We start from the raw sequence: 57,671 nt of genomic DNA, 5'->3' as shown, positions 1-57,671 counted from the left end.
TCGCCGCCGACCTCGTTGGACACGCAGGTCAACGTCACGACGCGTTCGGTCATCGGCATCGCGACGAGCTCATCCCAGCCGATGCGGATCTCGTTGTCGACCATGCCGTGAATACGCAGTGACCATCCCTCGGTGGTCAGGTTGGGGACCTGCAACGCGGTGTCGATCCGGTAGAAGTCGGCGTTGGCGGTGACGAACGGGGTGGCGCCGGGCAGATCCAGGTCGGCGCCCGGGGGGATCGGCGGTGCCGGCGTGCGTGGCGACGGCAGGATGAGCTTGGTGCGGTCGGCCACGGTGCGGGCGGTGTCGGCGAGCATGCGTCGTCCGACGGTGCCGACCACCACCGCCACCGCCGCGATACCGCCGGCGGTCAGCACGAATCGGCGGTCCACGCGATGCCCGGCCGGGGCCGGATCATCGGCGGGGTCCGCCTGCTCCGCAGGCAGCATCGAGACCAGCAGGTGCAACACCAACACCGCCACCGCTGCACCGAGAAGCGACGGCAGCACGAACGTCCACCGCGAGTCGGGCCGATCCCACGCCGCCAGCACACCCACCACGCCGAACACCGCGACGACGACCGCGCCGATCGGCGGCCGACGATGCTCGGCGATGCCGCACGCAGCCGCGATCAGGGCGATCAGCACTCCCATGCCGATGTAGAGGGCGGGTTTGTCGGCGGTCCCGAAGGTACCGATGGCGAACTCACGACCGAAGGTCGGCGCATGGTCGACGACGGCTGCGCCGACGGCGAAGAAGGGTGACGACCCGGTGTCGATCCACGCGGCGACGATCTCGCCCACCGCGAGTCCGGCGCCGACGGCCACCAGTCCTGCCGCGGCCGCGGCGAACAGATGACTACGGGTACCGACGCGGGAGGTCACATCCCCTTGATACCCCACCACCCCGCTGCGGCGGGGCGCCCGGCGTGCACCGTCACCCTTCGGTCACAACTGACGAGCGCTGTGCCGCATGCCGACCCGCGCGACGCCCGAAATACGAGCCCTCGCCGAGTTGCGTTCCGCTCGCGTAGCCCTTTCCGTCCTGGGCGATGTTGGCGGCACACGCGCCGGCCGCATAAAGCCCGGCGATGGGTGTGCCGTCGTCGTGGAGCACCTCGGCGTCGAGCGAGGTGGCCATGCCTCCCATGGTGAAACAGGAGTACATCGCCTTGCCGAGACTCAGGTCGAAGGCCCCCCAGGGGCCGTGGTCCTGCGGGGCCAGGAACTCCGCGGACTTGTGGAAATCGGGATCTTCTCCGCGAGCGGCGTTTGCGTTGTAGTCGGCGAGGGTCTTCTGCAGGCGCCCCTCCGGGATTCCGAGTGCCGACTCCATCTCCTCGACGGTTTCCCACCCGTCGATCAGGTTGATCAACGGAACCTCCGGACGCTCCATATGCGCCTCGTCGACGATGAGGAAGGCGGCCGAATCCGGTTGGTCCATCACGAAACCCGCAGTTCGGGAGTGGTAGGAGTCCTCGGCGACGAAGCGATCACCGTCCTTGTTCACCACGATGCCGGTGAGCAAAATGCTCGGTGGGTAGATCGGGGCGGTCACGAACGCCTGGTCCATATGCCGCAGCGCGGCGCCCACCGATTCGCCGAGGCGGATGCCCAACCCGTCGTCGTAGGTACTGCCGAGAGTGAACGGCTTCTCGGCGACATGCGGCACGTACCGCGCGACCATCTCCTCGTTCATCACGAAACCGCCGGCCGCGATGATCACCGAAGCCGCGCGGATGAGGCCGTGAGCCTCAGGAGTGCGCCAGGACGCCCCGACCACGCCACCCGCGTCGTCGACGACGAGCTGCCGGGCGCCGGTCTCGTAACGGATCTCCGCACCCAGTTCGGTGAGACGCTTGACCAGGAGATCGACCACCATCGACGCACCGCCGGTGTCGCCGGGCACCGGCACCTTGTGGCCGCGCGGCGCGGGGACGGCCATGTCCTTGAACGGCCACACCTTCTCGTTGCCGGTGAACATCAACCCCTGGGTCTGCGGCTGGATCACCGCCTTCTCCGGATAGAAACTGCGCTCGAAACTGAACCCCAGCGACTCGAGCCAGGTGAAGTGCTCGACGCTGTCGACGCAGTAGGCGTGGATCTTGTCCGGCTCCGGGTCCCGGGACACCGCGGTGATGTATTTCTCCATCTCTTCGGCGGAGTCCGCGTGCCCGGTCGCCTCCTGCACCGCGGTACCGCCGCCGAGATAGAAGTGTCCGCCGGCCATGCAACTGGTGCCGCCCGCAGCGGCCGCGCGTTCCAATACCAGTACCTTCGCACCCGCGGCCGCCGCTTCCACCGCCGCGCTGCCGCCGGCCACCCCGCACCCGATGACCAGCACGTCGACCTCGTCGGAGAACGACTCGACGGAGTCCAGCGCGATGGTGTCGGGGACCTCAGTTCCTGCCATGCCCACAGCGTAAACGATCGACTAGAACATGTTCTAGTTCGGTGCGATGAGGGGTCAGCGAAATGCCATCCGCGCACGCGCCATGCATCCGCGCATGTCGCGACGTGCGCGGATGCGTGACGAGTGCGCGCTTGCGCCGGTCACCTCACGCGCGCGAACGCGAATGCGCCCGGAACCGCCGCAACCGCAGGCTGTTGGCCACGACGAAGGCCGATGACAGCGCCATCGCCGCGCCGGCCAGCATCGGGTTGAGCAGCCCGGCGGCGGCGATCGGAATCGCCGCGACGTTGTAGGCGAATGCCCAGAACAGGTTGCCCTTGATGGTGGCCAGGGTGCGACGGGCCAGGCGGATGGCGTCGACCACCGCCCACAGGTCGCCGCTGACCACGGTCAGGTCACCGGCCTGGATCGCCACGTCGGTACCGGTACCCATCGCGATCCCGAGATCGGCCTGGGCCAGCGCCGCGGCGTCGTTGATCCCGTCGCCCGCCATCGCCACCGAGTGGCCCTGTGCCTGCAACTCCTCGATGGTCGCCAGCTTCTGGGCCGGCGTGACCTCGGCGACGACCTGCTCGATACCGACCGCCCGTGCCACGTGTTCGGCGGCGCCGGCGTTGTCGCCGGTGAGCAGGATCGGGGTCAGGCCCATCCGGCGCAGTTCGGTGATAGCCGCGTCCGAGGTGTCCTTCACCTGATCGCCCACCACGAGCACGGCGACCGGCCGGTCGTCGAAGGACACGATCACCGCGGTGGCGCCACTCGACTGCGCCTCGGCGACGGCTGCAGACAGGGACTCCGGGAGCGCCACGTCGCTGCTCGGCTTCTCGACGACGACGCGGAGCCCGTCGACGGCTCCCCCGACGCCGGACCCCTCGATCGCCCGGAAATCGGTCACCTGCGGCGTCGGACCCGCATACCGACGTCCGGCGGCCGCCACGACCGCACGCCCGATGGGATGCTCCGACCCCGACTCAACCGCAGCCGCCGAGCGCAATGCCCGCTCCTCACCCGGCCCGTCGGCGACGACGACCATCGACTGCAGGGACATCTCTCCTGTGGTCACGGTGCCGGTCTTGTCGAGCACGATCGTGTCCACCCGCTTGGTGGACTCCAGCACCTCGGGACCCTTGAGGAGCACCCCGAGTTGCGCGCCGCGGCCGGTACCGACCATCAGTGCGGTGGGTGTGGCCAACCCGAGGGCACACGGGCACGCGATGATCAGCACCGCCACAGCGGCGGTGAAGGCTACCGAGATCCCTCCGGAATCACCTGCGACGCTTGTACTTCCGAGCCAGAATCCGAGGGTGGCGACGGCGATGGCGATCACCGCCGGCACGAAGTACGCAGAGATCCGGTCGGCGAGGCGTTGCGCGTCGGCCTTACCGGCCTGCGCGTCGGCCACCATCTTCGCCATCTGTGCGAGTGAGGTGTCCGAACCCACCCGTGTGGCGCGGACCACCAGTCGCCCGGCGGCGTTGACGGTTGCACCGATGACCTCGTCACCGGCGGTGACCTCCACCGGCACGGATTCGCCGGTGATCATCGACGCGTCGACGGCCGAGACCCCGTCTACGACGATCCCGTCGGTGGCGACCTTCTCGCCGGGACGCACCACGAACACATCGTCGACGGCGAGCTCGGCCACCGGGATGCGAAGTTCGTTCCCGTCCACGAGGACCGCGACATCCTTGGCGCCGAGATCCAGCAGCGCACGGAGTGCATCACCGGCACGACGCTTGGCACGCTTCTCGAAGTAGCGGCCGGCGAGCAAAAACGTGGTGACACCTGCCGCGGCCTCGAGATAGATGTTGGCGGCACCGTCGCCGCGAGACGCGATCAGGTCGAAGCCGTGGTGCATCCCGGGTTCTCCGGCGGTGCCGAAGAACAGCGCGTAAAGCGACCAGGCGAACGCGGCGAGCGTTCCCATCGAGACCAGGGTGTCCATCGTGGTGGCTCCGTGGCGCAGGTTTATCCACGCGGCGCGGTGAAACGGGTAGGCGCCCCAGACGATGACGGGCGCCGCCAGCGTCAACGACAGCCACTGCCAGTAGGTGAACTGCCAGGCGGGCACCATCGCCAGGGCGATCACCGGAACGCTGAGCACCGCGGAGACGACGAGCCGCTGCCGCAGGTCGTCGAGTTCGGCGTCACCGCGCTCGTCCGATGAATCGTGCTCGTCGTCGCCCGGTCCGCCGACTGGCGACGCGCCATATCCGGCGTCTCGCACCACGGTGATCAGGTCGGCGGAATCCAGCGTCGCGGGGTACTCGACATGGGCTTGCTCGGTCGCATAGTTCACCGACGCCCGGACACCGTCGAGCTTGTTCAGCTTGCGCTCGATCCGGTTGGCACACGACGCACAGGTCATGCCGTCGATGTCGAAGTCGACCTGCTCGAGGCCAATGGTCATCTCAGCTCACTCCGAATGCTGTTGATGGGGACCGGATTGATGAGTGCCGGAAGCGGGCAGCGGGGCATCCCCGGCCCACGGATCCACCGCTCGGCCGACACCGAAGGCGATGCCGAAGACGGCAGCCAGGGCGGCGACGAAGGCGGCGATCCGATAGGCGGGGGTGGTCATGCCAGTTGGTAGCCGGCTTCGGCGACCGCGGCGCCGACCTCGGCGGTGTCGAGTTCGCGGTCACTGGTGACCTCGACGGCGCCGGTGTCGAGGGTGACGTCGACGCTGTGGACGCCGGAGATCTCCTCGATCTCCTCGCGTACCGACGCCACACAGTGCTCGCAGGTCATGCCGGTCACGGTGTAGGTGGCGGTGGTCATGGTTCGTTCCTCCTTCGTTGGACGTCGAATCGACGTATGTGCGGTGGTGGTGCATGCCGAGCCGGCCGGGTACACCGACGGCCGGTTCGCCGAGGGGCAGGATTGGCCGTGTCAGGACTTGACGAGCCGGGTGATCGCCGCCATGGCCTCGTCGATCTTTTCGTGGCCGGCGGCGTCGCTTTCCTGAGCGGCGTGCATCACGCAGTGGTTCATGTGCTCCTCGAGCAGACCCAGTCCGACGGCCTGTAGCGCCTTGGTCATCGCAGAGACCTGCGTGAGGATGTCGATGCAGTAGGCCTCGTCGTCGACCATGCGCTGCAATCCACGCGCCTGCCCCTCGATCCGCCGAAGCCGTTTGAGGTAGTCGTCTTTGCTGCTGATGTAGCCGTGCGATGCGGTGTCCATGTCTTCCATCCTGCCCTCAGATACCGGTACCCCCCTAGGGTACACATCGCAGGCCACGACCGAAACCCACACTGAACAGCAGTTTTGTCGAGTGGCTCACTCGACAGAATTCACAACGGCCCTACTTGCGGACTGCCGGACCCTCCGTGGGACGCATCGCGGCAGCGAGTTTCTCCAGAGCTGCGGCGACGTCGCGCAACGCCGCGGCGATCTCGGCACCGTGGCCGTCGGCTTCGTGGGCACTTCCGGTCCCCGACGTGCCGAGCGTTTGATTCGGCATGGACGCCTGCGGCGGGCGGGCCGGTGGCGCGGGAGCGACCGGCGCCGAAGCGGGCGCCTCGTCGTCGGGGTCGGGCAGGCGGTGGCGGCTCGACGCCCGCCGCGTCATGTCCGCGGGTGGTTCGGCGTCGGTGGACCGGCGACCGAGCCGGTAACCCTGGTGTCCGGCGTGTGCTCGGACCGGTTGGGCGGTGGTCTCACGTCGGCTGGTCGGATCTGCCGGGATCGGGGTGGGCGGGCGCGGTGCGGCTGAACGCATCGGGCCGGATGGTTCGGGCGATGGCCGACCGGGCCGAAGGCGCTGCGCCTCCGCATCGTCGAGCGCCCGCTGAGGTACCGGTCCCGTTGCTGATCGTGGCGCGGGTTGGCGCGCAGCCGACGGGGGTGCGGGCTGCTGCGGGCCGGCCATCCGCGGGGGTGCCGGGGGTGCAGACGCAGGCGATGGGGGCGCGGGCCGCTGCGGAGCCGGGCCCGCCGGCGGCCCGGCGTGCGGCGTCGACACGGCCGTGGGGGCGTGGCCGTTCGACGGCGCGAAGAAGTGCCCCCCGCCGTGGCCCTCGTAGAACAGGCATCCGGTGCCCTGCGGCGAGCGAGCCGTGCACGGATTGCGCTCGATCAGGGACTGGGCGTGGTCGTCGAAGTCGTTCCACTCCAACCACAGTCGACGGTCGACCCGTGGATGCGAGCTGGCATCGGTGGCATGGTTCCCGCGATGACCCGCGGCCAGCCGGCAATGCAGCAGCCACTCCGACTGACCGGTCAGTCCCAACGCGGTGCGTTCCTGCGGTGTGCACACGACCGTCGACCAGCAGCCTTCGCCGTTCATCCGGTCACTCCTTCGGGCATCACGCACATGCAGTGGTCGATCATTCCTGACTCGGGGCGCGCCTGATTGCGCAGCACCCGCCATACGACGCCCCCGACTGCGTCTGATGACCGATCGGTGCCCTCCCCGGCGGCAAGTGTACGAAGGATCCACCCGTCCCCGCCAGGGTCGCGGCCCGGGTGTCGGCCGAAACCCGACAACTCTTGCGTCGCGCTCAGCCTTCGAGGTACTCCAGCACGTGCTGTCCGACGACATCCGGGGCGTCGAGCTGAAGGAAATGTCCGGCGCCGTGGATCTGCGTCACGACACTTCCCGCGGGCAGTACCTCCGCCAATCCCTTGACGAAACCGCTGTGCATGCATCCGTCGGCCGCACCGTGCAGGTACATCATCGGGCTGATGGGCAGCCGCAGCCATGCCGTGGAATCGTCGGCGTATCGCGGCGCGACCCGGGCGCGCAGCGGCGCGCGGTAATAGCCGAGAGCCGCCGTGCGATGTGCGGTCGACGGCAGGGCGGCCAACGCATTGTCGACGTCCGCCGCGTCGGGGGCCGGGCCCCATCGCCGCCACAGCATCGGGATCATCCGCCCCAGCACCCGCTCGGGCAGCACCGGGATCTGGTTGAACCCGATGTACCAGCTCTTGGCGAGTTGGCCGGGCAGCAGCCGGAGCCGTGCGCCGACGGAGCGTTCCCGAATCGCCGCGATCGGCGGCACCGCCAGCGCGATCAGTCGGCGGAACGGGTGGTCGGCGCGCGCGGCGATCGCATGCACCGTCATCGCACCCCAGTCATGCCCGATCAGCACCGCGCGGTCATCACCGTCGAGCGCTCGGTGCAGTTCGAGTGCATCGTAGGCCAGTGCGGCGACGTGGTAGTCGCCGTCGGCCGGGACCTCCGACGGCGAGTAGCCGCGAGTGAACGGGGCCACCACGCGGTAGCCGACCTCGGCCAGTGCCGGCCCGAGATGTCGCCACGTCCAGGCCGAGTCGGGGAAGCCGTGCAGGCAGATCGCCAACGGGGCCGACGGGTCTCCCCAGGTGAGCGCGTGCAGACGGAGGTGGCCGAGATCCACGTCGAGCCGGTCGGGCGCGGTCATGCTCGCCGACGTTACGCCCCCGACGTGGCGCGGCGGAGCGCAACGGTGCTCCCTGGCGCCGCCCCGGCGGGCGTCGTCAGGACACCAGTGTCGCGACGTCGCTGATCGCGTCGCCGGCCCCGCAGTCGCTGATCTCACCGTCGATGAGGCCGAAGCATCGGGTCCGGCCAACGGGATCGGTGTGCGGGTGGTCGGTGCGGGTGTGACATCCCCGCGACTCGGTGCGCGCAGTCGCCGCCGCGACCACCACCCGCGCGGCCAGGGTCAACGCCGCATCCTCGACATCGGCGACGGTGCGCACCGGCCGGGCTGTCGCGCCGGCGAGGTCGGCGGCGACCGCGGCCAGACCGGCAGCGTCGCGGCGCAATCCCACCGACCGTGTCATCCGATCCTGGAGTTCACGCCGCGGCATCGTCGCAGCGAGGGCAGTACACGGAGTCGGGTCGACCTCCACGACCGGTCGATCCCGGCGGGCGACGGCCACGGCGGCGGCGCGCCGCCCCAGCACGAGTCCCTCGAGAAGACTGTTGGAGGCGAGCCGGTTGGCGCCGTGCAGTCCGGTCCGGGCCACCTCACCAGCGGCCAGCAGTCCCGGGACCGCGGTGCGGCCGTCGACATCGGTCAGCACTCCCCCACACAGGTAGTGCGCGCCGGGCACCACCGGGATCCGGCCGCTGGACAAATCGAGCCCGGCGCCGACGACGCCGGCGGTCACGGTCGGGAACCGACGATCGAAGTCGGACACGCCACGGATGTCCAGGTACACCGACGGCGCACCGGTCGCGGCCAACCGGGTTTCGATGGCGTTGGCGACGACATCGCGGGGCGCCAGATCGCCGCGCGGGTGCACGCCGTCGGTGACCGATCGTCCGTCGGCGTCGACGAGTCGTCCCCCCTCACCCCGCACCGCCTCGCTGATCAGCGTGCGCCGACCGCGTACGCCGTCGACGTAGAGCATCGTCGGGTGGAACTGGATGAACTCCATGTCCGCGACCACCGCCCCGGCCCGCAGCGCCAGCGCGATGCCGTCGGCGGTGGCGCCGGCCGGGTTGGTGGTCGCCGCGTACAGGTGGCCGCTGCCGCCGGTGGCAAGCAGCACGGTCGGCGCGTGGACGACCCGGTCGCGCTCGTGCGTGTGGAACGCCACGCCGGATACCTGGCCACCGGCGCGCAGGATGTCGGTGGCGATCGAGTGATCCAGACAGACGATGGGCGAGCTCGACGCAGCGGCGCGCAGCCGATGACTCAGCGTGGACTGCACCGCGGCACCGGTGGCGTCTCCGCCGGCGTGGATGATGCGACGCACCGAGTGCCCACCTTCGCGGGTGCGCGCCAGCTCACCGTCGGCGGAACGGTCGAACTCGGCACCCCAACCGATCAGCCCGGAGACCGCGCCGGGACCGTCGGTGAGGATCGGTCGCGACGTGACCGGGTCGGTGAGGCCAGCACCGGCCGAGATCGTGTCGGCCAGGTGCAGGTCCACGGAATCGTCGGTCGCCTCCGGGTTCACCACGGCGATGCCGCCCTGGGCATAGAACGTCGCCGTCGACTGCTCGGCCCGGCCGGCCGGCCAGGCCGCGCCCTTGGTGAGGACGACGACCCGCAACCCCGCCTCCACCGCGGTCAGCGCGGCCGTCAGCCCGGCCACCCCGGCCCCGACCACCACGAGGTCGGCGCGCATCTCGTCGCGTTCGGTCGTTTGCATGTCGCACCTCTTCGGCCACGTTTTCGATCCCCAGTCGAAAACTGTACGCCTGTCGATGCGATGAGAACATGGCTCACTGTCCGGCGCCCTCAGCCCGCGAGCAGATTCCACACCGGCCCGGCCGCCACGCCGAGCAGCAGTGATGCGGCCGCCGCGACGACCGCCGTCGCGGCCGCCCATGGTTCGGCCCGGGGCACATCGTCGGAGCGACCGGGCGCAGTGCGCCCGAAGATCGGGGCCAACCAGCGCAGATAGAAGAACAGACTCAGCACGGTGGCGATCACCAGCGCGACCGCGAGCCACACCCATCCGCCGTCCCAGGCAGCGGTGGCGACGGTCAGTTTGCCGACGAACACCGCGGTCGGCGGGGTGCCGACCAAACCCAGCAGCGCCACCACGAGACTCCCCGCGAGGATCGGCGAGGTGGCCGCGAGACCGCGGTATTCGCCCAACGTCCGCAGATCGGGTCGCGCCGCCGACACCGCGAACGCACCGACGTTGGTGACGGTGTAGCCGACGAGATAGAACAGCAGCGCGGGTAGCGCGAACTCGCTGTCGCCGATCACCACGACCGGCACCAGCAGGAACCCCACCTGCGCGACCGTCGACCAGCCGAGCAGTCGTCGCGGGTCGTCCTGCCAGTATGCGGCCAGCGTGGCCAGGCCCATGCCGGCGACCGCGAACACGGCGAGCACCGCTGCCCACGCCACGGTGTCGGGCACGATCTGGGCCAGGCGATAGAGGGCGACCAGTGCACCGACCTTGGGCACCGTCGTCACGAAGGTGGCGACGGTGGCATGCGATCCCTGCGCGGCGTCGGGCACCCAGAAGTGGGCGGGCACGCCGCCGGCCTTGAACAGCAGCCCCGCGGTGGCCCCGAGCAGACCCGCGGCGACCACGGCTGCAGGCGCGTCGGGCAGGCGGCGGGTCAGTTCCGGGTAATCGGTCACCGCGGTGACGCCGTACAGCAGGGTGATACCGGCGAGCAGCACGATCCCGAACAAGGCACCGAGCAGGTAGGTCTTCATCGCCGCCTCCGCGCTCGCACCATCACGACGCAGACCGATCAGCCCGTACAGCGGGATACCGGCGAGCAGGAAACCGGGCGCGAGGACCAGCAGATCCTGCGCCCCGGCCACGACGAGGGTGCCGGTTGTCGCGAACAGGATCAGCGCGTAGGTCTCGCTCTCCCGGTCCGATCCGGCGATCTCACCGCCCGCGATGGCGAGCACGGCGAGGGCCCCGACGCCGGCCGCGATGCGTACCACCCCGGTGGCGGTGTCGACTACGACGGCACCATCGAACGCCGTGGTCGTGGCGCCGGCCGACGCGACCGCGGCTGCGATCACGGCGCCCACCAGCACGACCGCCGCGAGGAGGCGTGTCCACCATTGACGGGCCCGCGGCACGAAGGAGCCGCAGATCAGCACCGCCAGACCGCCGGCGAAGATCAAGATCTCCGGCAGCATGACCATCGGGCGCATCATGTCGTCCACCGACTACCGCCCGACCAGGTCGACGAGGGTGGTGGCGGCCGGTTCGATGACGTCGAGCAGCGGACGTGGCATCACCCCGATGACGATCGACAGTGCGATCAGCACCCCGACTGCCGCGGTTTCGGTGACGCGCAGGTCCGCGAATCCCGGCGACCGGCCTGCGACCGGCCCGGTGAAGATGCGTTGCAACGCCCACAGGAACAGCCCCGCAACGAGCAGGATGCCCACCAGGGCGACGGCGGTCACCGGAACCGCGGCGATGCTGCCAGTGAAGATCTGGAACTCGGCGATGAAACCGGAGAAGGCGGGCAGGCCCAGCGAGGCGAAGGCACCCAGCGCGAACAGCGTCGCCAACCTCGGCGCCGACGACGCCAGCCCACCGTAGCCGTCGAGGTCATAACTGCCGGCGCGGGCGAAGAACACTCCGGCGAGCAGGAACAGCGCACCGGTGATCAGGCCGTGGCTGACCATCTGGGTGACCGCGCCGGTCACCGCCACCGAGCGGGCATCGGCGGTGTCGGCCGCGACCACACCCGCGGCGCCGACGGCCACCAGCACGTAGCCCATGTGGTTGACCGAGGTGTAGGCGATCATGCGTTTGAGGTCGGTTTGTGCGAGCGCGACGAGCGCGCCGTAGATCACCGACACCACGCCGACCACGATGACGACGGGCGCCCAGTCCTGCCAGGAGCTCGGCAGCATCGGCATCGCCACCCGCACGAAACCGTAGGTACCCATCTTCAGCAGCACCGCGGCCAACACCGCCGAACCGATGGCCGGGGCGTCGGTGTGAGCGGGCGGCAGCCAGGTGTGGAACGGCACGGCGGGCGTCTTGATGGCCAGCCCCAGCAGAATCGCGGCCAGGATGAGGCCACCGGTGAGCGTCCCGTCGGCCGACGGCGGCTGCGCCGCGAGTTCCACCATGTCGAAGGTGTGCGGGTCGGCGACCACGTAGAGCCCGATGAACCCGAGTAGCAGGACCAGCGACCCGACGAAGGTGTACAGGAAGAACTTGAGCGCAGACCGTCGGGCATCGCCGTGCCCCCAACCGGCGATGACGAAATACATTGCGACGATCGACAGATCGAAGAAGACGAAGAACAGGATGAGGTCGGCGGCGACGAACAAGCCCAGACTGACGCTCTGCAGGAACAGGAACAGCGCCACCTGCGCGCGCGGCCGGTCGTCGGTGTCGCGCAGCGCATAGATCGCGCAGGCCAGGAAGATCACCGCCGTCATCGCGATCACCGGCAGCGACAGGCCGTCGACGCCGACGTGATAGCTGCTGTCCACTCCGGGAATCCAGGGAACCTGCGCGTCGAGGGCCAGCTCGCCTCCGGCCGGGCGATCGTAGATCCACCAGGCCCACCCGACCAGCGCGAGGTCGACGGTGGTGACCGCGACCCACAGCCATCGGATCGCTTGGCCCGTCCATCCGGGAACCAGCAGAACCGCCGCGGCCGCCAACGGCACGAAGACGATCAGACTGAGGACTATCTGGCTGGGCACGATCACCTCACGAACACGAGTACGACGACGGCAAGGACCAGGACGATCACGATCTGCAAGTAGTACTGGTGGAGTTGGCCGGTCTGGGGGCGGCGGGCGAGCACGCCGAGCCGCCCCGCGAGTCTGGCAGCCCCCTCCACCGCGCCGTCGACGCCGTCGGAGTCGATGCGGGCGGTGCGGCGGGCGAACCGGGTGGTGGCGGCCGCGGTGGATTCGACAGCGGCGTCGAGCCGTTTGTCGGCGCGGGCAAGAGCAGTCGCCAGCCGCAGCGCCGGCCTGACGACAACCGCACGAACACCGCGTTCCAGGACCAACCAGTCTGCAGCCCAGGGAAGTTCACGGGACCACAACGTTTCGGACACCCCACGCCACCACACCAGAGCGACGACGATGGCGGCGAGTACCGCCGACACGGCCAGCTCGATCGCCGTGGACGTGGCGACCGACCCGTCGTCGAGCGCGTCGGCCAGGGCGGTACCCGCCGGCGGCAGCGCGAGCACACCGGCGACGGCCGCTCCGATCGCGAGTACGAACACCGGGGCCACCGCACCGCGGGGCGGTGACACCTCGAACGAGGCCGACACGCGCCGGATACCCGGTCGGGCCACCACCGCAACGATTTTCGCCGCGTAGACGGCCGACAGCACCGACGCCAGGAGGCCGACCCCGTAGAGCCACGGCGAGTGGTCGAGTGCCGCGGCGAGAACGGTGTCCTTGGTGGCCCACAACGACAGTGGCGCGACGCCCGCCAGTGCGAGTGTCGCGACGACGGCGGCGGCGCCGAGCACGCGCCACCGAAGCGCCACGCCGCCGAGCCTGCCGAGATCCTTGGTACCGAGCGTGGTCAGCCACGCACCAGCGGCGAGAAACAATGCGGCCTTGGTGAACGCGTGCGCGACGAGCTGCGCGGAGCCGCCCGCGACCGCGCCGAGACCACCGGCCGCGACCACGAAACCCAACTGCGCGGAGGTGGACGCCGCCAGCAGCTGCTTGAGATCTCGCTGCGCCACCGCGACCACACCGAGGACCACCGCGGTCGCCATGCCGATCCATGCGGCGGTGGGCCCGGCCCAGCCGGTCACGTCGAGCAGCGGCGCGGTCCGCAGCAGCAGGTACCCACCCATCGCCACCATGGCCGCCGAATGCAGCAGCGCGCTGACCGGGCTGGGGCCTTCCATCGCCCGGGACAGCCAGAACGAGAACGGCAGTTGGGCCGCCTTGCCGAGCGCGGCCACCAGAACCCCGGCTGCGATCACGTGCCGCCATCCGTCGCTCGCCGCGGGCAGGTCTGCCAGCGCCATGCCCGCGCCCCCGGCGAGCGCCGCTCCGGCAGCGAGGTACAGCCCGAGGTCGGCGGTCCGCGTGGTGACGAACGCGACCGATCCGGCCGACATCGCGTCGGGGCGCTGCCAATGAAAGCCGATCAGCGCATACGACATCGCGCCCATCAGTTCCCACGCGAGCAGCAAGGTGGGCACCGTCGCAGCACTCGCGGTGACCATCACCGACGCGACGAACAGCAGCATGAGCCCGTGAAATCGGGCCGGAGTTGTGGTGATGTCGGCGGCAGCGAAGATGACGACCAGCAGCGCGACGATGGCGACCACCGGGATCACCAAGGCGGACAGGTCATCGACCGTCAGCGCGAAGTCGGCGCCGGCGATGAACGGGACTGACACGGTGGGACGTTCGATTGCCACCACCACCGCCAGCGCCGACACCACTGCGGTGACGGACATCCCGGTGGCGGCGGCGAAACGATCGGCACGCGGGGCCAGCGCGAGGATGCCGCCGGCCACCGTGGGCACCAGGAACAGCGACCACATCGCGGTCGCGACAAGGGTGTTCATCGGCGGCTCACTCGGCGAGTTCGTCGGCCATGTCGGTCATGTCGGCTCGTCGCTGTCGGTGCAGGAGGGTGGCCACCGCGAATCCCATGGCCATCTCCACGGTCATCGCGGCGATGATGACAAGTAGCAACACCTGCCCCGACGGGTCCGGGGCGAGGAACCACCACATCGCCCCGGCGGCCAAAATGACGCCGTTGATCATGAGTTCGAGGCCCATCATCACCATCACCACCACCTGTTGGGACAGTGCGCCGTACAGGCCGACGCAGAACAGCGCGGCGGCCACGAGGAGCACGGTCTGCAGGGTCATCGGCCCACTCCTCCCGGCTGCGGATCGCGGCCCGGTCGGGTCTTCAGGTCGTCGCCGAATCGGTCGTAGCGAGTGCGCTGCACCGCGAGCACGATGCCGGCGACCATGGTCGCGACCATCACCGGGCTGATGACGATCATCGCGAGCATCTTCGGTCCCATGAGTTCCTCGCCGAGGGCGCGAGTGACATCGACCGACGGCGTACCGCGCCGGCTCGGCCAGTCGGCCATCAGGATTCCCGCGGCGAGCAACATGAAGGTCCCGATCGACGCCGCGAGCGCCCACCGTTTGTCGTGCACCATGCTCATGGGCATGAGTGCCGGGTTCATCCCCATGAACATCACCATGTAGACAGCCATTACCGCCATCTCCATGACCATCATCAGGATGGTCATGACGCCGACGTAGTTCTGCTGCAACAACAGCAATGCCACTCCGACGGCGACGAACGAGATGGCCAGCGCGTAGGTGGCCCGCGCCATCGAGTCCACCCAGAACACCGCGGCCCCGGCGGCCACCGTGATGACCGCGCACACCCAGAAGATGATCTCTGTCAGCATGTTCAGCCCTTCCCGGCCGCGATGACGGCAACCACTAGGTCTTGGATCAGAACCAGCGGGAGCGCGATCACCCAGCCGATCTCCATGAACTTGTCCGGGCGCAGGATCGGCAGTCGGCGGCGCAGCCACACCAGTGCGGTGAGCACGATCGTCGTCTTCACCAGCACCCACAGCCAGTCGGGCAACAGTGGTCCGGCACCACCACCGAGGAACATGGGGACGGCGAAAGCGGCGCCCGCCGCGAGCAGCGCCAAGCGCCCACCCTGGAAGAGCAGACGGTCCACCCCGGACAGTTCGGCGGTCACTCCGCCGGCGAGGTCGCGGCCGGCGGCCGCGGCGAACGGACCCCACACCGAGAACGCCGTCACGGTAAGGCAGTAGACCAAAAACGCCACCGGCATCCACACGACATACCAAAGTCCCTGTTGTGCCGCCACGACATCGGTGACGCGGAGGCTCTCTGCGGCGATCGCGGGAGCAACCAGCGCGAACATCAGTGGCAGTTCGTAGCCCAGACCGTGTGCGAGGAAACGGTACCCGCCCACCAGTCCGTACGCCGAGTTGGCACCCCAGCCAGTGAGCCACACCAACGCCCAGATCATCACGTCCATTGCGTTGAACCACACGATGCCGACGTCGAGGTCGAACAAGGTCCACGAGCCGAGCGGTACGACGGTGATCATCAACAGAGCGGCGACGAGCATCCCGTATGCACCTGCACGCCAGAGCAATTCGTCAGCCTTCACGGGTACTCGGCGTCGTTGCCGAAGCAGCCGGGCGGTCTCGTGCACAGGACTGGCCGCCGCGCTCAGATGAGCGCCGCGCGGAGCCGCGAGCACTCTATCGACCCCGGCGGCGTACAGCGCGAACACCCCGAGGATCGCCGCGGCGGCCGGCGCCCAGATCGCGGGCACGGTGGCGATGGTCGACTCACCCATGCTGTTCTCCCGGCGCGGGAATGACCATCTGCGCGACATCGATACCCAGACTGGCGATGACCAGCCGCGTGGCCGCGAGATCGAGCCCGACGATCAGTTCCGGTATCAGTAACTCCCCGCAGCGCCAGTGCAGGGGCGTCACGAAGGGTCCCCCCTCCTCACCATCGGCTCCCCCAATCACACTGAGCCGCGCCAGCATTCGGTCGTGCACGTCGCCGGTCAGTGCCGGAAGGTACTCGTCGACACCGAGTTCCTCAGCCCGATCATGATCCAGCACACCGAGACCACGCAGCGACCACCGCAGGGGCGACGACCGCCGAATCCGCCGATACAGCGGCCCAAGTTCTGCCCGCGCCCGCTCCAGCTCATCGTCGACGAGCAGTGCGCGCACCGCACGCGCCTGCGCTGCAACGTTTTCCGCGCCGGCTAGAGCCAACACATCGACGACAACCGAACAGTGGTTCACCGCTTCGACAGTTGAGTCGGCCCCGGACGCAACGAGCGCTTCTGCGTCGAGCACATCCACCTGCGCATCGACCACGACGTCACCCTGCAGCGTGCATTGGACGACGAGCCCGGCCGGCCAGTGAGTCATTATCGGCCCCAGCGGCAGATGCAGGACGTCCATCTCGAGGCCGTCGCGATCGTCGGCACCCTCAGCGAGTGGAATCCCGGCCGGTGCCATCGACCCGTGGTCCATGCCGCCGTGGTCCATGCCGCCGTGGTCCATGCCGCCGTGGTCCATCTGACCGTGGTCCATCTGGGCATGCTCATCGGCGTCGTCACGCTGCCGATCGATGTCGGACAGCTCCACGACCGCCTGGTCGAAGGCGGGATCCACCTGGCTGCGTTCGTCCACCTGGATGCGCACTCTCGGGCCCGGAAGCTGTTGCCAGACTTGCTCGATCGCCTCGGTGAGCCGTGGACCGGACGTTCCCACGACGGCGAGGACGTCGGCGTCGGCCGGCGACTCCGCAACCACCCATCCACGCTCCCGCACCTTGGCGTCGACCACGACCTCGAGGATGCGATTCCCTGCAGCCGCCACAACGAGCACATGGACGCGGCGTACAGCCAGCCGAGCCAGCAGCGACTTCACGCCCATCGCAGCACGCCTTCTCGCCACGCCCAGGCGACGACCACGAACAGTGCCGCGAGGAAGACAAACATCTCGATGACCGCCGACATCCCGAGATCGGCGACAACCACTGCCCATGGGTACATGAACAACATCTCAACGTCGAAGGCCAAGAACAGCAGCGTCACCGGATACCAGCGTGCGTGATAGCGCGAGAGGGCGTGCTCGGCAGGCGCCCAACCCGACTGGAAGGGCATTACCGTCAGCGATGAGCGCGCCACCGCGGTGAGGCGGTGCAGCGCGAGAACCGCAACTATGACCCCGAGGGCCACCGTGAGCATCGCTCCCACCCCGGCGTAGATGACGCACCTCCTCCGGTCGCCGTACCGCACGATCACTGCCGTCACCGCGTTCCAGGCGAGTTGCCCGATGAGGTCCGCCTCAAACACCGCCCACTCTGTCTATACCCCTATGGGGTATTAGTCAACAGTCGCTGATGCCGCAATCGCTCTGGCCGCCAGAACGGCTGGCGATACCCTGGCGTCGAGCCAGTCAAGTCGTAACGAGGAACCCCGCGACCGCATCGGACCAGGAACGCAGAGCGTCCGGCGTCGACGCCACGCGCAGTTCGGCATTCGGTAGCGCTTCGGCGAGCAGTTCGCCGCTACTGACCGGGTGCGCCGGGTCTCCCGTCCAGGCCAGGATGAGCGTTGGCTGGGTGAGTGCACCGAACTCATCGGCCGGTGGAAGGTCGGTGATGGCCGAACCGCGCAGTACCCAAGGATAGATCGACGAGCGCACCGCAACCCGACCGACGTAGCGCTCGGTTTCGGCCAGCGCGGGAGACGCGGGAACATTCGGGGCCGCTCGCAAATACGCAGCCAACCCGCGACGTTCGATCGCATCGGCATCCGACACACGCAGGGGCGTCAAGGCACGCCGGGAATCCCAGATCGTCGGCGCCGTCGTGAGGACGAGCCGGTCGAATCGTTCGGGCGCAGCGAGGGCCGCGCAGAGGATCGTCGCAGTTCCCATGGAGGCGCCGATGGCGTGCACACGTTCGCCGGGCGCGGCGATGTCGAGCAGCGCGAGGAGATCGGCTGCGAGTTCCGGCCAGGTGTACTCGTCCGCGGTCCGCCCACCACTCGAGCGACCGTGCCCCCGAGCGTCATACCGAATCAGCCGATGCGTTGAACTCACTGCACGCCAATCGAATTGACCCGACGACTCCGGGCCGTAGGAGCATGAGCTCATTCCATGCGCCCACACCGCCGCCGGTCCACGACCCGTCTGGTTCCAGGCGAGTCGGGCACCGCGGATGTCGGCGAAGCGGAACGGCGGGGTCACCGCGGAGAAGGCTAGAGCGTCGCCGTGTCGATGACGAACCGGTACCGCACGTCGCTGGCGACGACGCGGTCGTACGCCTCGTTGATCTTGTCGGCGCCGATCACCTCGATCTCGGAGCCGATGCCGTGCTCGGCGCAGAAGTCCAGCATCTCCTGGGTTTCCGCGATGCCGCCGATCATCGAGCCAGCAAAGCTGCGGCGATTCGCCGCGACCGCGAATGCCGGCACCTCGATCGGATGCTCGGGCAGCCCGAGTTCGACGAGTGTTCCGTTGAGGGCGAGCATGCCGAGGTACTTCTGCATCGGCAGATTCGCCGACACGGTGTTGATGATCAGGTCGAACTCGTTGCGCAGGTTCGTGAACGTATCCGGGTCGCTGGTCGCATAGTAGTGATCGGCACCCAGCCGCAGTCCGTCTTCCATCTTCTTGAGTGACTGCGAGAGCACGGTCACCTCGGCGCCCATCGCGTGGGCGATCTTGACACCCATGTGCCCCAATCCGCCGAGTCCGACAATCGCGACCTTCTTACCGGGGCCGGCGTTCCAATGCCGCAGCGGCGAATACAGGGTGATCCCGGCGCAGAGCAGCGGCGCGGCCTCGTCGAGACCGATACCCTCCGGGATACCGCACACGTAGTTCTCGTCTACCACGATGGCCGTGCTGTAACCACCGTGGGTGGGCTCGCCGTCACGGTCGACTGCGTTGTAGGTGCCGGTCATGCCGCGTTCGCAGTACTGCTCGTCACCGGCCTTGCACGGTTCGCATTCGCGGCAGGAGTCGACAAAGCAGCCGACCCCCACCCGGTCACCAACCGAGTACCGGGTGACCTCGGAGCCGACCGCCGCGACGATGCCGGCGATCTCATGGCCGGGCACCACCGGGAAGGCGGTACGCCCCCACTCCCCGCGGGCGGTGTGGATGTCGGAGTGACAGATTCCCGCGTACGCGATGTCAATGACCACGTCATGTGGCTTCGGATCGCGACGCTCGATGGTGGCCGGCTCCAGCGGAGCGTCGGCGGCGGTGGCGATGTAGGCGTTGACGGTGGTGGGCATGGATGCTCCCTGTTGTTCGACGGCAGGTTCGCGGGAGGCGAGTCGACCTCGTCGATCCTGCTGCGGACCTCCCCGCACTCGTTCCAGTGTTCCGCAGAACCAGCGCCGAGTGTGCCCATGAGCGAGTTCGTCACATCAAGGAATTTTTATGTGCGCATATGCGCACTTATGCCTACTATCGAAGCGTGGTCGCTCTGTTCCGCATCCCGGTGTTCCGGCGGTTGTTCGCCGCCCAGGTCGTCTCGCTGCTCGGGACCGGATTGATGACCGTGGCTCTGGGGCTGTTGGCGTTCGACCTGGCGGGCGCCGACGCCGGAGCAGTACTCGGCACCGCGCTGGCGATCAAGATGATCGCCTACGTCGTGATGGCGCCGATCATGCGCACCGTGTGCAGTCGCTTCTCGGCGCGCTCGGTGCTGGTGGGCGCCGACGTCGTGCGAGTGGCGATGGCGGCGGCACTGCCCTTCCTCGGCGAGGTGTGGCAGGTGTATCTGCTGGTCTTCGCACTGCAATCGGCGTCGGCGACCTTCACGCCCACATTCGCCTCTGTGATCCCGACGGTAGTGACCGATCGCGACACCTATACCCGCGCGATATCTGCATCGCGGATCGCCTACGACCTCGAATCTGTGGTCAGCCCGATGATCGCCGCCACGCTACTCGGCCTCATGAGCTACTCGTATCTTTTCGTCGGCACCGCACTCGGCTTTGCCGGTTCGGCCATGTTGGTGATGACGTCCGGGTTGCACGGATCGCACTGCCGACCCGGCACGGTGCGCTCGATGAGCAGCCTCTGGGGCAACACCACCGCAGGACTACGGATCATGCTGCAGCGCCCGATCTTTCGCGGCGTCTTGTGGGCCAACGTAGCCACCGCCGCAGCCACCGCGGTGGTGGTCGTCGGTTCGGTGGTCTATGTCCGCGCAACTCTGGGTCTCGGCGATTCGATGCTCGCGGTCGCGCTCGCGGTCTTCGGTGCCGGGTCGATAGCGGCGGCCGTCGCGTTGCGGCGCCTGCTGCGAGTCCTCGGTGGCGTCCGACGAGTCGTCGGACACGCCGCGATGCTGTGTGCAGCCGCGCTCGCCGGCGTTGCCGCGATGGCCGCGACCCGCCCGACGCCGGCGGCGCTGCTGATTCTGTGGTTCGTCCTCGGCGCCGGGGCGTCGCTGATCGCCATGGCCACCACCCAGTTGATGCGCGATCACACCCACGACGACGACCGCGACGTTGTCTTCACCGCGCAGTTCTCCGCCTCGCACGCCGCGTTCCTGGTCACTTATCCGCTCGCCGGCTGGGGTCCCGCCGTGGTCGGCCCATGGGTGATGCCCCTGGCAATGGCTGCGCTCGCGGCGACCGGCGGTCTCGTCGCCCGACGCACCTGGACACGTCCGGCATCGACGCGACCGGTGCGCGCGCACCGGTCGCCTACGATGACATCCGAGGCACTGACCGGCTGAGTTCGTCGAGCCGGCCACGCCGATCCCGCGAGGAGGTCCGGCCGATGACCGACGAGACCGCGTTGCCGCGCGACTCCCGCAGCCTGCATCACTCCGTCGATCCCGACCCCGCGCTACTCGCCGCCGCGACCTCGGTGTTCGCGATGCTCGCCGAACCGACACGACTGCACATCGTGTCCCTGCTCGCCGACGGCGAAACCGACGTCAGCTCACTGACCGAGGCCACCGGCGCATCCCGGACCGCGGTGAGCCAGCACCTCGCAAAACTGCGCTTCACCGGTCTGGTGGACACCCGCAAAGACGGCCGCCGCGTCATCTATCGCATCCGCGACGGCCATCTCCGCCGGTTGGTCGCCGAAGCGCTCAACTTCGCCGATCATCAGGTGACCGGCGAGCCCACCCATTCGTGAGCTCGCCGGGCGCCGCGCAACCACCGCCCGTCCTGGCCCCGGCAGGAACGCGCCGACTCTCCGAGTCAGGCATAGCTAACTTGCAAGTTCGGCTACCCGAAACTACGGTATGCGCATGTCACGGGTCCAGCGCGGTGCGTTCGTCGCGGCTGTCGTGCTGCTCGTCACAGCGCTCGGTGGATGCGGCTCCGTCGGCGTGCACAGCGATCGACCCAAGGTGCTCACCACCTTCACCGTGCTCGCCGACATCGCCCGTAACGTCGGCGGATCGCATGCCGAGGCGGTGTCGCTGACCAAACTCGGCGCGGAGATCCACGGGTACGAGCCCACTCCCGGCGATCTACACAAGGCGATGGACGCATCGCTGGTGGTGGTCAACGGGCTGCATCTGGATGACTGGTTCGAGCGGTTCCTGGCCGACATGGGTGTTCCGCGCATCGTCGCCAGTGACGGGATCGAGCCGATGCACATCAGTGAGATCCCTGGTGCGACAGCCGACGATGCGGACCGACCCAACCCGCACGCCTGGATGTCACCGAGCGCGGCCAAGGTGTACGCCGCCAACATCGCGGCCGGCCTCGCGCGGGTGGACCCCGACCACGCCGAGGACTATCGCCGCAACGCCGCACAGTACGGGCGTCAGTTGGACGCCGAGCAGCAGCGCCTGATCGATGCGGTCGCCACGCTCCCGGATAACGAACGGGCGTTGGTGTCGTGCGAAGGTGCATTCAGCTACCTGGCCCGCGACACCGGACTCACCGAGCACTACATCTGGCCGGTGAACTCCGAACAGGAGGCCACTCCCCAACAGATGCGCCGGACCGTGGAATTCGTCCGCGCTCGCGACGTGCCGGCGGTGTTCTGCGAATCCACCGTCAACGACGCACCGATGCGGCAGGTGCAGGCCGACACCGGCGCGCGCTACGGCGGAACCCTCTACGTCGATTCGCTGTCCGAGGCCGACGGACCGGTTCCCACCTACCTCGACCTGCTGCGCCACGACATCTCCACCATCGTCGCCGGACTCACCGGAAAGGACCTCGACCGTGCCGAACCCTGATACCGCACAACAGGTTCCAGCTCTCGACATTTCCGGACTCACCGTGCGATACGGCCCGGTGACCGCGCTCGACGATGTGTCCATGACGGTCCGCCCCGGCCGCATCTGCGGCATGATCGGCATGAACGGATCCGGCAAATCAACGCTGTTCAAGTCGATCATGGGGTTGGTGCGGCCCACCTCGGGGCGGGTGACGATCGCCGGGCACAGCACCTCGCGCGCCCGCGCTCGCGGGTTGGTCTCCTACGTCCCCCAGGCCGAGGACGTGGACTGGCAGTTCCCCATCTCCGTCCGCGAAGTGGCGATGACCGGTCGCTACGGACGACAAAACCTCTTCCGGCGCATCACCGCTCGCGACAACGAGGCCGTCGACGCCGCGCTCGCCCAGGTCGGACTCACCGACCTGGCCGACCGACAGATCGGGCGACTGTCCGGTGGTCAACGCAAACGCACCTTCGTCGCACGCGGTATCGCGCAGGGAGCCGAGATCCTGCTGCTCGACGAACCGTTCGCCGGCGTCGACAAACGTTCGGAGGCAACGATCATCGACTTGCTCACCGACCTCGCATCGCATGGCCGCACCGTGCTGATCTCGACGCATGACCTGTCCACGCTGCCCTCCTTCGCCGACGAGGCGGTTTTGCTGATGCAACGAGTCCTGGTACACGACACCCCGCAGGAGGCACTGCGGCCGGAGAACCTGGCGCTGGCCTTCGGCGTCGACGTCACCGAACGCCGTGCGCCGCGCACCGACGCGGAGGTCGGCTGATGATCGAGTTCCTCATCGAGCCCTGGACGTTGTCGTTCATGCGGGACGCGTTCTTCGCCAGCGCCGTCGCGGCGGCCGTGTGCGCCCTGATCAGTTGTTGGATCGTGCTGATCGGCTGGTCTCTGATGGGCGATGCGGTGTCGCATGCGGTGCTACCCGGGGTCGTGTTGTCCTACATCGTCGGGGTGCCGTTCGCGATCGGTGCGGTGACCTTCGGGTTCCTGGCCGTCGCACTGATCGGCACCATCCGCGACACCAGTCGGGTCAAGGAGGACGCGGCGATCGGCATCGTGTTCACCACCTTGTTCGCCCTCGGCCTCGTGCTGGTCTCGGCCACCCCCAGCCAGACCGACCTCGGACACATCCTGTTCGGCAACGTGCTGGGCGTCAGCGGGTCCGCGCTGTGGCAGCTGGTGATCCTCGGCGCCGTGGTCACCGCGGTGCTGGTGGCCAAACGCCGCGACCTGACCCTGTTCGCCTTCGACCCGGTGCACGCGCATGCCATCGGGTTGTCGCGCCGGTGGCTGGGCGCCCTGCTCCTGGGGCTGCTGGCCTTGACCTGCGTCGTCGCCCTACAGATCGTCGGCGTCATCCTGGTCGTGGCGATGTTGATCATCCCCGGCGCCGCCGCGCATCTGTTGACCGACAAGTTCGGACACATGCTGCTGCTGGCCCCCGCGCTGGCCGTCGGGGCCACCGTGATGGGCGTCTACGTCAGCTACGGCGCCGACGTCTCGCCCGGCGGCATGGTGGTGGTCACCCAGGGTGTGATGTTCACCGCGATCTACCTCTTCGCACCCCGCAACGGCCTCGTGACCAGCTGGTACGGCCGACGCCGAACGGCAATCGCGACGGTCTGATCGGCTCGTCACCTGGGATCCACCGGTCGTGATCGTTACACTTGCCGATGGTGACAATGCAGAACTCCGCTGACGACGGCCGCAATGCTCCCGGTCCCGAGCTCCGCGCGCAGCTGCCCACGGTGTCGCCGCTGACCGAGATCACCCGGTTCGGCGCGGCGACGGCACATGCCGCGGCGGGAGTCGGGCGTTTCGTGTTCCACAGTGCACAGGGCCTGCTGCACGGCAGAACACCGACTGCTGCCCTCGTCGCTCATGAGATCCGAACCATCTTCGAACATCTCGGCCCCACCTACGTGAAGCTCGGCCAGCTCATCGCGTCCAGCCCGGGTGTGTTCACCGAGACCCTCGCTACCGAGTTCGAGTCACTGCTCGATCGGGTGCCGCCGGCCGACCCGGCTGCCATCCGCGAGCTGTTCATCGCCGAACTCGGCCGACCTCCCGAAGAGGTGTTCGCCGCTTTCGACGTTCACCCGATCGCGTCGGCGTCGATCGCCCAGGTCCATACCGCCACCCTGCACTCCGGTGAGGAAGTGGTGGTCAAGATCCAGCGGCCGGGGATCACCGAACGCCTCGCCCCCGACATTGCACTGCTCGAACGGTTCGCGGGGCTCGCCGAGATCTCCGAGTACGGCCGCATGCTCAGCGCCCGACACGTCGTCGAGGACTTCGCCGACGGCCTCGACGACGAACTCGACTTCCGCAACGAGGCGACCACGATGCGCGAATGGTACGAGTGCCTGCGCGAGGGGCCGTTCGGCGCTCGGGTACGGGTGCCGCAGGTGTACGACGAATTCACCACCTCCCGGGTGCTCACGATGGAACGCATCTACGCCATCCGGATCGACGACGCCGACGCCGTGCGCGCCGCCGGCCACGACGGGGTGGCGTTGTGCCGCAACCTGCTGCTCTCGTTGCTGGAGTCGGCCTTTCACGGCGGCCTGTTCCACGGCGATCTGCACGCCGGCAATGTGCTCGTCGACGCCGAAGGCACGTTGGTGTTGTTGGACTTCGGCATCGTCGGGCGCTTCTCCAAGCGCACCCGGCGCATCCTGCGGCAGCTCGTCGTCGACCTGATCGTGCGGGGTGACTACGAGGCCGCAGGTCGCGCCATCTTCCTGCTCGGCGCCGTCCACAAGCCAGGCTCGACTGCGCAGGGGGCCGAGGACATCAAGAAAGTCGCCATGCCGCTGGGCGCCACCGACCTGGCCTCGATGTCCTACACCGACCTGGGCCGGCAGCTGGCCGCTGTCGCCAAGGCCCACGATGCCCGGCTGCCCCGGGAGCTGGTCTTGGTGGGCAAGCAGCTGCTCTACGTCGAGAAGTACATGAAGCTCCTGGCCCCGCGGTGGAAGGCAATGGCCGACAAAGAAATCTACGGATACATGGCGGGGATCATGAAGGAGGCCGAGCGGGACCGGCGCGACGATCGGGCCGCATCCGGCTGACCTCCGACAGTTGTCGACCACGCGCCGATAGGGTGGGACGTTGAGTCCTGCCGTGTGGCGGGCCGTGTGGTTTCTGGGCGTGGAGCCTGTGAGTTCTGGGAGTGGAGAATGAGACGACTTTGGCTGGCGCTGCCGGCGTTCCTCGGCGCCGCCTGTATTGCCGCCGCCATCGCCATACCGTTGTTCCTGGTGCCCCAGCTGCGGGTGGTGCCCCTCGACCTCGACATCACCTCGGAGGCGACCACCGTGTCCGAGGACGGCTCGACGGGTGATCGTTTTCCGGCGCGGGTCTTCGACCGCTGCTCGGTGAACGAACGCCGCGCGCAGGTCGACGACGCTCATCTCAGTCAGCAGCGCCGGTCGGTGATCGTCGACCCGTCCGACCGCCGCCAGGCGACCCTGCAGTCCGCACAGACCGTGCAGATCGACCGCCTTCGCGATGCCGACGGCGAGGAGACCGAACCCACGATGGCGGCGGCGGACGCAGCCCGCGAGTGCAACGACGGGCTGCTCACCGCGAACATCGACCGGGTGTCGGTGAACCGCAAGAGCTCGGTGCCCAACGGGACGGTCAGCTCGCTGCAGCTCGAGGCCGCACCCGAGGGCGTCAACCCGCAGGACGTGTCCGTGGAGCTGCCCGACCGGCAGGGCTTCCAGTACAAGTTCGGGTTCGATGTGCAGAAGCGTTCCTACCTCTACTACGACACCAACACCCGCCAGGACATCCCGGTCGAGTTCGTCGGGGAGAAGACCATCGACGGCGTCACCGTCTACGAGTTCAGCGGCGAGGTCCCCGAAACCGATGTGTCGAGCCTGCCGAACGCCCAGGGACAGGCCGCGTTGGGCACCATCCTGACCATGCCGGCCAGCTGGTGGGGGATCTCCGGCCGGGGCGTCGAACCACGCGACCAGGTCACCATGCACCGGTATGCGACGGCCACCCGCACCGTGTGGGTGGAGCCCGAGACCGGCACCATCGTCGACGGGATGGAAGACCAGCACCAGTACTTCCGCTCACCCGATCAGAGCGACGACACCCCGGCACCGATCCGCGACTTCCAGATGGATGTGTTGAAAGCCCGGTTCAAGTGGACCGATGAGACCGTCTCCAACCAGGCCGCCCGCGCCGACGACTACATGGGCCAGCTGCGGCTCGGCAACTTCTGGCTGCCGCTGATCCTCGCCGTCGTCGGTGTGGTGCTGCTGGGCGTGTGGGCGCTGATGTGGTGGCGGGGACGCCGCCGCGGCGACCACGACACCACCCCGCCCGCCGACGATCCGGCGACGACCTCGTGGCTGGGTGAGTCGCGCGGTGAGCATTCGCCGACGGTGGCGGCCGATGATGCGGCCGGTGGTGGTGTCGCGGGTGCTGCCGGTGCTGCGGGTGCCGGAGCTGCCGATGGGCGCGCCGGCGGGGCACACGCTGCCGACCCGTGGGATCAGCCGACGGAGCAGATCCCGCGCGTCGAGAGCGCGCCCGACAACGACAGCGCCACGCAGGCGTACACGCCGCCGGACGACGACGAGACGCAGCACTTCCGCCGTCCCCCCTCCGAGTAGACCGACGGCAGATACCTCGGAAAGCCAACATCACCTTGCAACCGACTCAAGGTGGTGTTGTGTGTTCGGGGTATCTGCCGTGGCGCGTGATTCGGTGGAGCCATTCGTCGGCCTGCCGCGTCCAATGGGTATGGACGATCTGCACCGCATCGAACACGCGACAACCCGGCACGAACTACACGCGCGTGGCCACACCGACCACGACATTCACTTGGCACAACGGGCGGGCCACCTCGAGTTGCTCACCCGTGGCCTGCTGATCTCCCCGCAGTACCTGGACGGGAGCCGCGAGCAGCGCCACCGCGAAATCGCCGTCGCGCGTCTGCGGACATCGCGCACCTCCGGCCGCGCGTTGGCCTCGGTGTCGGCCGCGTCGGTGCTCGGTCTGCCGATCTGGGGACTCGCCACGCAGCAGGTGGTCATGGTCGACCCCTCCCGGTCGCCGGGTTCACGCTCCACCGGGGGCATCCGCCTCGTGACCGACAAACGCCCGGCGGCAACGACCGTCGTCGACGGTGGCCTCGTTACAGCCCCGGCCCGCACCGTCATCGACATCGCGCGCAGTTCGAGTCGGATACCCGCGATCGCTGTCGGCGACGCCGCGCTACACGACGGTCTCTGCACCATGAGCGATCTCGAGAACGAACTGGACCTCATCGCGAAGATGTCCGGCGCGGCGCGGGCGCGGCTGGTGGTGTCGCAACTGAATGGGCTGGCCGAATCCGTCCTGGAGTCCCGCAGCCGGATCGAGCTGACCGACCGCGGGATTCGGATGCCGGAACTCCAGATCGACCTGTACGACAGCTGGGGACGTTGGATCGCCCGGGTCGATTTCTACTGGCGCGAGCAACGCACCGTCGGCGAAGCGGACGGCGAGTCGAAGTACGCGGGCGAATCTGGCGTCGCGGTGCTCCGCAAGGAGAAGGGCCGCTCGGACGCCATCGTCGAGGCCGACAACCGCGCGATCCACTGGGGATGGTCCGACGTCGACGACGCCGATGGCCTCGCCGAGCGCGTCCGCCGCCTGCTTGCGCGGCCGGCCGCGTAACCCCTCGACACCCGCAAGCGCAGATACCCCGAAACGACGAATCCACCTTGGGATGGTCCCAAGGTGGATTCGTCGAGAAGGGGTGACGGCCGTGGGCCGTACGTCAGCCGATCAGAAGAACGCCGGCGCGAAGGTGGTGTTCCACGACTGCTTGAAGTCGTTCTGCCAGTAGTCCCACCAGTGCACACCGTCCGGGGTGATGTGGGTGGTGAGCTTGACGCCGGGCACCACGGCGAGGCGGCCGATGTAGAGCTGGCTACTGGTGGAGGCAGCGACCTCGAGCGGAACCATCTGCGCGAACTTGACCGGGTCGAAGTTGGCGCTGGACGGGTTCACCGAGGTGTCGTACTTGCTGCCGACGCCGGTGCCCGACGACACGTACACGTGGTGACCGGCGAGGTTGTTGGCCGACAGGAACGGGTCGTTGGCCGCCCACTGACCGGCGGGCCACACGCCCCACATGTTGACCGGGTTGCCGCCCATCTCGATCACCGAGGCCTGGATGCCCTGGTTGAAGCCCGGCATGGTGACCGTCGGGTAGCCGCTGTAGGAGGCGACCGCCTGGTAGAAGCCCGGGTGACGCGACGCGAGGTTCAGCGCCGAGGTACCCGACATCGACAGACCCGCGACACCGTTACGACGGTTGTCGCTGTTGTGCTTGCGCGCCATGTAGGCCGGCAGCTCGCGGGTCAGGAAGGTCTCCCACTTGTTGACGCCCAGCTTGGGGTCGGTTCGCTCCCAGTCGGTGTAGAAGCTGCCACCGCCGCCGAACGGGATGGCGACGTTGGCGCCCTTGCCGTTCATGTAGCGCGCGACGTCGGTCTCGATGAGCCAGCCGCTGTTGTCGTTCGGGGCACGCAGGCCGTCGAGGAGGTACAGCGTGGGCTTCGGTCCGCCGCCGCCGGCCGAGACAATGCACACCGGCACGCTGCGGTGCATCGCGTTGGAGTAGACGGATTCCACGGTGCATCCGTTGGCCGCGTGGGCTGCGGGCGCGGCGACCGCTGCGGCGCCCGTGGCGGCAACAAGTGCCACGAGTCCGGCGACCAGGCGCTTACGGGCGCGAGTCAGCATTCACAAGTCCTTATCGATCTTGACCTCGAGTCGGGCCAGGTCATTCTCAGGGCGTTCTCACGGGATTCTATGGCGCAAGGGGCCGACGCATACCCGTCGGGAGCGAGTGTAACGGCTCGATAACACTCCGGCAAAGCCAGGAACGCGACGCCCCGGACCTGCGGGGATGCCCCGGCCCGATGCCTCACACGGACGACCTGGGCAAACATCGCAGCGCGCTCGAGACCCGCTCCGCCTGTTCACGAAACCGTCGTTGCGCGTCACCGAGCCGTTATCGGTTTGCTCGATGAACGGTGACACTCAGGTATCGATACGTACGCTGAGCACGATGGAGCTCCGCGAGTACCTGCGCCACGACGCCACCGCCCTGGCCGGCTTCGTCGCCGCGGGCGAGGTCACCGCCGCCGAACTGCTGTCCCTGGCACGACGTCGCGCCGACGATGTCAACCCCGCGCTCAACGCGATCGTTGCGCGTATGGACGCCGCCGCCGACGCCCGGGCCGCCGACCCCACGCTGTCCGGGCCGTTCGCCGGGGTGCCCTTCCTCATCAAGGACCTCGCCCAGGACTATCGCGGCTACCCGACGTCGTTCGGGTCGCGGTCACTGTCGCGTCACGTCGCCACCGACCACTCCACGGTCGTTCGCCGGTTCCTCGACGCCGGGCTGGTGATCTTCGGCAAGACCAACACCCCCGAATTCGGCGCCAAGGGCGTCACCGAACCCGAGTTCTGGGGACCGGCACGCAACCCGTGGCACACCGACTACACGCCCGGCGGGTCGTCGGGCGGATCGGGCGCCGCGGTGGCCGCCGGGATCGTGCCGGCCGCCGGCGCCAACGACGGTGGCGGCTCGATCCGGATACCGGCCGCCTGCAACGGCCTGGTCGGGCTCAAGCCGACCCGAGGGCTCGCGCCGTTCGGCCCGGTCACCGGCGAACCCAAGTTCGGGATGGCGGTGCAGGGCGTGGTGTCGCGCACCGTGCGCGACGCCGCCGCACTCTATGACGCGATCGTCGGCGCCACGGACGGTTCGGTGTACCCCACCCCGGTCCCGCCGACCCCGTTCGCCACCGTCATCGGCTCCCCGCCGGCCCCGCTGCGCATCGGCTACTCGACGGTCTCGGCGATCAACCCGCGCCCGCACCCCGAGGCGATCGCCGCGGTCGACCACGCCGCGACGGTCCTCACCGAACTCGGCCACCACGTGGAGGAGGTGACGCCACCGCAGGACGATGCTGCGCTGGCTCGCGACTTCCTGACCATCTGGTTCGCATCCCTGGCCACCGATGTCGAGGCCACGCGCACCCTCACCGGTGCCACCGACCGCGACTTCGAGGCCGACACCCTCGCGCTCGCCGAACTCGGAAGGTCGGCCGGGGTGGTGGCCGCGCTGGCGGCACTCGACGAGGTCAACAAGCACGTGCTGGCGCTGGCGCAGTTCCACCGCACGCACGATCTGTTCCTCACCCCGACGCTGGCCACCCCGCCGCTCCGGGTGGGTGCCACCACCACACCCCCGCTGCTGCAGAGTGCTTCGCGGGTGATCGCCAAGATTCACGCCGGAAAGCTACTGGCTCGCACCGGTATTCTCGATGACCTCATCGAACAGAGCCTCGGCTGGGTGCCCTACACCCAGCTCGCCAACCTCACCGGACGGCCGGCCATCAGTGTGCCGCTGCACTGGACCGGCGACGGGCTGCCGCTGGGGGTGCAGTTCGTCGGGCGCCTGGGCGCCGACGACACGCTGCTCGCGTTGGCAGCTCAACTCGAACAGGCGTCCCCCTGGGCGCATCGGTACGCCGACATCTCGGTCTGAGCGAGGCGACCCCGGCGGTCGGCGCGCGAGGGCTAAGGTCGATCGAGACGAGGGGAAGAGGAGGGCGTGTGAGCGAGCAGCAGGCCGACGCGGTGGTGGTCGGATCAGGGTTGGCCGGGCTGGTCGCCACCTATGAACTCACCCGCGCCGGACGCAAGGTCGTCGTCGTCGATCAGGAGAATCGCAACAATCTCGGCGGTCAGGCGTTCTGGTCGTTGGGCGGTTTGTTCCTGGTCGACACCCCGGAGCAGCGACGCCTCGGCATCAAGGACTCCGCCGAACTGGCACTGCACGATTGGATGGGGTCGGCCGGGTTCGACCGCGACGACGAGGACTTCTGGCCTCGCCAGTGGGCCCGCGCCTACGTCGACTTCGCATCCACCGAGAAGCGGCAGTATCTGCACGATCTCGGTCTGCGCATCACCCCGATCGTCGGCTGGGCCGAACGTGGCGGCGGATTCGCCGACGGGCACGGCAACTCGGTCCCCCGCTTCCATCTCACCTGGGGCACCGGCCCCGAGGTGGTACGCGTCTTTGCCGAGCCTGTGTTGGAGGCGGAGAAACGCGGATTGGTGGAGTTCCGTTTCCGCCACCGCGTCGACGAGCTCATCGTCGACGACGGGGCCGCCGTCGGCGTGCGCGGTTCGGTCCTGGCGCCCACCGACCTCGATCGCGGGGTGGCATCGCCGCGCCACGTGACCGGCGACTTCGAGATCCGCGCGGGCGCGGTCATCGTCACGACCGGCGGTATCGGCCACAACCACGAACTGATCCGCCAGAACTGGCCGACCGAACGGCTGGGGACCGCACCGGAGACGATGATCTCCGGCGTGCCGGCCTACGTGGACGGCCGCATGCTCGGCATCGCCGAGGATGCCGGTGCCAGCCTGGTCAACCGGGATCGTATGTGGCACTACACCGAAGGCATCCACAACTGGGATCCGATCTGGCCCGATCACGCGATCCGCATCATCCCGGGCCCGTCGTCGCTGTGGCTCGACGCCAACGGAAATCGACTGGCACCGCCCAATTTCCCCGGCTTCGACACCAATTCGACGATGAAGGCAATCCTCGCCACCGGCCACGACTACTCGTGGTTCATCCTCACCCAGAGCATCATCGAGAAAGAGTTCGCGCTGTCGGGCTCGGAGCAGAACCCCGACATCACAAGCAAGGACCTCAAGTTCGCCGCCAAGAGCCGGCTCGCGAAGGGGGCGCCGGGCCCGGTGGCCGCCTTCACCGAGCACGGGGTCGACTTCGTGGTGCGCGACAATCTCCCCGACCTGGTGGCCGGGATGAACGCGATCAACCGGGGACCCGAACTCGACCTGCAGCATCTCGAGCGGGTCATCTCCGCCCGCGACGCGCAGATCGACAACAAGTTCGGCAAGGACGCCCAGTTGATGGCGATCACCAACGCCCGACAGTACTTGGGCGACAAGCTGGTCCGCGTGGCCAAACCTCACCGACTTCTCGATCCCGCACACGGCCCGCTGATCGCCGTCCGGCTCAACATCCTGACCCGAAAAACGTTGGGCGGATTGGAGACCAACCTGGATTCGCAGGTCATGCGGCCCGATGGCACCGCTTTCGACGGACTGTTCGCCGCCGGTGAGGTCGCCGGATTCGGCGGTGGCGGCGTGCACGGCTACAACGCCCTGGAGGGCACCTTCCTGGGCGGCTGCATCTTCTCCGGACGTGCCGCCGGGCGGGCGGTCGCGCGCGGCTGACCCTCCGATGCGCCCGGTCGCGGTGGGCTACAGTGTGTCCCGTGCCGATCCCCCAGACGATCCTGACGCGGAAGACCACCTCGGCGCTGTTTCTGGTCCTCACCATCGACGACGGCGGCGAAGACGCGGTCCGGGAGGTGCTGGGTGACCTACCCACGCTGACGCGGGCGGTCTCCTCGCGCGCGCCCGAGGCGGCGCTGGCCGCGATCGCGTCGATCGGTTCGGCCGCCTGGGACCGGCTGTTCGACGGGCCGCGCCCGCGCTCGCTGCGGCCGTTCGTCGTCTACCAGGGCGGGGTACACACGGCCCCGGCCACGCCGGCCGATCTGCTCGTGCACATCAAGGCCGACCGGATGGACCTGTGTTTCGAGGTCGGCCGACTGGTGACCGACGCGCTCGGCGACGCCGTCACCGTGGTCGACGAGGTACACGGCTTCCGCTACTTCGACCTGCGCGACATCATCGGCTTCGTCGACGGCACCGAGAACCCGGTCGGACAGGCCGCGATCGACGCGATCACCGTCGGCGACGAGGACCCGGCGTTCGCCGGTGGCAGCTACGTGGCCATCCAGCGCTACGTCACCGACCTCGAGGCGTGGAACGCGCTGAGTGTTCCCGAGCAGGAAGACGCGATCGGCCGCACCAAGTTCGACAACGTCGAAATGGACGACGACGTGAAACCGACGAACTCGCACATCGCGCTGAACGTGGTCACCGGCGCCGACGGCGAGGAGATCGACGTCGTGCGGGACAACATGCCCTACGGCGACGCCTCCGGCTCCGGGGAACGCGGCACCTTCTACATCGCCTACTCCGCGGGTCCCGACGTGACCGAAGAAATGCTGCGCAAGATGTTCATCGGTGATCCGCCCGGCAACTACGACCGGTTGCTCGACTTCACCACCGCGGTGACCGGTTCGCAGTTCTTCACCCCGACCATCGATTTCCTCGAGGACTTGCCGGACCCGCCGACTGAGCCCGCCGAGGAGGTCGACGGCGACACCGCTACCTCCCCTGATGATCGAGTAGCCACGAGCGAGCGCAGCGAGCCCGTGGCACCCACCGACGGCTCCCTCGGCATCGGCTCTCTGCACTGATTCATCCGATCACCCATCCGGCCACCCACGCTCCCAGGAGGCAGCATGAACAACCTGCATCGCGAACTCGCACCCATCTCCGCGGCCGCATGGGCCGAGATCGAGGAGGAGGCCACCCGCTCGTTCAAACGCAACAGCGCCGCGCGGCGCCTCGTCGACGTCAACGGCCCGCTCGGCCTGGACATCGCCTCGGTCACCCTGGGGCATCGCAGCAAGATCGATCCGCCGGCCGACGGCATCGTCGCCCATCAGCGGCAGGCTCAGCCGCTGGTGGAGTTGAAGGTGCCGTTCACCGTCAGCCGCGAGGCCATCGACGACGTCGACCGGGGAGCTCAGGATTCCGATTGGGACCCGGTGCGCGATGCCGCGGCCGAGTTGGCCAGGGCCGAGGACCGGGCGATCTTCGAGGGGTACCCGGCCGGCGGAATCACCGGCATCCGGCCGGCTGCGTCGGCAACCCCGATTCCCCTGCCGGCCGACGTGCGCGACTACGCCGAGGCGCTGTCGCAGGCCACGACCGCATTGCGGCTCGCCTCGGTAGAGGGCCCGTACTCGCTGGCGCTGTCCAAGGACGTGTACACGCTGGTCAACGAGACCTCCAACCACGGTGTCCCCATCCGCGACCATCTACAGCGACTGCTCGTCGGTGGCGGCGACATCGTGTGGGCGCCCGCCATTTCCGGCGCGTTCCTGCTCAGCACCCGGGGCGGTGACTTCGAGATGAGCATCGGTCAGGACGTGTCCATCGGCTACGACCACCACGACGCCGACACCGTGACCCTGTACTTCCAGGAGTCCTTCACCTATCTCACCTACACCCCGGAAGCGGTCGTCCCGTTCACCTACGCGGAGTGACCGGTGGTCCGCACTTGATCACATCGCGCCCTTAATCACATCGCGCACCGTCGGAGTGAATTGCTAGCGTCTACCAAGTGATTGCGCGATGCTGAGCCGCCTCATCCGGACATATCTCACAAACTACCGCGGGTACCTGACAGCTGTGGTCGCCCTTCAGTTCGTCGCCACCGCGGCGATGCTGTATCTGCCCACGCTCAACGCCGACATCATCGACAAGGGCGTGGCCGAGGGCGACACCGACTACATCCTGCGTATCGGCGGGTGGATGCTGGTGGTCAGTGTGGTGCAGGTGATCTGCACGATCGCCGCCCAGTACTTCGGCGCGCGCACCGCGCTCGGCGTCGGCCGCGACATTCGCCACGACCTCCTTCATCGGGTCAACACCTTCTCCGCGCGGGAGGTGGGCCGGTTCGGTGCACCGTCGCTGATCACCCGCACCACAAACGACGTGCAACAGGTGCAGCTGCTGGTGGTGATGAGCACCGCGATCCTGGTGATGGCACCCATCATGTGCATCGGCGGCATCGCGATGGGCATCCGCGTGGCGCCGGGACTCTCGTGGCTGCTCGCGATCGCCGTCCCCATCCTCGGCCTCACCATGGCCTTGATCATCGCGCGGATGATCCCCGGCTTCCGGGCCATGCAGGAACGGATCGACGCCGTCAACCGGGTGCTGCGCGAGCAGATCACCGGTATCCGGGTGGTGCGGGCATTCGTCCGGGAACGCCACGAGATCGATCGTTTCGGGCGCGCCAACGATCATCTGGCCGACGCCACTTTGCGGGTCGGTCGGCTGATGGCGCTGATGTTCCCGCTGGTCATGCTGATCACCAACGTCACCATCGTCGCGGTCATCTGGTTCGGTGGGCATGCGGTGTCCGACGGGTCGGTGGAGATCGGCGCACTGACGGCGATGATGAGCTACGCCATGCAGATCATGATGTCGGTGATGATGGCGTCGTTCCTGGCGATGATGGCGCCGCGCGCCACCGTCTGCGCCGAGCGGATCTGGGAGGTGCTCGACACCGACACCTCGGTGGTCTCCCCCACCGACCCGGTCGGATTCGCCACCGAGCCGTCCACCGTCGAGTTCCGCGGTGCAGAGTTCCGTTACCCCGGCGCCGACGACCCGGTGCTGCGCGACATCGGCTTCCGAGTCGAGAAGGGCACCACCACCGCGATCGTCGGTTCCACCGGGTCGGGCAAGACCACGGTGCTCGGCCTGATCCCACGACTCATCGACGTCACCGCGGGCGCGGTCCTCGTCGGCGGCACCGACGTGCGACGCCTCGACCCCGATCAGCTGCGCTCGGCCATCGGCCTGGTCCCCCAACGCCCGTACCTGTTCTCCGGCACCATCGCCTCCAACATCCGGCACGGCAAACCCGACGCCACCGATGAGGAGATCTGGGAGGCACTGCGGATCGCGCAGGCCGACGATTTCGTGGCGCGCATGCCCGACGGCCTCGACACCACCGTCGCCCAGGGCGGCACGACCGTCTCCGGCGGCCAGCGCCAACGGCTGGCCATCGCGCGGGCATTGATTCGACGCCCTTCGGTGTTCCTGTTCGACGACTCGTTCTCCGCACTCGATCTGTCCACCGATGCCCGGTTGCGTGCCGCACTGCGCCCGGCCACCCGGGACGCCGCGGTGATCGTGGTGGCCCAACGCATCTCGACCATCGTCGACGCCGATCAGATCGTGGTGCTCAACCGCGGTCGGATCGTCGGGCTCGGACGCCACGACGATCTCGTGGAGAATTGCGAGACCTACGCCGAGATCGTCGAATCCCAGCTCGCCATCCAGGACGCGTCATGACCCGGCCCGGCGGTGCGGGGCGACCGGGCGGCGGCGCGGTCGGTCCTCCGATGATGGCCGGCCCGGCCGAAAAGGCACGCTCGTTCGGTCCCTCCATCAAACGACTCATCCGCCTGCTGCTCGCCTACCGGGCGTTCACGGTGACCGTGTTGGCCTCCATCGTCATCTCGGTGATCCTGTCTGCGGTCGCGCCACGCGTCCTCGGCCACGCCACCGACCTGGTGTTCGACGGTGTCATCGGCACGACCCTGCCCGACGGACTCACCAAAGAGCAGGCCGTCGCCGGTCTGCGCGAACAAGGCCAGAACACCTTCGCCGACATGGTGTCGTCGATGGACGTCACGCCCGGTGTGGGCGTCGACTTCACCGCGGTGGGTCAGGTCCTGCTGATCGTGCTGGTGCTCTACGTGTTGTCGTCGGCGCTGGCGTGGCTGGCGGCCTACCTGCTGAACATCGTCGTGGTGGGCACCATCCGACGCCTGCGCGCCGATGTGGAGCAGAAGGTCCACCGGTTGCCCTTGAGCTACTACGACAAGGCCGCGCGCGGTGACCTGCTCAGCCGTGTCACCAACGACCTCGACAACCTGTCGCAGAGCCTGCAGCAGACCATCGCGCAGTTCCTGAACTCGGTGCTGATGGTGATCGCGCTGTTGGCGATGATGATCTGGATCTCGCCGCTGCTGGCGCTTATCGCGGTGCTCACCGTTCCATTGGCCTTCATCGCGACCGCGCAGATCGCGAAACGATCCAAACCGCATTTCATGGCCCAGTGGTCGTCGACCGGCAAGCTCAACGCCCAGGTCGAGGAGGCGTTCACCGGCCACGAACTGGTCAAGGCCTTTGGACGCCAATCCGAGATCGAGTCGACCTTCGACGAGCGCAACCAGAAGCTCTTCGAGTCGAGTTGGCGCGCCCAGTTCATCTCCGGGATCATCATGCCGACCATCATGTTCCTGGGGAACCTGAACTATGTGGCGGTCGCCGTGGTGGGCGGACTGCGGGTGGCGTCGGGTTCGCTGAGCCTCGGCGAGGTGCAGGCCTTCATCCAGTACTCGCGCCAGTTCACCCAGCCACTCACCCAGATCGGGTCGATGTTCAACCTGATGCAGAGCGGGGTGGCGTCGGCCGAGCGCATCTTCGACGTCCTCGACGCCGACGAGGAGACCCCGGACCCCGTCGATGCCCAGACGCCAGTCGACGGGCACGGCCTGATCGAGTTCGACGACGTCTCGTTCCGGTATGTCGCCGACCGGCCACTCATCGAGAACCTCTCGCTGGTGGCGCAGCCCGGACACATGGTGGCCATCGTGGGGCCCACCGGCGCGGGGAAGACGACGCTGGTGAACCTCATCATGCGCTTCTACGACGTCGACTCCGGAGCCATCGAGGTCGACGGCGTCGACTCTCGCCGGATGACCCGCGACGACCTACGGGAACGCACCGGCATGGTGTTGCAGGACTCGTGGCTGTTCGGCGGCACCATCTACGAGAACATCGCCTACGGCGATCCCACCGCGAGCCGTGCGGAGGTCATCGAGGCAGCCGAACTCAGCCACGTCGATCACTTCGTCCGCACCCTGCCCGACGGCTACGAGACCGTCATCGACGAAGAGGGCGGTGGCGTCAGCGCAGGTGAGCGACAGTTGATCACCATCGCCCGCGCCTTCCTGGCCAAGCCGACGATCCTCATCCTCGACGAGGCGACCAGTTCGGTGGACACCCGCACCGAATTGCTGATCCAGCAGGCGATGGCCAACCTTCGCACCGATCGCACGAGTTTCGTCATCGCGCACCGACTCTCCACCGTGCGCGACGCCGACGTGATCGTGGTGATGGAAGACGGCCACATCGTGGAGCAGGGCAGCCACGACGAACTGCTCGCCGCTCGCGGCGCCTACTGCCGGCTCTACAACAGTCAGTTCGCCGGTCCGCTCGAGGACGAGGTCCTCGAGGATGACTCCGTTGTCCGATAGGCGGTCGAGCCGCGGGGCCCGCCGACGCAGGGGTCGACGATGCGCCTGCTGACACCGCAGCATCCGGCGCGCCTGGTCGCCATCGGATTCGCCCTCGCGGTGGCGGTGGGCACCGTGTTGCTGATGTTGCCGATCGCCACCGAGAGCGGCGACTCGGCCCCACCGGTGACCGCGCTGTTCACCGCGACCTCGGCGGTGTGCGTGACCGGGCTTGTCGTGGTCGACACCGGCTCGTACTGGTCGACCTTCGGTGAGCTGGTCATCCTCGCCCTCATCCAGGTCGGCGGTCTGGGCATCATGACCCTCGCGTCACTACTCGGATTGCTCGTCGCCCGCCGGATGGGCTTGCGGATGCAACTCGTCGCGCAGGCCGAGACCAAATCCCTACGCCTCGGCGAGAGCAAACGGGTCGTCGTCGGCGTCATCGCGCTCAGCCTGGCGGTGGAGGCGGTCATCGCCGCAGTGCTCACCGGCCGGTTTCTGACCGGATACGACGAGAGCTTCGGACGAGCCCTGTATCTCGGGATCTTCCATTCGGTCTCGGCGTACAACAACGCCGGGTTCTCGTTGTATCCCGACAGCTTGGTCCCCTTCGCCACCGATCTGTGGATCATCGCACCCATCGTCGTCGGGTTCGTCTTCGGCGGCCTGGGATTCCCTGTCATGTTCGAGGCCGGCCGACACCTACTGCACTGGCTGCGCCGTGCCGAAGAGCGCATCACCGGATGGTCGCTGCACACCAAGATCACCGTGTGGACCTACGCCGGCCTCGCGCTGCTGGGGGCGGTGTCCATCACGGCCATCGAATGGTCCAATGCCGCCACGCTCGGGCCGCTGGACGGTGTGGGCAAGCTGGTGACCGGCGTGTTCGCCGGGCTGTCGCCGCGTACCGCAGGTTTCAACTCGATCGACGTGGGCGCGATGCATCCGTCGTCCCTGTTGATCACCGACATGCTGATGTTCGTCGGCGGCGGCAGCGCCGGCACCGCCGGCGGCATCAAGGTCACCACCTTCGCACTGCTGGCCTTCGTGGTGATCGCCGAAGTGCGCGGTGAACCGAGCGTGCACGTGGTGGGTCGCAAACTCGCACCGGCGGTGCAGCGCCAGGCCATCACGGTGGTGCTACTCGGCGCCGGCGCGGTGATCGTCGGCACTCTGGCGATCATGCTGATGACCGAATATCGGTTGGAAGTCGTGATGTTCGAGGTGGTCTCCGCATTCGCGACGGTCGGCCTGTCCACCGGCATCACCGCCGACCTGCCCGCCGGCGCACAGGTGCTGCTCGTAGTGTTGATGTTCATCGGCCGGCTCGGACCGATCACACTCGCCACCGCACTCGCCCTGCGTGAACGCACCCGCCGGTACGAGTACCCAGAGGAAAGGCCGATCGTTGGCTAACAGCAAGACTCGACACGGAACCCGCGTGGCCGTCATCGGCCTCGGACGGTTCGGCACATCGCTGGCGCGCGAACTGGTCAAGCAGGGTTCCGAAGTACTCGGCATCGACGCAGACCCGCGCAATGTCCAACGGTGCGCCGACGATCTGACGCACACGGCGGTCGCCGACACCACCGACCGCGAGGCCCTCGATCAGCTCGGTGTACCCGAATTCCGACTCGCTGTGGTCGGCATCGGCTCCGACCTGGAGTCCAGCATCCTGACCACATCGCTGTTGGCCGACTTCCGAATTCCGCGGATCTGGGCGAAGGCCACCAGCCGCCAGCACGGGCGCATCCTCGAACGGGTCGGCGCCCACAATGTGGTGCTGCCCGAACACGACATGGGCGAGCGCGTCGCACATCTGGTGACCGGCCGGATGCTGGACTTCATCCAGTTCGACGAGGATTTCGCGATGGTCAAGACACTCGCGCCGTCGGCGATCACCGGAAAGACGTTGTCGGCGAGCCGATTGCGCACCAAATTCGACATCACCGTGGTCGCCATCAAGCGTCCCGGCGCCGAATTCACCTATGCGACCGAGGACAGTGCGGTTTCGGCGGGTGACATGCTGGTGGTGGCCGGGCGCACCGCCGAAGTGGAGAGGTTCGCCGATCTGGCGTGACCCGACAGTTCAGTCCGAGTGGCCGTGCCCCGGTTCCAACGCGCCGGCGATCCGCCGTTCGAGTTGCTGCGCTGCGGCCGGCGGCACCACGATCAGACCCTCGAGTTCGTCGCGCGCCTTGCGATAGGCGGCCTGACGCTCGGCCGCAGTCGCCCCGGCGTCAGCGGCCACCGCCACCAGCCGACGGGCCCGTTCCAGGCGCTCTCGTTCGAACGGGGTGAAGTCGGACTGTCGGCGGCGGCGCGCCTCCCGCTCGGCGGCGTCGAAGGCGGTCGCGTAGTCGCTCACGGCATCGCGGTACTCCGCGAAGGCCGCGGGTTCCAGCAGTTCATCGGGATCGGCCGGCCGCAGATCATCGGCACGCACCTTGGCGCGGTGAAACGCCAGGGTCAACGGCTCGCGCAGATCGGTCATCATCGGGTACTCGATGAGGGTGGCGAGGTCGAGTTCGTAGCCGAACCAGCGATCGTTCACGTCGTCGTGCCGGGCGAGGGCCTTGGCGATGGCGGCGGTGCTCATCTGGGTGATCCGCAGTTCCTCGGCCCGCGACGACGCCCTGATCCGCTCGAGTTCGATCTTGTCGCGGCGACGCTTCTCGTTGTATGCGGCAATTCGGGCGGCCCAGCCCCCGACGACACCGCCGATCGGGAAGATCAGCCACCAGAAATCGCCGATGGAGCCCATGAAGCCACCCACGGTTCAATGCTACCGACCGCCCGTGACCCGCGATCCGTAGTACGAACCGGCGAAATCCGCCCGGTTCGTACTACAGATCCGGGATCGGCAGATCCAGGTTCGGAGTGACGATTCCGCCGTCGACCTCGATGATCTTGCCGGTCAGATACGACCCGGCCGGCGAGGCGAGGAACAGCGCGGCGGCTGCCACGTCCTCCGGCTCGCCGAGCCGGTGCAGCGGCGTGGCCGACTCTATCTGGGTGCGCATGTTCTCGTCGTCGGCGACCACATCGAGGGCCGACGTCAGGATCGCACCCGGCGCTATACCGTTGACCCGGATCTTCGGGTTGAGATCCATCGCGATGAGTCGGGTGTATTGGGCCAGTGCACCTTTGGCCGTCCCGTAGGCCGCGTAGGCACGGCCGGGGGCCCGCCCCACTGTCGAGGTGATGTTGATGACCGCGCCGCCGTCGGCGTTGTCGAGCATATGTGGGACCGCCGCCAGGATCAGCGCGTGTGCGTTGGTGACGTTGAAGTCGAAGGCCTGCGTCAGATGTCGGGGCTTGGTGTCCAGCAGCGGCCGCGGCATGGCGCCGCCGACGTTGTTGACCACGATGTCGAGCCGGCCGAACTCGTCGACCGCGGTGTTCGCGAGGCCCGCGGCGGTGTCCGTGTCGGACAGGTCGGCCGCGACCACCAGGGCGCGCCGGCCGACCTCGCGGATGCGGGCGGCCACCTTGTCGAGTTCGACTTCGCTGCGTGCCGAGATCACCACGTCGGCACCTGCCTCGGCGAAGGCGACCGCGATCGCGGCCCCCAGGCCACGCCCGGCGCCCGTCACGACCGCCACCTTGTCTTCGATACGGAATCTGTCGAGGATCACGCCCTCGAGGATGCCATCGCAGACGTAGAATTGGAACACGTTCTACCTATGATCTCGAATCGCGCCCATCGTGATCATCTCGTGACACGCATTCTCTGGCACACTGGGCAACGCCGACGTGATGCATTGCTGCCAGCTGGTTGCGACTCTCGTAGGGCGCTCTTCTTCGGACGTGAAGTCCGTGGCGCCGGCTTACACAGAAAGCACCGAGGCACACACCCATGCCGGACACCAACGGCTCTACTCTTCCCCGCAACAGCATCGTCAGTTCCTACACAGAGCTGGTTGCCGAAGTGCGGCAATCCGGCCTCCTCGACCGGCAACGCGGGTTCTACGTGCGGAGGATCGTACTATTGGTCGCGGCGTTCGCCGGTACCTGGGGAGCCGTGATCGCGATTGGCGACTCGTGGTGGCAGCTGGCGCCGGCGGCCCTTCTGGCTGTTGTCAGTACTCAATTCGGATTCCTGGGCCATGACGGCGCGCACAGACAGATATTCTCCTCGGCGAGCGCCAACGAATGGACTGCCCGAATAGTCGCCGGGGCCTTTGCCGGCTTGTCATTGCACTGGTGGCGCGCCAAACACAATCGTCATCACAAGGCCCCCAACAAGATCGGGGTCGATCCGGATATCGAACCGGGCCCGCTGGCATTCGTTCCCGCGGACGCGACGGGCCGATCCGGGTTCTATCAATGGTTTACCCACCGACAAGGATGGTTGTTCTTCCCATTGGTGACGCTCGAGGGCGTCGCCCTGCACGTTCACAGCATCCGCGGGCTGCTCGGCGGAGCTCCGGTCGCGCACCGGTCGGTGGAACTCGGTTTGATCACGACCCGATTGGCAATCGGTACCGTGGCGCCGTTTCTCGTGATGTCGCCGATTATCGCCATCGTCTTCACCATCACTCATCTCGCCGCGTTCGGAGTCCTCCTCGGCTGCTCCTTCGCTCCCAATCACAAGGGGATGCCGCTGGTTCCGCGGGACGTGCAGGTGGATTTCCTCCGTCGGCAGGTCCTGATGTCGCGCAACATCCGCGGAGGGCGATTGACCGACTTCATGATGGGCGGCCTCAACTACCAAATCGAGCACCACTTGTTCCCCAGCATGCCCAGGCCGCACCTGGCGAAAGTCCAGCCTCTCGTGCGTGCGCACTGCGCTCGTCACGGCGTCACCTACACTGAGACGACACTGATCGAGTCATATGGGATCGTCATCCGCTACCTCAACCAGGCAGGACTCGGCGAACGGGATCCGTTCACGTGCCCGCTTGTCAACTTGTACCGATGATCGCACGGCCGACGTCGTCACAAACGACAACCATCCCATCCGCAGGTCTGCCACTCGAGATCACACCTGACCGCACCCACCTTCTGAACGGATTGACATGAGCGACAACGCCAACCTCTTCTCGCACGCTGCTGAGACCACCGACGCCCCCGACGCCACGTCGACAGCGACCACCGACCTCGTGTTCTCCGCAACAGATCACCCTCACACAACCGGCGAGTGCGTCGGTGAGTAGTCGGGCGACACCTCCTACTCTCGGTCCGACGCGCCTGCACCTCGGGTGGGACCTCAGCGCTCCCGTCGGCGGAGCGTGGCTGCCCTATACCGCGCAGATCTCCGATGAGCTTGCCGGTCTGCAAACATCGGGGTACGAGCGACTCGGCAAGATCTCGTCGATCCGCGTCAATTGGCGAAGCCTGGCACACTACCCGGGTCTCGATGCGGAAAGCGCTCCCGATGAGTTGCCGCTGATGTCTGTCTGCGGCGAACGCGCATCGGTGACTCTGCTGGTCATCCCGGCGCGGACCTCGTCGACCCTCGCCGCGGCATTGCTACGGCAGGCCGGGGCCGCACGGGATGAGCTCATCTCGGAGCACACCGCCAAGTATCGGGAAGCGCGCCAGATCCTGTCCCGTGCCGCGGCGCAGTGTCGAGATGGCGCCGCGACACCTCGCTGAGGTGAACCGCGCATCAGCCGGTGCTCGCCGGACACAACAAACGCCGCCCGAATTTATCGGGCGGCGTCGGTGTGGCGTGTGCTACTCGTCAGAGTGCGGTCACCGAAGTGGCCTGCGGGCCCTTGGGGCCCTGCTCGACCTCGAACTCGACACGCTGCTGCTCCTCGAGGCTGCGGAATCCGCCGCTCTGGATGGCCGAGTAGTGAACGAAGACGTCACCATCGGTGCTGTTGTCGGGAGCGATGAAGCCGAAGCCCTTTTCGCTGTTGAACCACTTGACGGTTCCTTGTGCCATGATGCGGGTACTTCTCTCTTTATGCAGTCGGGCGCCAGTCGGCACCCGAAGTACAATTGTCGCACATCAACCACCGACTCCCAGAATCGGTGGACGCAGCTTCTCGTAGGGCGCCGAGTGGCTCAGTAAGCCTGCCCCGGGTGCACCACTGCAAGCAGATCCTCCCCGGACCGATACCGCCGGAGGTTCTCGGCCATCCACGGCGCCATTGCGCGTGTCAGCCCTGAAGCCGGATTTGCGACATGCGGAGTGATGATGACGTTGGGCAGCGACCACAGTGCGTCGTCGGCCGCCGGGGGTTCGGGATCGGTGACGTCGAGCGCCGCACCGGCGATCTCGCCGGTGCGTAACGCTTCGATCAGGGCTACCTGATCCACCAGCGGTCCGCGCGCCACGTTGACGATCCACGCATGGGAGGGCAATGCGGCCAACGACTGCGCATCGATCAGGTGATGGGTCGCAGCGGTGGCGGGCGCGGCGAGGACGACGTGATCGGTCTGCGCCCACACCTCGTCGGTGCGATCGGACGCCACGGTCAGCGCGGCGCCCTCGACCGGCCGGCCGGAGCGGTTGACGGCGATGGAGCGAGCCCCGCACGCCGACAGTCGCGGGATCAGCGACGCGGCGATCCCGCCCGCCCCAATGATCGCCACCGTGGACCCGTGCAGGGACCGGACCGAGGTGTCGATGCGTTCTTTGTCCCAGTGCCGGAGTACCGCCGTATTGATCTGGCGCAGCCCGGCCAACAGCAGGCCCAGCGCATGCTCGGCAACGTTGTCGGCGTAGAAGCCCGAGGCGTTGGTCCACACCCGCCGATCGTCGATGACGCCGGCAGCGACGTACTCCTCGATCCCCGCGGTCTTGAGCGCGACCCACTCGATGTCGTCGTCGAGCTCGGGAAAGTCGGCGACCGCGCCGATCCACACCAGCACCCGGGCATCGCCGAGATCCACGACGCGGCCGCCGGCCGATTCCACGGCGGCCACCAAATGTTCGTCACGGACCGGTTCGACGGCGACCGGAATCGCGGCGGCGTCGGTCTTTGCGGGGCTCACTTGCGCGCCTCGACGATCCCGCGGGCGGCGGAGGTGGCCAGTTCGTCGGCGATCTCGTTGTAGTGGTCCCCCGAGTGTCCCTTCACCCATTTCCACGTCACCTCGTGACGCTTCTCCTCCTCGATGAGGCGGCGCCACAGCTCGGCGTTCTTCACCGGCTTCTTGTCGGAGGTCTTCCACCCGTTGCGCTGCCAGCCGGCCACCCATTTGGTGATGCCGTTACGCACATAATTCGAGTCCGTGTAGATGATGACCGTGGAGGGCCGGGTCAGCGCCGCGAGCCCCTCGATGGCGCCGGTCAGCTCCATCTTGTTGTTGGTGGTGGCCGGATCGGCCCCGGACAGTCGCTTCTCGCGTCCGCGGTGACGCAGGATCGCCCCCCATCCACCAGGGCCAGGATTACCCAGGCATGCACCGTCGGTGGAGATCTCGACCACGTCGTGTGGCTCGGTCGTCTCCGAGGGGAGAAGATCGGTGGACGGTTCGTCGGGGGTGGGTTCGAACAGGGCGTCGGTCACTCACCGAAGGGTACTGCACGGGTGCCATCGGCCGTGCCGAGGAGTTTGACGGGGATCGAGGCCTGCCGCCGACGCGCGCCGACGCCTAGTCTTGAACCATGCAGACCTGGGATCCGGACCGTTACCTGCAATTCGCCGACGCTCGTGCCCGCCCCTTCCTCGATCTCATCGCCCAGGTACCGACCGCACCGACCACCATCGTCGACCTCGGCTGCGGACCCGGCCACCTGACCCGCCACCTGCGAGCTCTGTGGCCCGAATCCCAGATCCTGGGGATCGACTCGTCGCCGCGCATGATCGAGAAGGCCTTCCGCGAGAACACCGATCCACACGCCAACTACGACATCGCCGACGCCGCCGACTGGTCGCCCAATCAGCCGGTCGATCTGATCGTGTCCAACGCGATGTTCCAGTGGCTTCCCGACCCGATGGCGATCATCGACCGCCTGCTCGGTCACCTCAACGACGGCGGCGTCTTCGCGGTCCAGGTCCCGGACAACACCGGGTCGCCGATGCACCGCGAGCTACGCGACCTCGCCGACGATCCCCGCTTCGCCGAACAACTGCGCGACGTGCGGCGGATGCCCGGTTTCGACCCGGCCGACCTCCTCGCCTTCTTCACCGAACGTGGCTTCACGACCAACACCTGGTCGACTACGTATCTGCACGTGCTGCACGGCGACGACCCCGTCTACGACTGGAGCGCGGGGACCACCGCGCGGCCTTACCTGACGGCACTGGACGACGACGACTGCGAGACCTTCATGGCCGAGTACAAGCAGCGCCTGCGTGACGCCTACCCGCCGCAATCGGTGGGCACTGTGCTGCCGTTCCGGAGGACCTTCGCGGTCGCCACGCCGTTCTGACCCGCGCTGGTGCCGACGATGGACACGGCGTCGTCGAAATCGTGACAACTGTGCGGCGGTGACGGGACACGTCACCCCACGGCAACCGTCCGTACACGCCACAGCCATACGTTGCGGTGCGTGATCACCACAGCTGCCGATCGGATCGGCCACCTCGTCCGAGCCGGCGACCTCCCGGCCGTCGCGGCGGATCTACAGGCCATGCCATCCGACGACGTGGCCGCCCTCATCGAACAACTCCCGCGGCGGCACCGCGGCGTGACTTTTCGACTGCTCGGTAAAGAGGCCGCCAACGCCGTTTTCGACGCACTTCCCCCGCCATTCCAGCGTGGCCTGGTGGAGGAACTCGGGACCGCCGAGGTCGCCTCGGCCTTCCGCGAACTCGATCCCGACGACCGCGCAGAACTCCTCGACGAACTCCCTGCATCGGTCGCCAAGGCGCTCGTGCGCGGGCTGTCGCCCGGCGAGCGGGAGATCACCGGAATCGTCCTCGGGTACCCGCGCGGGTCGGTCGGCCGCCGCATGAGCCCGGAGTTCGTCCACGCATACCCGGACGAGACCGTGGCACAGGCGCTCGATCGGATACGCACGAACGGCCGCGACGCCGAGACGATCTACGCCGTGCCGGTCGTCGACCGCGGGCGCCGACTCTGCGGCATGCTCTCCCTGCGTGATCTTCTGCTCGCCGACCCGGAATCGCAGCCGGGCGAACACATGTCGGAACCGATCTACGCGCACGCGCTCGACGACGCCGAACCCGCCTCGTTCCGATGTGTGGAGCGGGGCGTCCTGGCCATGCCGGTGGTGGATTCGGAGAACCGCCTGGTGGGAGTCCTCACCATCGACGATGCCGTCGACGTCGTCGAACAGGCGCGCGATGTCGACGAGGCGCGCAGCGGTGCCCGCGAACGCCTCGAGGAGCCCTACCTCGTCTCATCGATCCTCAGCATCACGCGGGCACGCATCGTCTGGCTGTTCGTGCTCGCGGTATCGGCGATTCTGACCGTCAATGTGCTGGAGATCTTCGAGGGCACCCTCGAACAGGAAGTCGCGCTGGCACTGTTCATCCCGCTGCTCACCGGAATCGGCGGCAATACCGGGTCGCAGGCCGCCACCACCATCACCCGTGCGCTGGCGGTCCACGAGCTCGCACCGCGGGATGTCCTGCGCGTCGCAGGTAAGGAGATCCGGGTCGGCGTCACGTTGGGGACATTCCTGGGCACAGTCGGTTTCGCGGTCGCCGCGGCCGTCTACGGTCTCGACATCGGCATCGTGATCGGCACGACCATCCTCGCCATCTGCGCGCTGGCGGCCACGGTCGGCGGGATCATGCCGTTGATCGCCCGCATCTGTCGGGTCGATCCCGCGGTGTTCTCCACACCGTTCATCTCCACGTTCTGCGACGCCACCGGACTCATCATCTATTTCACCATCGCCAAGTCGGTGCTGGGCATCTGAGGGCGCCGAGTCCGGCGACGCTCAGTACTTCGTCGGGCGAACACCGGTGTAGACCCCTTCGGGCCGGAACCGCAGCCGGGTTTCGTGAAACTCCTCGAGTGCGTGTGCCGTCCAGCCGGCCATCCGCGCCACCGCGAAGATGGCCTCGGCGGCGTCGGGCCGCATCCGATGGGCAAGTGCGAGTGCTGCAAGCGCCAGATCCGAGTTCACGAATGTATCCGACGGCAGGCGACGCTCGATCTCCTCGAGCGCGTCGACAACCCTCGGATCGGCGGTCGACGAGGTGCGCAGCATCTCGATGAGCACGTCGGCGCGCGGATCACGACGGCGGTACACGATGTGTCCGGTGCCGGGGATCGGGCCGCCGAGATACATCTGGTCGGCCATCGCCGCACGCGGATCAGCGACGGCGCCGGCCAGCATCCGGTAGGCGAATGTCGTTGCGCCACCGTGTATCGGCCCATCGAATGCCCCGAGCCCCGCGCTCAGGACCGCGTACACGTTGCCGCGCGCACTGGCCGCCACGCGGGCCGCGACCGCGCCCGCCGACAGGTCGTGGTCGGCGAGCAACACCAGTGCGGCGTCGAGCACGCGGATCGTCTCGGCGGTGGCCGGCTCGGCGGTGAGACACGGCCACAGCCGTTGGGCCAGAGCGCCGTTCGACGACGCACCGCCGGGCGACAGCACGTCGACCGCGGCGGCGATGGTGGTGGCTGCGGCGGTGGTCACCGCGGACCGGGCCCGGTCGTGACGTTGCGCGTCGCGCGCACCCAAGACGTCGATGGTGAGCCGGATCAGGTCGAGCCCGCGGGCGTGCGGACCGGCGAGGGAAACGATCGAATCCCTTGCCGCCGAGTCGATTCGGGACAACGAATCCCAGTCGACCTCGTTGTCCCACAACATGTTCGCCACCTTCTCGAATGACACGGTCCGCGCAAGGTCGGCCGCGTCACACCCGCGGTAGTACAGGTGATCGTCCTGCAGCAGGGTCAGTTGTGTGCGAATACGTTCGACGACCCCCGCCGGCGCCCTACGCACCCGCCCCGACATCAACGCTTCCACCTCGTCGACGCCGAACACGCTCCCGTCGACTCCGTCGATGCGCACACTGGTCATCCGACCGCGACTGACGTAGGCGTACACAGTGGCCGTCTTGACCCCGAGCAGCTTCGCGACCTGCTCGGTGGTCAGGTAGTCGCGGCCATCGTGCCGGATCGGCTTCGGGAATCGGCGAGTGTGGGTCCGAGGCGCCATACATTGATGTAATCAACATTGACCCGATCGATCAATACTCGCATCGTGGCAGGTGAGGCGGCTCGACTCGCCGAACACGAACGGAGACCTACGATGAACCAACTGATCGCCCCCGAAGGCCTGGCGAATGTGGTCGTCGCCGACACCGAGATCGGCGACGTCCGCGGCGACGAGGGCTTCTACCACTACCGTGAGCATTCGGCGATCGACCTCGCGCGGACGCGATCATTCGAGGAGGTCTGGTACCTGTTCGTCCACGGCGCACTTCCCGATGCACATCAGCTCACGCAGTTCCGCACCACGACAGCGCAATTGCGTCCGCTCCCGGACGAGTTGGCCGGTCTGCTGCGCGCATCGGCCCTGCTCGGCGACGGCCGCGACACCCTCGCGGGTCTGCGGACGGTGTTGTCGGCGGCCGGTCCCGCACTCGGGGTCGCGCCCTTGTGGGAGAGCGATGCCGATTCCATCCGCCACGACTCGATGCGGGCGGCAGCGATGACACCGACAATCCTGGCTGCGCTGCACCGGATTCGCAGCGGCGAGGACCCGGTCGAACCCGACCCGGAGCTGCCGGTCGCCGCCAACTGGCTGTACCAGTTGACCGGACGCCGCGCCCCGGACGAGCACGTGCGGGCCGTCGAGCAGTATCTGATCGCCACGATCGATCACGGGTTCAACGCCTCCACGTTCACTGCCCGGGTCATCGCATCCACCGGTGCCGACGTCCACGCGGCCGTCTGTGGTGCGCTGGGCGCGTTCTCGGGTCCGCTGCACGGCGGGGCACCCGACCGGGCGTTGGATTCGCTCGACGAGATCGCCCGCCACGGTGACGCCACCGCCTGGGCGCGGGAACAGATCGCCGACCGCCGCCGCATCATGGGCTTCGGCCACGCGGTGTACCGCACGGTCGATCCGCGGTCGGAGTTGCTGCGCGAGATCGCCCTCGGCCTCGGCGGCCCCACCGTCGAACGAGCCGTCGAGGTGGAGCGTCAGGTGGTCGACGTCCTGCGTGAAGCGCACCCCGACCAACCCCGGTACGCCAACGTCGAGTTCTATGCGGGCGTCGTGATGGATGCCTGCGGGGTCCCCAGGTCCATGTTCACGCCCACCTTCGCCGTCAGCCGGGTGGTGGGTTGGTGCGCCAACATCGCCGAGCAGGCCCGCTCGCGCAAGATCATCCGGCCTCGCGCGCGGTATGTGGGTCCCGCGCCCCGCTGACCTGCGGCAGCTTTCGGTCACGCCTACATCTCGGTTCGGCTCGGGATCTGTGGACCTCGATCAACATCTGTAACACTGGCACCACAGTCGCCGGGTGTGTAGGGGGTCTCATGGTCAGCCGACATGTACTTGTCACCGGGCCGGTGGTCATGGCGCTCGCAGTGAGCGCCATCGCCGTCGGTCCGGCTGCGCCCGCGCACGCATCGATCTGCAGTGCCGTCGGATTCCACGGCGGCGACGTCGGCAGCACCGGCAGCAGTGGCTCCAGTGAGATCGGCCTCGGCAGTGCCGACTTCGGCAGTTACCGCGCGAACGGCAAGAAACCACAAGGACCGCTTGCCAGATTGCGGGGTGCCAGCACCGCCGTCGCGTGGGTCACCGGACCGCGCAGCCGCAACCGTACCGATCAGCGGTTCTCCATCACCGCCACCGACGTCGGGGTGCCGTGGGACAACGGGTCCGGTCAGGTGTTGATGGCCTTCGGCGACACGTGGGGTCGGTGCGCGGGGCAAATGGTGTGGCGCCACAACACCCTGCTGCGCAGCGACGCAGACGCGAACCTGGACAAGGGCATCACCTTCCCGGACGCCGTCCCCGGGTCAGTGCGGTCGGGAGCGTCGGTGACACCCCAGCATCCGACATTCGCCCAACCCATGTTCAACGCGATCGGGGTTCGCAACATCGAGGTCGGCAAGATCCCGACGGGCGGCATCGCGATCAACGGTGTCCAGTACCTGAGTTACATGTCCATCCGTCGGTGGCTTTCGCCCGGCCGGTGGGCAACCGGGTACTCGGCGATCGCAGTGTCGCGTGACAACGGACAGACCTGGGTCACCGACAATCGCACCATCCGGATGAACGCCGGTGTGACCATCCCCGGGGTTCGCCAGATCGCCGCCGGGCACGGGCGTTTCCAGATGGGCGCATTCCTGCGGTCGGGTGATTACGTCTATCAGTACGGCACTCCGAGTGGACGATTCGGCGCTGCCTTCGTCGCCCGGGTCCGTCCCGCCGACATTCTCGATCTGGGCCGCTATCAGTATTACCGCGGTGGCGGGACGTGGTCGGCGAATCCGGCCGCCGCGGCGCCCATCGTCGGACAGCCGGTCAGCGAGATGTCGGTGGCGTACAACACCTTTCTGAAGCGATTCGTGATGCTCACCGAACAGACCGGCAGCATCATGATGCGGACCTCGCCGACACCGGTGGGTCCGTGGAGCGGCCCGAAGGTGATCGTGCCGGCCGCTCAGACCAAGGGCCTGTACGCGCCCTACATCCATCCTCGTGCGACCGGACAGCAGCTGTATTTCGTGGCGTCCCGATGGGACGACTACAACGTGATGCTGATCCGCACCGATCTCGCGAAGGTCCGTTGACAACCGACGGCGACTCGACCGATCGCATGGCCGGGGTGGGGGCATCGGCGTAACGTCGAGCGTGTGGCACGTCCAGCACGCGGCACGTCACCAGTCAGTTCGGCATCCGCTCACGCTGAGGAGTGACCATGAATCAACCGGTTCCACCCCCGCCACCGCCCCCGGAACCCGTTCCGGCACCGGAACCCATCCCCGAGCCGCCACCCGAACCACCGATCCCGGTGCCCGAGCCGGAACCCATTCCCCAGCCCGGGCCGCCGGAACCGGAACCACCACCGCGACCGACGGTCATCTGACACCGAGCGTCTCACGCGGGACGCCGGTTCTGCGAACAGGAGTGTGATGTCGACTCGGGTGGTGCTGATCCGCGCGATCAACGTGGGAGGCGCGAAACTGCCGATGGCGGATCTGCGGACGATGGCCACCGAACTCGGCGCCACCGAGGTGAGCACCTACATCGCATCCGGCAATCTGATCTGTTGTCCACCCGGTGAACCCGGCGATTTCGACCGGGCGCTGGAGCAAGCGATCACCAAGCGTTTCGGCTATTTCCGCGAGGTCATCAGCAGGTCCCGGGACGAATTGGTGCGCGCCCTCGACGCCCATCCATTCGAGATCCTCGACGCCAAGTACTCCTACGTCTACTGCTTGGCGGGAAAGCCCGAACCCGACAAGGTGGATGCCTTCGCCGAACGTTCCTTCGGCTCCGACGAATTCCGCGTCATCGGCGACGACCTGCACATCCGTTATGCCGACGGTGCGGGCGTCTCCAAGCTCACCGCGCCGGTCATCGCCAAGGGACTCGGGGTGCAGGGCACCGGCCGCAACCTGAAGACCATCGGGCAACTGATCGAACTCGCCGACGACTGACCGGCGAGGCGCTATCCCGGTGCGCGCTCGGCTTGTTCGTGTTTGCGCAGCATCCGCACCCGCAACGCGTCGTAGATCGGCGGCGACCGCAACGCGGAGGCGACGACCACCGCCATCGCCCCCGACACCAGCATCGGGATGGTGACCGAGGTGACGGCCGTCATCTCGATGACCAGCACGAGCCCGGTGAACGGGGCGCGCACGATTGCCGCGAACAGGGTGGCCATCCCCACCAATGCGAAAGCGATGGTCAGATCCTCGTCGAGACCCGGCACGATCACCTGGGTGACCCGGCCGGCGACCAGCCCGACGAGCGCACCGAGTGCCAGGATCGGTGCGAAGATGCCGCCGGGGGTGCCAACCGAGTACGAGATCGGGCCGGCGATGAATCGCACCGCGACGTAGAGGATCACCACTGGTAGCGCGAACTGTTGTCCGGTGAGGATCAGTCCGGCCAGCGCCTCACCACCACCGCCGACGGTCGGGTCCGCGATGAGCAGCGACCCGACGACGGCGCCGACCACGCCCGCCTTCACCACTGCGGGTACGCGACTGATGATGTCGAAGAGGTCGAGGCAGGCGAGGATGAGGCGGTTGTAGAGCACCCCCATCAGACCCACCACCAGGCCGAAGACCACAAAGATCGGCACGGTGGTCAGCGGCGGCGACGACACCGACGCGACGTGCCGGAAGTCCGGTTCATCGCCGAGCACCAGCCGGCTGACACCGACACCGATGGCGACCGCGACCATGGTGACGATGCCCTCGCGGAGCCGGAATGTCTTGGTGACCTCTTCGAAGATGAAGAACACCGCACTGATCGGCGCGTTGAAGGCGACCGCCAGGCCCGTGCCGGACAGCACCGTCTGCAGCAGCCGGATCTCCTCGGCGGCCAATCGGGCCAGGCGGCCCGCGGCCGCACCGACCGCCGCGGCCATGTGAACGGTGGGTCCTTCTCGACCGAGCACCATGCCGGCGGCACCGATCGACAACACACCGCCGACGAAACGCGCCGGCACCACCGACAGTGGTGGCGGGTCGGCCTCGCCGCGGTCGACGGCCTCGACGTGCTGAATGCCGCTGCCGGCCGACAACGGTTGCCATCGCGCGATGCCGGCGGCGGCCGCTGCGGCGACACCGGCCACCGCCACCGGGATCAGCCACCCCCACCCCGGATGGGTGTGCGACCACTCGATGAGTTCGGCGCGCCAGTCGTCGACGAGGTCGAGGGTCCACCGAAAGGCTCCACCGAGGAAGCCGGCCACGGCGCCGGCACCGGCGGCCAGCAACAGGATGACCCACAACGTGCGACCGGTGAGGATGGCGTCGTCGACGCCGGCGTCACCGTCGACTTCCTCCTCGACGCTGTGCTCATGAGGTGGGTCGTCGGGCCGCCGATCGTCGTCGGGGGTCATCAAACGACTCCTGCCGCGCCGGTCATGCGCGCTCGAGCGCGGAGGTCACCTTCTCCATATCCGCGAGTTGGCTGTCCTCGGGCGCCTCCCACAGCTTCTTGGGCAGTTCTTCGAGGACTACCACCGCCGATTCGGCCGACGACAAGCGCGCGGTCTTCTCCTCGTCATCTGCGATATCGGAGGCGGCGATCAGTTTGTCGTCGAGACCGAACACCGCGTCGTCGAGGCGATCTCGCGCGGCGACGAGATCGGGGTAGTGCGGGATCGCCGGATTGGCGTGGACGTCGGCGATGGCGTAGCGAATTCGCCGATGCAGCAGCGCTTCCGTCGACGTCGCCGTGGTCCAGGATGCGGGCGCGCGGCCAGGCTTGCCCGGGACGAGGTCGGTGGACCGCGCGAACTTCTTGACCCTTTTGTCGGAGTCCCAGGCGAACCAGGCCGCGCCGACGAGTATGAACAGTGCCATCACGACGGTGATCGCGATGACCACGAAAGCAATCATGCCGCGCACCTCGCTCTCGGTGTCGTCAGCCCTTTCGGCGTGGTGTGCTCTGCCATTCTTCGAGACTATCCCCAGCAGGGCCGGCCGCGAGTTCCGGTCGCGAATCCGCCCGGTGCGGGGCACCGATGGCACTAGTGGGCGGCAGTCTCTCCGGCAGTATCTGTGCCGGTGTTGGTGGGTCGTCCGGCCACGAGGTCCTCCACGTCCAGCCCCCAGGCGCCGTAGCGGGAGTCGAATCTCTGGGCGCGACTGCGTGCGCGAGCCGTCTTGGCCGGCGAGTAGCGCCGCTGCGCCCAGCGCGATCCCGGCCGCGCCAGACGTATCGCGCCCACCCAGGCGACCGGCGGGATGAAGGCGCCGATCGCGGCCGTCGAGTACTTGCCTTTGGCCACGCATGCCAGCAGACAGATGAGATGTAGGACCAACGGGATCGAGAAGGCGATCGGTCCGATCCGAAAGGAATCGCCGGTGTCGACCTCGGTCAGCGGGTCGATGCCCAACACGGCCATTCCGAGTCCGGCGACAGTCAGGCACACCACCTGCACCGACAACTGGCCTTCGCGCGACCAGTACACATCTTCGAGGCGAAGGATGAGCGCGAACTCGTCGAGCACCAGCGATGTCCCGATCCCGATGGCCAGGGCACTGATCTCCGCGCCCGGGGATGCGCCGTCGGCGGCGACGGACGCGAACGCACCCACGACGGTGAGGATGATCCCCGGCACCGCGTGGTGGATGTGGACTCCACCGCGCACGTTGTTGCGGAACGGGCCACGGCCGGCGCGGATCAGCCGGGTGATGGTCCGGGTGACGAGGAAGGTCAGCGAGAACGCCAGGAACAGCAAGAACAGCGGAAGGTGACTACCGCTGGCCGCGCCCGCGATATCGAGATGCACGATGGTCGGCGCGGGCGATCAGGAAAACGCGGGTACCAGACCGGTACGGCGCTGTTCGATGAGGAGGCAGCGGTCCTCGACGTAGAGCAGTCCGGCGTCTTCGGCGATGGCACGTGCTTCTGCGGACGCGATACCGAGTTGCAGCCAGAGGGCGGTGGCGCCGGCCGCGACTGCCTGGCGGGCAACCTCAGGGGCGTCCTGCGACGGCCGGAACACATCGACCAGACCCACCTGTTCCGGGACATCGGCGAGAGTGCGGTACACCTTCTCACCCACGATCTCGTCCGCGTGCGGATTCACCGGGATGATGCGCCAGCCGTGCTGCTGCATGTACGCCGGCACATCGTTGGCGGCCTTCGCCGGATTGGCGCTGGCGCCGACCACGGTGATGGTGTCGTAGCGACTCAGAATCTGTTCGACTACCTCATCGGTTGTGCTCATACGTCGAGCTTAGTGGTGCTTAGGACCCGCGCAGGGCGATCGTGCGGGTATCGGGCAGGCTCGAGGTATGACGACATGGGAACTGCTCGCCGTGCTGCTCGCCGGTGTCGGCGCGGGCGCCATCAACGCGGTGGTCGGCAGCGGCACGCTGATCACCTTCCCCACCCTCGTCGCCTTCGGCGTGCCGCCGGTCACCGCGACGATGTCCAATGCGGTCGGACTCGTCGCCGGTGGGGTGTCCGGGACGTGGGGGTATCGCCGGGAGCTGGAGGGCCAGTGGAGCCAGTTGCGGTGGCAGATCCCGGCATCGTTCACCGGCGCGATTCTGGGCTGTTGGCTGCTGCTGCACTTGCCCGAGACGGTCTTCGAGTCGGTCGTCCCCGTGCTTCTCGTGGCCGCCCTGATCCTCGTGGTGGCCCAGCCATGGATTCAGAAGTGGGTCGGTCGACGTTCGGTCGGCCCCGGCCATCATCCGGCGCCGTTGAGCGGCCCACGCATCGCGACCATGGTGATCGCCACCTTCGCCGTCGGTGTGTATGGCGGCTACTTCACTGCAGCGCAAGGCATTCTGCTGATGGGCGTGCTGGGTGTGGTGGTTCCCGACCACCTACAGCGGATGAACGCCGCCAAGAACCTGCTGTCACTGGTGGTGAATATCGTTGCCGGCGTGGTCTACAGTCTCGTCGCGTTCGATCGAATCGATTGGGCGGCAGCCGCTGTCATCGCCATCGGATCGCTGATCGGTGGATTCATCGGCGCCCGTTACGGTCGACGCCTGTCCCCGCCTGTGCTGCGCGGCGTGATCGTCGTCGTCGGCCTCGTCGGCCTCTGGAGACTGCTCGCGTGAGCCGCCCCTGTGCGCACCTACCCCCAACCCTGAGGAGTGACCGAGCTTGCGAGGCCGCGCCCCTGTCTCCTGAGGAACGTCCGAGCCTGCGAGGCCGCGTCGCGAAGGGCCCACCCACGCAACCACACTCACCCACGAAGAGCTGTCACACCCCACCGCTATCCCGAACCCAACTTCACCGAACAAGTCCATCCACACCCACCCGCAACACGCCAAAGTTGTCAGACCCGCCCGATAGTCTGACAGCAGTTCGATTCCCCACCAGCGCTTCCCGAACACTAGAGAATCGGAGAGGACGCCCTAGCCATGAATCACGAAGAGTGCAGCGACGAACAAGCGATGCCCCCTGATCCCTGAGGAGCGTCCGAGCTTAAGAGGCCGCGTCACGAAGGGTCCACCCACGCAACCACACTCAGCCACGAAAAGTTGTCACACCCCGCCGCTATCCTGA

At 67.7% G+C, this 57,671-nt stretch carries 54 protein-coding genes (1 of these 54 running past the window's edge); 24 read left to right on the top strand and 30 right to left on the bottom strand.

What is annotated here, in order from left to right; translation table 11 throughout:
* The 19 genes from VX037_RS21340 to VX037_RS21250 form a co-directional block, all read right to left on the bottom strand.
* A protein-coding gene (locus VX037_RS21340) for a molybdopterin-dependent oxidoreductase (RefSeq protein WP_328715821.1) crosses the window boundary here: on the bottom strand, positions 1–884 show its 5' portion. Its footprint begins 670 nt before the window's first position; 884 of the gene's 1,554 nt are visible here — the first part of the coding sequence; it begins with the start codon at positions 882–884; the stop codon falls past the left edge of the window.
* A 52-nt stretch (positions 885–936) separates the two neighbouring features.
* The gene (locus VX037_RS21335) at positions 937–2,412 is read right to left on the bottom strand and encodes an FAD-binding protein (RefSeq protein WP_328715820.1); all 1,476 of its coding nucleotides are present in this window, start codon (positions 2,410–2,412) and stop codon (positions 937–939) included.
* A 145-nt stretch (positions 2,413–2,557) separates the two neighbouring features.
* Entirely contained in the window at positions 2,558–4,822 is a 2,265-nt protein-coding gene (locus tag VX037_RS21330) for a heavy metal translocating P-type ATPase (protein ID WP_328715818.1), read from the bottom strand.
* 6 nt (positions 4,823–4,828) lie between these two features.
* Entirely contained in the window at positions 4,829–4,993 is a 165-nt protein-coding gene (locus VX037_RS21325; RefSeq protein ID WP_287015135.1) for a hypothetical protein, read from the bottom strand.
* Positions 4,990–5,193 (bottom strand): heavy-metal-associated domain-containing protein, encoded by a 204-nt coding sequence (locus tag VX037_RS21320; protein ID WP_235722893.1) that lies wholly within the window; start codon positions 5,191–5,193, stop codon positions 4,990–4,992. The genes VX037_RS21325 and VX037_RS21320 overlap by 4 nt, the downstream gene beginning before the upstream one ends.
* A 111-nt stretch (positions 5,194–5,304) precedes the next feature.
* Positions 5,305–5,598, bottom strand: a complete 294-nt coding sequence (locus VX037_RS21315; protein WP_235722894.1) for a metal-sensitive transcriptional regulator — start codon at positions 5,596–5,598, stop codon at positions 5,305–5,307.
* A gap of 121 nt (positions 5,599–5,719) precedes the next feature.
* Positions 5,720–6,703, bottom strand: a complete 984-nt coding sequence (locus VX037_RS21310) for a hypothetical protein (RefSeq protein ID WP_328715816.1) — start codon at positions 6,701–6,703, stop codon at positions 5,720–5,722.
* A gap of 214 nt (positions 6,704–6,917) precedes the next feature.
* A complete protein-coding gene (locus VX037_RS21305; protein ID WP_266060700.1) occupies positions 6,918–7,799 on the bottom strand; it encodes an alpha/beta fold hydrolase in 882 nt (293 codons plus the stop codon).
* 76 nt (positions 7,800–7,875) lie between these two features.
* On the bottom strand, positions 7,876–9,504 hold the full coding sequence (gene nadB, locus VX037_RS21300) for an L-aspartate oxidase (RefSeq protein ID WP_328715815.1): 1,629 nt from the start codon (positions 9,502–9,504) through the stop codon (positions 7,876–7,878).
* 89 nt (positions 9,505–9,593) lie between these two features.
* Positions 9,594–10,988, bottom strand: a complete 1,395-nt coding sequence (locus VX037_RS21295) for an NADH-quinone oxidoreductase subunit N (protein ID WP_287015192.1) — start codon at positions 10,986–10,988, stop codon at positions 9,594–9,596.
* 15 nt (positions 10,989–11,003) lie between these two features.
* On the bottom strand, positions 11,004–12,509 hold the full coding sequence (locus VX037_RS21290; RefSeq protein WP_287015131.1) for a complex I subunit 4 family protein: 1,506 nt from the start codon (positions 12,507–12,509) through the stop codon (positions 11,004–11,006).
* 2 nt (positions 12,510–12,511) lie between these two features.
* Positions 12,512–14,359, bottom strand: coding sequence for a proton-conducting transporter transmembrane domain-containing protein (locus VX037_RS21285; RefSeq protein WP_287015130.1), 1,848 nt, complete (start codon positions 14,357–14,359; stop codon positions 12,512–12,514).
* A 7-nt stretch (positions 14,360–14,366) separates the two neighbouring features.
* Positions 14,367–14,669 carry an NADH-quinone oxidoreductase subunit NuoK gene (locus VX037_RS21280; protein ID WP_266060692.1) on the bottom strand — a complete coding sequence of 101 codons (303 nt, stop codon included), beginning with the start codon at positions 14,667–14,669 and terminating at the stop codon, positions 14,367–14,369.
* Entirely contained in the window at positions 14,666–15,229 is a 564-nt protein-coding gene (locus tag VX037_RS21275; RefSeq protein WP_266060690.1) for an NADH-quinone oxidoreductase subunit J family protein, read from the bottom strand. Before VX037_RS21275 ends, VX037_RS21280 begins: the two co-directional genes overlap by 4 nt.
* A 2-nt stretch (positions 15,230–15,231) precedes the next feature.
* Positions 15,232–16,167, bottom strand: a complete 936-nt coding sequence (locus tag VX037_RS21270) for a complex I subunit 1 family protein (RefSeq protein ID WP_235722902.1) — start codon at positions 16,165–16,167, stop codon at positions 15,232–15,234.
* On the bottom strand, positions 16,160–17,272 hold the full coding sequence (locus VX037_RS21265; protein WP_287015129.1) for a hypothetical protein: 1,113 nt from the start codon (positions 17,270–17,272) through the stop codon (positions 16,160–16,162). Before VX037_RS21265 ends, VX037_RS21270 begins: the two co-directional genes overlap by 8 nt.
* On the bottom strand, positions 17,263–17,607 hold the full coding sequence (locus VX037_RS21260; RefSeq protein ID WP_235723042.1) for an NADH-quinone oxidoreductase subunit A: 345 nt from the start codon (positions 17,605–17,607) through the stop codon (positions 17,263–17,265). The genes VX037_RS21265 and VX037_RS21260 overlap by 10 nt, the downstream gene beginning before the upstream one ends.
* Before the next feature lie 190 nt (positions 17,608–17,797).
* A complete protein-coding gene (locus VX037_RS21255; RefSeq protein ID WP_287015128.1) occupies positions 17,798–18,592 on the bottom strand; it encodes an alpha/beta fold hydrolase in 795 nt (264 codons plus the stop codon).
* A gap of 11 nt (positions 18,593–18,603) precedes the next feature.
* Positions 18,604–19,647, bottom strand: a complete 1,044-nt coding sequence (locus VX037_RS21250; protein WP_287015127.1) for an NAD(P)-dependent alcohol dehydrogenase — start codon at positions 19,645–19,647, stop codon at positions 18,604–18,606.
* Between the two features lie 185 nt (positions 19,648–19,832).
* Here VX037_RS21250 and VX037_RS21245 point away from each other — a divergent pair, with 185 nt between their 5' ends.
* The 8 genes from VX037_RS21245 (at position 19,833) to VX037_RS21210 (ending at position 28,259) form a co-directional block, all read left to right on the top strand.
* Positions 19,833–21,104, top strand: a complete 1,272-nt coding sequence (locus VX037_RS21245) for an MFS transporter (protein WP_287015126.1) — start codon at positions 19,833–19,835, stop codon at positions 21,102–21,104.
* Between the two features lie 44 nt (positions 21,105–21,148).
* Positions 21,149–21,514, top strand: a complete 366-nt coding sequence (locus VX037_RS21240) for an ArsR/SmtB family transcription factor (RefSeq protein WP_235722907.1) — start codon at positions 21,149–21,151, stop codon at positions 21,512–21,514.
* A gap of 115 nt (positions 21,515–21,629) precedes the next feature.
* Positions 21,630–22,574: a metal ABC transporter substrate-binding protein gene (locus tag VX037_RS21235; RefSeq protein ID WP_287015125.1), complete on the top strand. Its 945-nt coding sequence runs from the start codon at positions 21,630–21,632 to the stop codon at positions 22,572–22,574.
* Positions 22,561–23,343 carry a metal ABC transporter ATP-binding protein gene (locus tag VX037_RS21230; protein WP_287015124.1) on the top strand — a complete coding sequence of 261 codons (783 nt, stop codon included), beginning with the start codon at positions 22,561–22,563 and terminating at the stop codon, positions 23,341–23,343. The genes VX037_RS21235 and VX037_RS21230 overlap by 14 nt, the downstream gene beginning before the upstream one ends.
* A gap of 38 nt (positions 23,344–23,381) precedes the next feature.
* The gene (locus tag VX037_RS21225; protein WP_442903730.1) at positions 23,382–24,203 is read left to right on the top strand and encodes a metal ABC transporter permease; all 822 of its coding nucleotides are present in this window, start codon (positions 23,382–23,384) and stop codon (positions 24,201–24,203) included.
* Between the two features lie 56 nt (positions 24,204–24,259).
* Positions 24,260–25,651 carry an ABC1 kinase family protein gene (locus tag VX037_RS21220; RefSeq protein WP_277614963.1) on the top strand — a complete coding sequence of 464 codons (1,392 nt, stop codon included), beginning with the start codon at positions 24,260–24,262 and terminating at the stop codon, positions 25,649–25,651.
* Positions 25,652–25,759: 108 nt separating this feature from the next.
* Complete coding sequence (locus VX037_RS21215; RefSeq protein ID WP_266060673.1) at positions 25,760–27,211, top strand: DUF3068 domain-containing protein; 1,452 nt, start codon at positions 25,760–25,762, stop codon at positions 27,209–27,211.
* A gap of 61 nt (positions 27,212–27,272) precedes the next feature.
* The gene (locus tag VX037_RS21210) at positions 27,273–28,259 is read left to right on the top strand and encodes a hypothetical protein (protein WP_266060672.1); all 987 of its coding nucleotides are present in this window, start codon (positions 27,273–27,275) and stop codon (positions 28,257–28,259) included.
* A gap of 111 nt (positions 28,260–28,370) precedes the next feature.
* Here VX037_RS21210 and VX037_RS21205 read toward each other — a convergent pair whose 3' ends face one another.
* A complete protein-coding gene (locus VX037_RS21205; protein ID WP_266060670.1) occupies positions 28,371–29,333 on the bottom strand; it encodes an alpha/beta hydrolase in 963 nt (320 codons plus the stop codon).
* A 328-nt stretch (positions 29,334–29,661) separates the two neighbouring features.
* Here VX037_RS21205 and VX037_RS21200 point away from each other — a divergent pair, with 328 nt between their 5' ends.
* The 8 genes from VX037_RS21200 (at position 29,662) to VX037_RS21165 (ending at position 40,688) form a co-directional block, all read left to right on the top strand.
* Entirely contained in the window at positions 29,662–31,149 is a 1,488-nt protein-coding gene (locus tag VX037_RS21200; RefSeq protein ID WP_328715813.1) for an amidase, read from the top strand.
* Between the two features lie 68 nt (positions 31,150–31,217).
* The gene (locus tag VX037_RS21195; protein WP_328715812.1) at positions 31,218–32,879 is read left to right on the top strand and encodes an FAD-binding dehydrogenase; all 1,662 of its coding nucleotides are present in this window, start codon (positions 31,218–31,220) and stop codon (positions 32,877–32,879) included.
* 41 nt (positions 32,880–32,920) lie between these two features.
* Positions 32,921–33,976, top strand: a complete 1,056-nt coding sequence (locus VX037_RS21190) for a Dyp-type peroxidase (RefSeq protein WP_328715811.1) — start codon at positions 32,921–32,923, stop codon at positions 33,974–33,976.
* A gap of 45 nt (positions 33,977–34,021) precedes the next feature.
* Positions 34,022–34,831: a family 1 encapsulin nanocompartment shell protein gene (locus VX037_RS21185; protein ID WP_328715809.1), complete on the top strand. Its 810-nt coding sequence runs from the start codon at positions 34,022–34,024 to the stop codon at positions 34,829–34,831.
* A gap of 88 nt (positions 34,832–34,919) precedes the next feature.
* On the top strand, positions 34,920–36,653 hold the full coding sequence (locus tag VX037_RS21180) for an ABC transporter ATP-binding protein (protein WP_235722919.1): 1,734 nt from the start codon (positions 34,920–34,922) through the stop codon (positions 36,651–36,653).
* The gene (locus VX037_RS21175; protein ID WP_328715808.1) at positions 36,650–38,626 is read left to right on the top strand and encodes an ABC transporter ATP-binding protein; all 1,977 of its coding nucleotides are present in this window, start codon (positions 36,650–36,652) and stop codon (positions 38,624–38,626) included. The genes VX037_RS21180 and VX037_RS21175 overlap by 4 nt, the downstream gene beginning before the upstream one ends.
* Positions 38,627–38,665: 39 nt before the next feature.
* On the top strand, positions 38,666–40,024 hold the full coding sequence (locus tag VX037_RS21170; RefSeq protein WP_266060662.1) for a TrkH family potassium uptake protein: 1,359 nt from the start codon (positions 38,666–38,668) through the stop codon (positions 40,022–40,024).
* A gap of 25 nt (positions 40,025–40,049) precedes the next feature.
* Positions 40,050–40,688, top strand: a complete 639-nt coding sequence (locus VX037_RS21165) for a potassium channel family protein (protein ID WP_266060660.1) — start codon at positions 40,050–40,052, stop codon at positions 40,686–40,688.
* A 9-nt stretch (positions 40,689–40,697) separates the two neighbouring features.
* Here VX037_RS21165 and VX037_RS21160 read toward each other — a convergent pair whose 3' ends face one another.
* Both VX037_RS21160 and VX037_RS21155 read right to left on the bottom strand, forming a co-directional pair.
* Complete coding sequence (locus tag VX037_RS21160) at positions 40,698–41,384, bottom strand: hypothetical protein (protein WP_372512339.1); 687 nt, start codon at positions 41,382–41,384, stop codon at positions 40,698–40,700.
* 70 nt (positions 41,385–41,454) lie between these two features.
* Positions 41,455–42,246, bottom strand: a complete 792-nt coding sequence (locus VX037_RS21155; RefSeq protein WP_235723045.1) for an SDR family oxidoreductase — start codon at positions 42,244–42,246, stop codon at positions 41,455–41,457.
* 221 nt (positions 42,247–42,467) lie between these two features.
* Between VX037_RS21155 and VX037_RS21150 the strand changes: the two genes are divergently transcribed.
* Complete coding sequence (locus VX037_RS21150) at positions 42,468–43,532, top strand: fatty acid desaturase family protein (RefSeq protein ID WP_328715806.1); 1,065 nt, start codon at positions 42,468–42,470, stop codon at positions 43,530–43,532.
* 227 nt (positions 43,533–43,759) lie between these two features.
* Positions 43,760–44,209 carry a DUF5994 family protein gene (locus tag VX037_RS21145; protein ID WP_235722924.1) on the top strand — a complete coding sequence of 150 codons (450 nt, stop codon included), beginning with the start codon at positions 43,760–43,762 and terminating at the stop codon, positions 44,207–44,209.
* 88 nt (positions 44,210–44,297) lie between these two features.
* On the opposite strand, the gene VX037_RS21140 is transcribed toward VX037_RS21145, so the two are convergent.
* From VX037_RS21140 to rnhA, 3 genes are all read right to left on the bottom strand, one after another.
* Positions 44,298–44,504, bottom strand: coding sequence for a cold-shock protein (locus VX037_RS21140; protein ID WP_235722925.1), 207 nt, complete (start codon positions 44,502–44,504; stop codon positions 44,298–44,300).
* A gap of 122 nt (positions 44,505–44,626) precedes the next feature.
* Positions 44,627–45,559 carry an NAD(P)-dependent oxidoreductase gene (locus VX037_RS21135; RefSeq protein ID WP_235722926.1) on the bottom strand — a complete coding sequence of 311 codons (933 nt, stop codon included), beginning with the start codon at positions 45,557–45,559 and terminating at the stop codon, positions 44,627–44,629.
* Positions 45,556–45,996 (bottom strand): ribonuclease HI, encoded by a 441-nt coding sequence (gene rnhA, locus VX037_RS21130; protein WP_235723046.1) that lies wholly within the window; start codon positions 45,994–45,996, stop codon positions 45,556–45,558. The genes VX037_RS21135 and rnhA overlap by 4 nt, the downstream gene beginning before the upstream one ends.
* 179 nt (positions 45,997–46,175) lie before the next feature.
* Between rnhA and VX037_RS21125 the strand changes: the two genes are divergently transcribed.
* Both VX037_RS21125 and mgtE read left to right on the top strand, forming a co-directional pair.
* The gene (locus VX037_RS21125) at positions 46,176–46,943 is read left to right on the top strand and encodes a methyltransferase domain-containing protein (protein ID WP_235722927.1); all 768 of its coding nucleotides are present in this window, start codon (positions 46,176–46,178) and stop codon (positions 46,941–46,943) included.
* A gap of 120 nt (positions 46,944–47,063) precedes the next feature.
* Positions 47,064–48,401, top strand: coding sequence for a magnesium transporter (mgtE, locus tag VX037_RS21120; protein WP_396572863.1), 1,338 nt, complete (start codon positions 47,064–47,066; stop codon positions 48,399–48,401).
* A gap of 21 nt (positions 48,402–48,422) precedes the next feature.
* Here the strand turns inward: mgtE and VX037_RS21115 are convergent, their stop codons facing one another.
* Entirely contained in the window at positions 48,423–49,655 is a 1,233-nt protein-coding gene (locus VX037_RS21115) for a citrate synthase (protein ID WP_287014674.1), read from the bottom strand.
* A gap of 93 nt (positions 49,656–49,748) precedes the next feature.
* Here VX037_RS21115 and VX037_RS21110 point away from each other — a divergent pair, with 93 nt between their 5' ends.
* The 3 genes from VX037_RS21110 to VX037_RS21100 all read left to right on the top strand — a co-directional run bounded on the left by VX037_RS21110 (position 49,749) and on the right by VX037_RS21100 (position 53,119).
* Positions 49,749–50,873 (top strand): citrate/2-methylcitrate synthase, encoded by a 1,125-nt coding sequence (locus VX037_RS21110; RefSeq protein WP_287014675.1) that lies wholly within the window; start codon positions 49,749–49,751, stop codon positions 50,871–50,873.
* A gap of 149 nt (positions 50,874–51,022) precedes the next feature.
* On the top strand, positions 51,023–52,249 hold the full coding sequence (locus VX037_RS21105; RefSeq protein WP_287014680.1) for a DUF4185 domain-containing protein: 1,227 nt from the start codon (positions 51,023–51,025) through the stop codon (positions 52,247–52,249).
* 342 nt (positions 52,250–52,591) lie between these two features.
* A complete protein-coding gene (locus VX037_RS21100) occupies positions 52,592–53,119 on the top strand; it encodes a DUF1697 domain-containing protein (protein ID WP_287014676.1) in 528 nt (175 codons plus the stop codon).
* Between the two features lie 11 nt (positions 53,120–53,130).
* Here the strand turns inward: VX037_RS21100 and VX037_RS21095 are convergent, their stop codons facing one another.
* The 4 genes from VX037_RS21095 to VX037_RS21080 form a co-directional block, all read right to left on the bottom strand.
* Positions 53,131–54,534, bottom strand: a complete 1,404-nt coding sequence (locus VX037_RS21095; protein ID WP_235722933.1) for a ClC family H(+)/Cl(-) exchange transporter — start codon at positions 54,532–54,534, stop codon at positions 53,131–53,133.
* Positions 54,535–54,556: 22 nt separating this feature from the next.
* Positions 54,557–55,036, bottom strand: coding sequence for a hypothetical protein (locus VX037_RS21090; protein WP_235722934.1), 480 nt, complete (start codon positions 55,034–55,036; stop codon positions 54,557–54,559).
* Positions 55,037–55,167: 131 nt separating this feature from the next.
* On the bottom strand, positions 55,168–55,932 hold the full coding sequence (locus tag VX037_RS21085; RefSeq protein ID WP_328715805.1) for a hypothetical protein: 765 nt from the start codon (positions 55,930–55,932) through the stop codon (positions 55,168–55,170).
* An 18-nt stretch (positions 55,933–55,950) separates the two neighbouring features.
* Positions 55,951–56,373 carry a CoA-binding protein gene (locus tag VX037_RS21080; RefSeq protein WP_328715803.1) on the bottom strand — a complete coding sequence of 141 codons (423 nt, stop codon included), beginning with the start codon at positions 56,371–56,373 and terminating at the stop codon, positions 55,951–55,953.
* 67 nt (positions 56,374–56,440) lie between these two features.
* On the opposite strand from VX037_RS21080, the gene VX037_RS21075 reads away from it, so the two are divergent.
* Positions 56,441–57,220, top strand: a complete 780-nt coding sequence (locus tag VX037_RS21075) for a sulfite exporter TauE/SafE family protein (RefSeq protein WP_328715801.1) — start codon at positions 56,441–56,443, stop codon at positions 57,218–57,220.
* Positions 57,221–57,671 lie beyond the last annotated feature (451 nt).

Origin of the sequence: Gordonia sp. Z-3, assembly GCF_036233855.1 — a bacterium.
GTDB lineage: Bacteria > Actinomycetota > Actinomycetes > Mycobacteriales > Mycobacteriaceae > Gordonia > Gordonia tangerina.
Note: the sequence above shows the minus strand (reverse complement) of the source record. Positions and strands in the feature narration are given on the sequence as shown.

Coding starts and splice junctions, on each gene's coding strand:
- VX037_RS21285 (WP_287015130.1), bottom strand. CDS start 14,359: ATGAACACCCTTGTCGCGACCGCGATGTGGTCGCTGTTCCTGGTGCCC.
- VX037_RS21310 (WP_328715816.1), bottom strand. CDS start 6,703: ATGAACGGCGAAGGCTGCTGGTCGACGGTCGTGTGCACACCGCAGGAA.
- VX037_RS21330 (WP_328715818.1), bottom strand. CDS start 4,822: ATGACCATTGGCCTCGAGCAGGTCGACTTCGACATCGACGGCATGACC.
- VX037_RS21105 (WP_287014680.1), top strand. CDS start 51,023: ATGGCGCTCGCAGTGAGCGCCATCGCCGTCGGTCCGGCTGCGCCCGCG.
- VX037_RS21295 (WP_287015192.1), bottom strand. CDS start 10,988: ATGCGCCCGATGGTCATGCTGCCGGAGATCTTGATCTTCGCCGGCGGT.
- VX037_RS21100 (WP_287014676.1), top strand. CDS start 52,592: ATGTCGACTCGGGTGGTGCTGATCCGCGCGATCAACGTGGGAGGCGCG.
- VX037_RS21320 (WP_235722893.1), bottom strand. CDS start 5,193: ATGACCACCGCCACCTACACCGTGACCGGCATGACCTGCGAGCACTGT.
- VX037_RS21080 (WP_328715803.1), bottom strand. CDS start 56,373: ATGAGCACAACCGATGAGGTAGTCGAACAGATTCTGAGTCGCTACGAC.
- VX037_RS21250 (WP_287015127.1), bottom strand. CDS start 19,647: ATGCCCACCACCGTCAACGCCTACATCGCCACCGCCGCCGACGCTCCG.
- VX037_RS21110 (WP_287014675.1), top strand. CDS start 49,749: ATGAACCAACTGATCGCCCCCGAAGGCCTGGCGAATGTGGTCGTCGCC.
- VX037_RS21305 (WP_266060700.1), bottom strand. CDS start 7,799: ATGACCGCGCCCGACCGGCTCGACGTGGATCTCGGCCACCTCCGTCTG.
- VX037_RS21315 (WP_235722894.1), bottom strand. CDS start 5,598: ATGGACACCGCATCGCACGGCTACATCAGCAGCAAAGACGACTACCTC.
- VX037_RS21270 (WP_235722902.1), bottom strand. CDS start 16,167: ATGGGTGAGTCGACCATCGCCACCGTGCCCGCGATCTGGGCGCCGGCC.
- VX037_RS21240 (WP_235722907.1), top strand. CDS start 21,149: ATGACCGACGAGACCGCGTTGCCGCGCGACTCCCGCAGCCTGCATCAC.
- VX037_RS21185 (WP_328715809.1), top strand. CDS start 34,022: ATGAACAACCTGCATCGCGAACTCGCACCCATCTCCGCGGCCGCATGG.
- VX037_RS21275 (WP_266060690.1), bottom strand. CDS start 15,229: ATGCTGACAGAGATCATCTTCTGGGTGTGCGCGGTCATCACGGTGGCC.
- VX037_RS21125 (WP_235722927.1), top strand. CDS start 46,176: ATGCAGACCTGGGATCCGGACCGTTACCTGCAATTCGCCGACGCTCGT.
- VX037_RS21265 (WP_287015129.1), bottom strand. CDS start 17,272: ATGGGCGTGAAGTCGCTGCTGGCTCGGCTGGCTGTACGCCGCGTCCAT.
- VX037_RS21140 (WP_235722925.1), bottom strand. CDS start 44,504: ATGGCACAAGGAACCGTCAAGTGGTTCAACAGCGAAAAGGGCTTCGGC.
- VX037_RS21115 (WP_287014674.1), bottom strand. CDS start 49,655: ATGGCGCCTCGGACCCACACTCGCCGATTCCCGAAGCCGATCCGGCAC.
- VX037_RS21205 (WP_266060670.1), bottom strand. CDS start 29,333: ATGCTGACTCGCGCCCGTAAGCGCCTGGTCGCCGGACTCGTGGCACTT.
- VX037_RS21200 (WP_328715813.1), top strand. CDS start 29,662: ATGGAGCTCCGCGAGTACCTGCGCCACGACGCCACCGCCCTGGCCGGC.
- VX037_RS21170 (WP_266060662.1), top strand. CDS start 38,666: ATGCGCCTGCTGACACCGCAGCATCCGGCGCGCCTGGTCGCCATCGGA.
- VX037_RS21095 (WP_235722933.1), bottom strand. CDS start 54,534: ATGACCCCCGACGACGATCGGCGGCCCGACGACCCACCTCATGAGCAC.
- VX037_RS21325 (WP_287015135.1), bottom strand. CDS start 4,993: ATGACCACCCCCGCCTATCGGATCGCCGCCTTCGTCGCCGCCCTGGCT.
- VX037_RS21075 (WP_328715801.1), top strand. CDS start 56,441: ATGACGACATGGGAACTGCTCGCCGTGCTGCTCGCCGGTGTCGGCGCG.
- VX037_RS21280 (WP_266060692.1), bottom strand. CDS start 14,669: ATGACCCTGCAGACCGTGCTCCTCGTGGCCGCCGCGCTGTTCTGCGTC.
- VX037_RS21175 (WP_328715808.1), top strand. CDS start 36,650: ATGACCCGGCCCGGCGGTGCGGGGCGACCGGGCGGCGGCGCGGTCGGT.
- VX037_RS21090 (WP_235722934.1), bottom strand. CDS start 55,036: ATGATTGCTTTCGTGGTCATCGCGATCACCGTCGTGATGGCACTGTTC.
- VX037_RS21215 (WP_266060673.1), top strand. CDS start 25,760: ATGAGACGACTTTGGCTGGCGCTGCCGGCGTTCCTCGGCGCCGCCTGT.
- VX037_RS21220 (WP_277614963.1), top strand. CDS start 24,260: ATGCAGAACTCCGCTGACGACGGCCGCAATGCTCCCGGTCCCGAGCTC.
- nadB (WP_328715815.1), bottom strand. CDS start 9,504: ATGCAAACGACCGAACGCGACGAGATGCGCGCCGACCTCGTGGTGGTC.
- VX037_RS21235 (WP_287015125.1), top strand. CDS start 21,630: ATGTCACGGGTCCAGCGCGGTGCGTTCGTCGCGGCTGTCGTGCTGCTC.
- VX037_RS21180 (WP_235722919.1), top strand. CDS start 34,920: ATGCTGAGCCGCCTCATCCGGACATATCTCACAAACTACCGCGGGTAC.
- VX037_RS21150 (WP_328715806.1), top strand. CDS start 42,468: ATGCCGGACACCAACGGCTCTACTCTTCCCCGCAACAGCATCGTCAGT.
- VX037_RS21335 (WP_328715820.1), bottom strand. CDS start 2,412: ATGGCAGGAACTGAGGTCCCCGACACCATCGCGCTGGACTCCGTCGAG.
- VX037_RS21225 (WP_442903730.1), top strand. CDS start 23,382: ATGCGGGACGCGTTCTTCGCCAGCGCCGTCGCGGCGGCCGTGTGCGCC.